52 protein-coding genes and 1 rRNA gene are annotated in these 42,706 nt (G+C 45.0%); 47 read left to right on the top strand and 6 right to left on the bottom strand.

The features are described 5' to 3' along the window. The 41 genes from tuf (JMA39_RS20905) to rplQ form a co-directional block, all read left to right on the top strand. Positions 1 to 1,041, top strand: a 1,041-nt coding sequence (gene tuf / locus JMA39_RS20905) for an elongation factor Tu (protein ID WP_202723813.1), incomplete at its 5' end; no start/stop codon positions are given. Positions 1,042 to 1,329: 288 nt separating this feature from the next. Continuing rightward, positions 1,330 to 1,701, top strand: coding sequence for a preprotein translocase subunit SecE (secE, locus tag JMA39_RS20900; protein WP_202723812.1), 372 nt, complete (start codon positions 1,330 to 1,332; stop codon positions 1,699 to 1,701). A gap of 9 nt (positions 1,702 to 1,710) precedes the next feature. Further along, complete coding sequence (gene nusG, locus JMA39_RS20895) at positions 1,711 to 2,262, top strand: transcription termination/antitermination protein NusG (protein WP_202723811.1); 552 nt, start codon at positions 1,711 to 1,713, stop codon at positions 2,260 to 2,262. Positions 2,263 to 2,387: 125 nt separating this feature from the next. Then, positions 2,388 to 2,816: a 50S ribosomal protein L11 gene (rplK, locus tag JMA39_RS20890; protein ID WP_011863956.1), complete on the top strand. Its 429-nt coding sequence runs from the start codon at positions 2,388 to 2,390 to the stop codon at positions 2,814 to 2,816. 4 nt (positions 2,817 to 2,820) lie between these two features. Then, entirely contained in the window at positions 2,821 to 3,522 is a 702-nt protein-coding gene (rplA, locus tag JMA39_RS20885; protein WP_202723810.1) for a 50S ribosomal protein L1, read from the top strand. A 269-nt stretch (positions 3,523 to 3,791) separates the two neighbouring features. Beyond that, positions 3,792 to 4,289: a 50S ribosomal protein L10 gene (rplJ, locus tag JMA39_RS20880; RefSeq protein WP_202723809.1), complete on the top strand. Its 498-nt coding sequence runs from the start codon at positions 3,792 to 3,794 to the stop codon at positions 4,287 to 4,289. A gap of 53 nt (positions 4,290 to 4,342) precedes the next feature. Continuing rightward, on the top strand, positions 4,343 to 4,708 hold the full coding sequence (gene rplL, locus JMA39_RS20875; RefSeq protein ID WP_028767981.1) for a 50S ribosomal protein L7/L12: 366 nt from the start codon (positions 4,343 to 4,345) through the stop codon (positions 4,706 to 4,708). Between the two features lie 239 nt (positions 4,709 to 4,947). Then, a complete protein-coding gene (gene rpoB / locus JMA39_RS20870; protein ID WP_202723808.1) occupies positions 4,948 to 8,979 on the top strand; it encodes a DNA-directed RNA polymerase subunit beta in 4,032 nt (1,343 codons plus the stop codon). An 83-nt stretch (positions 8,980 to 9,062) separates the two neighbouring features. Beyond that, entirely contained in the window at positions 9,063 to 13,277 is a 4,215-nt protein-coding gene (gene rpoC / locus JMA39_RS20865; RefSeq protein WP_202723807.1) for a DNA-directed RNA polymerase subunit beta', read from the top strand. A gap of 189 nt (positions 13,278 to 13,466) precedes the next feature. Beyond that, entirely contained in the window at positions 13,467 to 13,841 is a 375-nt protein-coding gene (gene rpsL, locus JMA39_RS20860; RefSeq protein WP_012153454.1) for a 30S ribosomal protein S12, read from the top strand. Positions 13,842 to 13,921: 80 nt separating this feature from the next. After that, positions 13,922 to 14,392 (top strand): 30S ribosomal protein S7, encoded by a 471-nt coding sequence (rpsG, locus tag JMA39_RS20855; RefSeq protein ID WP_202723806.1) that lies wholly within the window; start codon positions 13,922 to 13,924, stop codon positions 14,390 to 14,392. A gap of 75 nt (positions 14,393 to 14,467) precedes the next feature. Further along, positions 14,468 to 16,564, top strand: a complete 2,097-nt coding sequence (gene fusA / locus JMA39_RS20850) for an elongation factor G (RefSeq protein WP_202723805.1) — start codon at positions 14,468 to 14,470, stop codon at positions 16,562 to 16,564. A gap of 83 nt (positions 16,565 to 16,647) precedes the next feature. Next, positions 16,648 to 17,832 carry an elongation factor Tu gene (gene tuf / locus JMA39_RS20845; RefSeq protein WP_202723804.1) on the top strand — a complete coding sequence of 395 codons (1,185 nt, stop codon included), beginning with the start codon at positions 16,648 to 16,650 and terminating at the stop codon, positions 17,830 to 17,832. Positions 17,833 to 18,192: 360 nt separating this feature from the next. Beyond that, positions 18,193 to 18,504 (top strand): 30S ribosomal protein S10, encoded by a 312-nt coding sequence (gene rpsJ / locus JMA39_RS20840; protein ID WP_005503530.1) that lies wholly within the window; start codon positions 18,193 to 18,195, stop codon positions 18,502 to 18,504. A 27-nt stretch (positions 18,505 to 18,531) separates the two neighbouring features. Continuing rightward, positions 18,532 to 19,170 carry a 50S ribosomal protein L3 gene (gene rplC, locus JMA39_RS20835; RefSeq protein ID WP_202723803.1) on the top strand — a complete coding sequence of 213 codons (639 nt, stop codon included), beginning with the start codon at positions 18,532 to 18,534 and terminating at the stop codon, positions 19,168 to 19,170. 17 nt (positions 19,171 to 19,187) lie between these two features. Next, positions 19,188 to 19,793, top strand: coding sequence for a 50S ribosomal protein L4 (gene rplD, locus JMA39_RS20830; RefSeq protein WP_028767974.1), 606 nt, complete (start codon positions 19,188 to 19,190; stop codon positions 19,791 to 19,793). Further along, positions 19,790 to 20,092, top strand: a complete 303-nt coding sequence (gene rplW, locus JMA39_RS20825; RefSeq protein WP_202723802.1) for a 50S ribosomal protein L23 — start codon at positions 19,790 to 19,792, stop codon at positions 20,090 to 20,092. The genes rplD and rplW overlap by 4 nt, the downstream gene beginning before the upstream one ends. A 17-nt stretch (positions 20,093 to 20,109) precedes the next feature. Then, the gene (gene rplB / locus JMA39_RS20820; RefSeq protein WP_202723801.1) at positions 20,110 to 20,937 is read left to right on the top strand and encodes a 50S ribosomal protein L2; all 828 of its coding nucleotides are present in this window, start codon (positions 20,110 to 20,112) and stop codon (positions 20,935 to 20,937) included. Positions 20,938 to 20,948: 11 nt separating this feature from the next. Further along, positions 20,949 to 21,227 (top strand): 30S ribosomal protein S19, encoded by a 279-nt coding sequence (gene rpsS, locus JMA39_RS20815; protein ID WP_011863970.1) that lies wholly within the window; start codon positions 20,949 to 20,951, stop codon positions 21,225 to 21,227. Positions 21,228 to 21,242: 15 nt separating this feature from the next. Next, positions 21,243 to 21,575, top strand: a complete 333-nt coding sequence (gene rplV, locus JMA39_RS20810) for a 50S ribosomal protein L22 (protein ID WP_012144645.1) — start codon at positions 21,243 to 21,245, stop codon at positions 21,573 to 21,575. Positions 21,576 to 21,584: 9 nt separating this feature from the next. Further along, positions 21,585 to 22,274 (top strand): 30S ribosomal protein S3, encoded by a 690-nt coding sequence (rpsC, locus tag JMA39_RS20805; protein WP_202723800.1) that lies wholly within the window; start codon positions 21,585 to 21,587, stop codon positions 22,272 to 22,274. A gap of 11 nt (positions 22,275 to 22,285) precedes the next feature. Next, on the top strand, positions 22,286 to 22,696 hold the full coding sequence (gene rplP, locus JMA39_RS20800; RefSeq protein WP_012279176.1) for a 50S ribosomal protein L16: 411 nt from the start codon (positions 22,286 to 22,288) through the stop codon (positions 22,694 to 22,696). Next, a complete protein-coding gene (rpmC, locus tag JMA39_RS20795; RefSeq protein ID WP_012144642.1) occupies positions 22,696 to 22,887 on the top strand; it encodes a 50S ribosomal protein L29 in 192 nt (63 codons plus the stop codon). The genes rplP and rpmC overlap by 1 nt, the downstream gene beginning before the upstream one ends. Next, positions 22,887 to 23,135 (top strand): 30S ribosomal protein S17, encoded by a 249-nt coding sequence (gene rpsQ, locus JMA39_RS20790; protein ID WP_202723799.1) that lies wholly within the window; start codon positions 22,887 to 22,889, stop codon positions 23,133 to 23,135. The genes rpmC and rpsQ overlap by 1 nt, the downstream gene beginning before the upstream one ends. Positions 23,136 to 23,314: 179 nt before the next feature. After that, a complete protein-coding gene (gene rplN / locus JMA39_RS20785; protein WP_011863976.1) occupies positions 23,315 to 23,683 on the top strand; it encodes a 50S ribosomal protein L14 in 369 nt (122 codons plus the stop codon). An 11-nt stretch (positions 23,684 to 23,694) separates the two neighbouring features. Further along, on the top strand, positions 23,695 to 24,009 hold the full coding sequence (rplX, locus tag JMA39_RS20780) for a 50S ribosomal protein L24 (RefSeq protein ID WP_012153465.1): 315 nt from the start codon (positions 23,695 to 23,697) through the stop codon (positions 24,007 to 24,009). A gap of 13 nt (positions 24,010 to 24,022) precedes the next feature. Continuing rightward, complete coding sequence (gene rplE / locus JMA39_RS20775; RefSeq protein ID WP_202723798.1) at positions 24,023 to 24,562, top strand: 50S ribosomal protein L5; 540 nt, start codon at positions 24,023 to 24,025, stop codon at positions 24,560 to 24,562. Positions 24,563 to 24,572: 10 nt separating this feature from the next. Next, a complete protein-coding gene (rpsN, locus tag JMA39_RS20770) occupies positions 24,573 to 24,878 on the top strand; it encodes a 30S ribosomal protein S14 (protein WP_202723797.1) in 306 nt (101 codons plus the stop codon). A 24-nt stretch (positions 24,879 to 24,902) separates the two neighbouring features. Then, positions 24,903 to 25,295 (top strand): 30S ribosomal protein S8, encoded by a 393-nt coding sequence (gene rpsH / locus JMA39_RS20765; RefSeq protein ID WP_202723796.1) that lies wholly within the window; start codon positions 24,903 to 24,905, stop codon positions 25,293 to 25,295. Positions 25,296 to 25,305: 10 nt separating this feature from the next. Next, a complete protein-coding gene (gene rplF, locus JMA39_RS20760) occupies positions 25,306 to 25,839 on the top strand; it encodes a 50S ribosomal protein L6 (RefSeq protein WP_202723795.1) in 534 nt (177 codons plus the stop codon). 11 nt (positions 25,840 to 25,850) lie between these two features. Next, complete coding sequence (gene rplR / locus JMA39_RS20755; RefSeq protein WP_202287025.1) at positions 25,851 to 26,201, top strand: 50S ribosomal protein L18; 351 nt, start codon at positions 25,851 to 25,853, stop codon at positions 26,199 to 26,201. Between the two features lie 13 nt (positions 26,202 to 26,214). After that, positions 26,215 to 26,721: a 30S ribosomal protein S5 gene (gene rpsE / locus JMA39_RS20750; RefSeq protein WP_202723794.1), complete on the top strand. Its 507-nt coding sequence runs from the start codon at positions 26,215 to 26,217 to the stop codon at positions 26,719 to 26,721. Positions 26,722 to 26,727: 6 nt separating this feature from the next. Beyond that, positions 26,728 to 26,913, top strand: a complete 186-nt coding sequence (rpmD, locus tag JMA39_RS20745; RefSeq protein ID WP_020912153.1) for a 50S ribosomal protein L30 — start codon at positions 26,728 to 26,730, stop codon at positions 26,911 to 26,913. 1 nt (position 26,914) lies between these two features. Further along, entirely contained in the window at positions 26,915 to 27,349 is a 435-nt protein-coding gene (rplO, locus tag JMA39_RS20740) for a 50S ribosomal protein L15 (protein WP_202723793.1), read from the top strand. 7 nt (positions 27,350 to 27,356) lie between these two features. Next, the gene (gene secY / locus JMA39_RS20735; protein ID WP_012279168.1) at positions 27,357 to 28,697 is read left to right on the top strand and encodes a preprotein translocase subunit SecY; all 1,341 of its coding nucleotides are present in this window, start codon (positions 27,357 to 27,359) and stop codon (positions 28,695 to 28,697) included. Between the two features lie 23 nt (positions 28,698 to 28,720). Continuing rightward, positions 28,721 to 28,834 carry a 50S ribosomal protein L36 gene (gene rpmJ, locus JMA39_RS20730; RefSeq protein WP_006083579.1) on the top strand — a complete coding sequence of 38 codons (114 nt, stop codon included), beginning with the start codon at positions 28,721 to 28,723 and terminating at the stop codon, positions 28,832 to 28,834. Between the two features lie 112 nt (positions 28,835 to 28,946). Then, entirely contained in the window at positions 28,947 to 29,303 is a 357-nt protein-coding gene (rpsM, locus tag JMA39_RS20725; RefSeq protein WP_028767960.1) for a 30S ribosomal protein S13, read from the top strand. A gap of 14 nt (positions 29,304 to 29,317) precedes the next feature. After that, positions 29,318 to 29,710: a 30S ribosomal protein S11 gene (gene rpsK / locus JMA39_RS20720; RefSeq protein ID WP_012144629.1), complete on the top strand. Its 393-nt coding sequence runs from the start codon at positions 29,318 to 29,320 to the stop codon at positions 29,708 to 29,710. 35 nt (positions 29,711 to 29,745) lie between these two features. Further along, positions 29,746 to 30,366, top strand: a complete 621-nt coding sequence (gene rpsD / locus JMA39_RS20715; protein WP_202723792.1) for a 30S ribosomal protein S4 — start codon at positions 29,746 to 29,748, stop codon at positions 30,364 to 30,366. A 24-nt stretch (positions 30,367 to 30,390) separates the two neighbouring features. Continuing rightward, a complete protein-coding gene (locus tag JMA39_RS20710) occupies positions 30,391 to 31,380 on the top strand; it encodes a DNA-directed RNA polymerase subunit alpha (RefSeq protein WP_028767958.1) in 990 nt (329 codons plus the stop codon). A 39-nt stretch (positions 31,381 to 31,419) separates the two neighbouring features. Beyond that, positions 31,420 to 31,812: a 50S ribosomal protein L17 gene (rplQ, locus tag JMA39_RS20705; protein ID WP_028767957.1), complete on the top strand. Its 393-nt coding sequence runs from the start codon at positions 31,420 to 31,422 to the stop codon at positions 31,810 to 31,812. 1,252 nt (positions 31,813 to 33,064) lie between these two features. On the opposite strand, the gene ccmE is transcribed toward rplQ, so the two are convergent. From ccmE to ccmA, 5 genes are read right to left on the bottom strand one after another with little or no spacing between them, the layout of a single operon-like run. Then, positions 33,065 to 33,553 (bottom strand): cytochrome c maturation protein CcmE, encoded by a 489-nt coding sequence (gene ccmE / locus JMA39_RS20700; RefSeq protein WP_202723791.1) that lies wholly within the window; start codon positions 33,551 to 33,553, stop codon positions 33,065 to 33,067. Positions 33,554 to 33,556: 3 nt separating this feature from the next. Beyond that, positions 33,557 to 33,751, bottom strand: coding sequence for a heme exporter protein CcmD (gene ccmD, locus JMA39_RS20695; RefSeq protein ID WP_202723790.1), 195 nt, complete (start codon positions 33,749 to 33,751; stop codon positions 33,557 to 33,559). Then, positions 33,751 to 34,497, bottom strand: coding sequence for a heme ABC transporter permease CcmC (ccmC, locus tag JMA39_RS20690; protein ID WP_202723789.1), 747 nt, complete (start codon positions 34,495 to 34,497; stop codon positions 33,751 to 33,753). Before ccmC ends, ccmD begins: the two co-directional genes overlap by 1 nt. 1 nt (position 34,498) lies before the next feature. Beyond that, a complete protein-coding gene (ccmB, locus tag JMA39_RS20685; RefSeq protein ID WP_202723788.1) occupies positions 34,499 to 35,185 on the bottom strand; it encodes a heme exporter protein CcmB in 687 nt (228 codons plus the stop codon). A 9-nt stretch (positions 35,186 to 35,194) separates the two neighbouring features. After that, positions 35,195 to 35,845: a cytochrome c biogenesis heme-transporting ATPase CcmA gene (ccmA, locus tag JMA39_RS20680; RefSeq protein WP_202723787.1), complete on the bottom strand. Its 651-nt coding sequence runs from the start codon at positions 35,843 to 35,845 to the stop codon at positions 35,195 to 35,197. Between the two features lie 320 nt (positions 35,846 to 36,165). Here ccmA and JMA39_RS20675 point away from each other — a divergent pair, with 320 nt between their 5' ends. Further along, a complete protein-coding gene (locus tag JMA39_RS20675; RefSeq protein WP_202723786.1) occupies positions 36,166 to 36,459 on the top strand; it encodes a c-type cytochrome in 294 nt (97 codons plus the stop codon). Between the two features lie 257 nt (positions 36,460 to 36,716). Here the strand turns inward: JMA39_RS20675 and ccmI are convergent, their stop codons facing one another. After that, positions 36,717 to 37,970: a c-type cytochrome biogenesis protein CcmI gene (gene ccmI, locus JMA39_RS20670; protein ID WP_202723785.1), complete on the bottom strand. Its 1,254-nt coding sequence runs from the start codon at positions 37,968 to 37,970 to the stop codon at positions 36,717 to 36,719. Between the two features lie 431 nt (positions 37,971 to 38,401). On the opposite strand from ccmI, the gene JMA39_RS20665 reads away from it, so the two are divergent. The 5 genes from JMA39_RS20665 to JMA39_RS20645 all read left to right on the top strand — a co-directional run. Further along, on the top strand, positions 38,402 to 40,381 hold the full coding sequence (locus JMA39_RS20665; RefSeq protein WP_202723784.1) for a heme lyase CcmF/NrfE family subunit: 1,980 nt from the start codon (positions 38,402 to 38,404) through the stop codon (positions 40,379 to 40,381). A gap of 16 nt (positions 40,382 to 40,397) precedes the next feature. Beyond that, positions 40,398 to 40,952 (top strand): DsbE family thiol:disulfide interchange protein, encoded by a 555-nt coding sequence (locus JMA39_RS20660; protein WP_202723783.1) that lies wholly within the window; start codon positions 40,398 to 40,400, stop codon positions 40,950 to 40,952. An 11-nt stretch (positions 40,953 to 40,963) separates the two neighbouring features. Next, positions 40,964 to 41,431, top strand: a complete 468-nt coding sequence (gene nrfF / locus JMA39_RS20655) for a heme lyase NrfEFG subunit NrfF (RefSeq protein WP_202723814.1) — start codon at positions 40,964 to 40,966, stop codon at positions 41,429 to 41,431. Then, complete coding sequence (locus tag JMA39_RS20650) at positions 41,428 to 42,024, top strand: TlpA disulfide reductase family protein (RefSeq protein ID WP_202723782.1); 597 nt, start codon at positions 41,428 to 41,430, stop codon at positions 42,022 to 42,024. Before nrfF ends, JMA39_RS20650 begins: the two co-directional genes overlap by 4 nt. A gap of 566 nt (positions 42,025 to 42,590) precedes the next feature. Then, positions 42,591 to 42,706: ribosomal RNA gene (locus JMA39_RS20645) — 16S ribosomal RNA — on the top strand; the annotation flags it as partial.

Here is a 42,706-nt window from a genome sequence, read left to right as displayed (position 1 = left end):
CAGATCGATAACGCTCCAGAAGAGCGTGAGCGCGGTATTACAATTAATACTTCTCACATCGAATATGACACTCCATCACGTCACTACGCACACGTAGACTGTCCAGGTCACGCGGATTATGTTAAAAACATGATCACTGGTGCTGCACAGATGGACGGCGCGATCCTAGTAGTTGCTTCTACAGATGGTCCAATGCCACAAACTCGTGAGCACATCCTGCTTTCACGTCAGGTTGGCGTACCATTCATCATCGTATTCATGAACAAGTGTGACATGGTTGATGACGAAGAACTTCTAGAACTAGTAGAAATGGAAGTTCGTGAACTTCTATCTGAATACGACTTCCCAGGTGATGACTTACCAGTTATCCAGGGTTCTGCACTTAAAGCTCTTGAAGGCGAGCCAGAGTGGGAAGCTAAGATCCTAGAACTAGCTGAAGCTCTAGACACTTACATTCCAGAGCCAGAGCGTGCAATCGATGGTGCATTCATTCTACCAATCGAAGACGTATTCTCTATCGCTGGTCGTGGTACTGTTGTTACTGGTCGTGTAGAGCGCGGTATCATCAAAGTAGGTGAAGAAGTGGAAATCGTTGGTATCAAAGAGACTACTAAGTCTACTTGTACTGGTGTTGAAATGTTCCGTAAGCTTCTTGACGAAGGTCGTGCTGGCGAGAACTGTGGTGTTCTTCTACGTGGTATCAAGCGTGAAGAAGTTGAACGTGGTCAAGTACTAGCTGCTCCAGGTTCAATCACTCCACACACTACTTTCAAGTCAGAAATCTACGTTCTGTCTAAAGAAGAAGGTGGACGTCACACTCCATTCTTCAAAGGCTACCGTCCACAGTTCTACTTCCGTACAACTGACGTAACCGGTACTATCGAATTGCCAGAAGGCGTTGAAATGGTAATGCCTGGTGACAACGTAGCTATGACTGTTACTCTAATCTGCCCAATCGCGATGGACGAAGGTTTACGCTTCGCTATCCGTGAAGGTGGTCGTACAGTTGGTGCTGGTGTTGTAGCTGAGATCGTTGCTTAATTAGCAACGGGTCTTAACTCGATACTGAAAAGGGCAGCTTAGGCTGCCTTTTTTGTTTTATTGCATTTAGGTTTAATTTGTTAGTGAAGCTGGGCTTTGTATTCTTGCCAAATAAGTGGAATAAGAATACAATCTATGACCGATTTTTGACTCGTCGCTTATACTTTGATAAGAGTATGTTCGGCAGTCGCCAGTTCGGATAGCGAGTCTGACTGAAATTTTCACTGAGCAAAATGCTATTTTATAGTGTTCCTTGCCTCAGAACGTAGTGAGTAACGGAATTAACCGATGACAACAAATACTGAAAGCCAGGGTAACTCTCTGGATATCGTAAAGTGGGGCCTAGTCGTAATCTTGTTGGCTGCTGCAATTATTGGCAATCAATATTTTAATGAAGCAAGTGTCGTTGTACGCGCTCTAAGTGTAGTGGTGACTTTTGCTATCGCTGGTTTCATTGCGTTGCAAACAGAAAAAGGCAAGCAAGCTTTAACTTTTGCTCGTGAATCACAGATTGAAGTTCGTAAAGTGGTTTGGCCTACGCGTCAAGAAGCACTCAATACAACTTTCATTGTATTAGCTGCAACAGCCGTTTTAGGTTTAGTCCTTTGGGGCTTAGATGCAGTATTGCTTAGAATTGTTAATTTTATTACAGGCGTATAGGCATTAAGTATGACTGAAGCTACTGAAGCTAAAAAAAGATGGTATGTAATTCAAGCGTTCTCCGGCTATGAAGGCCGTGTTTGCAAGACTCTGCTTGAACATATCAAAATGCACGGCATGGAAGATTACTTTGGTGAGGTTTTGGTACCTACTGAAGAAGTCGTTGAAATGCGTGCAGGCCAACGTCGTAAGAGTGAGCGTAAGTTTTTCCCTGGCTACGTGTTAGTCCAGATGGAAATGAACGATGAAAGCTGGCACTTAGTGAAGAGCATTCCACGTGTAATGGGCTTCATTGGTGGTACATCTGATCGTCCTGCACCCATTTCTGATAAAGAGGCTGATGCAATCCTTCAGCGTCTTCAAGAAACTACTGAGTCTCCAACGCATCGCGTTATGTTTGAGCCAGGTGAAGTTGTTCGTGTTACTGACGGACCTTTTGCTGACTTCAACGGTACAGTTGAAGAAGTGGATTATGAGAAGAACCGCGTTAAGGTTTCTGTGATGATCTTCGGCCGCTCAACGCCAGTAGAACTTGATTTTAGTCAGATTGAAAAAAGCTGATTAAATAAAGCGCAAATACTATTTGAAATGGGTGCGAAATTATATATAATTCGCACCCATATTTTTCGGGGAGCTTTTCAGCATAGTGCTGATGGCGTTTGAACCCAAACTTGAGGAAATGTCTCATGGCAAAGAAAGTTGATGGTTACATCAAACTGCAAGTCGCAGCCGGTGCTGCAAACCCGTCGCCACCAGTAGGCCCAGCATTGGGTCAGAAAGGTGTTAACATCATGGAATTCTGTAAAGCATTCAACGCTCGTACTGAAAAGTTCGAGAAAGGTATGCCAATTCCTGTAGTTATCACTGTTTACACTGATCGCTCTTTCACTTTCGAAACTAAGACTCCACCTGCGTCTTTCCTACTGCTTAAAGCAGCTGGTCTGAAGTCAGGTTCTGGCCGTCCTAACACTGAAAAAGTGGGAACTATCAAGCGTAGCGCTGTCCAGGAAATCGCTGAGACTAAAGCCGCTGATATGACTGGTGCTGATATTGAAGCGATGACTCGCTCAATTGAAGGTACTGCGCGTTCAATGGGTTTGGTAGTAGAGGACTAATATAATGGCAAAGCTAACTAAACGCGCTCGTCTAATCCGCGAGAAAGTTGAAGCTACTAAGAGCTACGACATCAATGAAGCTGTTGCACTTCTAAAAGAACTAGCTACTGCTAAGTTCGTAGAAAGTGTTGACGTTGCCGTTAACCTTGGTGTTGACCCACGTAAATCTGACCAAAACGTTCGTGGCGCTACTGTGCTACCACACGGTACTGGTCGTGAAGTACGTGTTGCTGTGTTCACTCAAGGTGCTAACGCTGAAGCTGCTACTGCAGCTGGTGCTGAACTTGTTGGTATGGATGACCTTGCCGCGCAAATTAAAGCTGGCGAAATGAACTTCGACGTAGTTATCGCATCTCCAGATGCAATGCGCGTTGTTGGTATGTTAGGTCAAATCTTAGGCCCACGTGGTCTAATGCCTAACCCTAAGACTGGTACTGTAACACCAAACGTTGCAGAAGCAGTTAAGAACGCTAAAGCAGGTCAAATCCGTTACCGTAACGATAAGAACGGTATCATCCACACTACTATCGGTAAAGTGGACTTTGAAACTGCTCAACTTAAAGAAAACTTAGAAGCTCTACTTGGCGCACTTAAGAAAGCCAAGCCAGCAGCTGCTAAAGGCGTTTTCGTTAAGAAAGTAAGCATCTCTACCACTATGGGTGCAGGTGTTGCTGTTGACCAGAGTACTCTGGAAGACGTTAAGTAATTTACAAGTTTCGCGCATTAGTCTATAATGCGCGCACTTTGTAGGGTTGGGGCTCTGATTTAATCATTATGGTTAATGAATAGCCTCCGTCCAAGACCGTAGGTGTTGGCTCAAGTAGTTAACTTAATTTCCTGCGTAGACGGTGTCGGACCCCAGATAGATTTTATTCTGCTGGATATATTCGCGCCGTAAGTCGCTAGGTATCAATAGATGCTTAGCATGGTAATTGCTAGGGAGTTTTCCCTAGATCGAATCCAGGAGTAAAGCCAATGGCATTAAGACTCGAAGACAAAAAAGCGATTGTTGCTGAAGTCAACGAAGCTGCCAAAGGTGCTTTATCTGCAGTTGTTGCCGATTCACGCGGTGTAACTGTAGCTAATATGACCGGTCTTCGTAAAGCAGCTCGTGAAGCTGGTGTGTACGTTAAAGTTGTACGTAACACTCTAGTTAAACGCGCTGTTGCTGGTACTGATTTTGAGTGCCTAAGCGATACGTTCACTGGTCCTACTTTGATTGCATTCTCTAATGAGCACCCAGGTGCAGCAGCGCGTCTTCTTAAAGACTTCGCTAAATCACAAGAGAAGTTTGAAATCAAAGCAGCAGCCTTTGAAGGGGAATTAATCCCTGCAGATAACATTGATCGTTTAGCAAAACTACCAACTTACGAAGAAGCACTAGCTCAGTTCATGATGACTCTAAAAGAAGCATCTGCTGGCAAGTTCGTTCGTACATTGGCCGCTCTACGCGATCAGAAAGAAGCTGCTTAATTTTACAAGCCGCTTAATTAAATTGAATTCAGTACAATTAGGAATTTTTTGTTATGTCTATCACTAAAGACCAAATCTTAGAAGCCCTTGCAGCAATGTCTGTAATGGAAGTTGTTGAACTAATCGAAGCAATGGAAGAGAAGTTCGGCGTATCTGCAGCTGCTGCTGTTGTTTCAGGTGGTGGCGAAGCTGCTGCTGCTGAAGAGAAAACAGAATTCGACGTAATTCTTACTTCTCACGGCGACAACAAAGTTGCAGTAATTAAAGCTCTTCGTGGCGCTACAGGTCTAGGCCTGAAAGAAGCTAAAGGCATGGCTGAATCTGCTCCAGTAGCAGTTAAAGAAGCTATCTCTAAAGAAGAAGCTGAAGCTCTTAAGACTGAACTTGAAGCAGCTGGTGCTGCAGTAGAGATCAAGTAAGTTATACTATAACTTACAACCTCCCGAGTAATCGGGCGGAGGCTGGCGGTTTTTTAACCGTCGGCCTTTTTTGCGCTGTAAGCGCAGGCGATTTTTTTTTCACCGTTTATCGCCAGATTTCGCAGTTCCTAGCAGAGATTACTGGTTGGGTTCTTGCTTTCAACGGTGATGGGCAAACGCGCTGTTTCAACATTTAGGTTGATTCAGTCTTGGTCACATCTCGCAATCAGAGGAAACCCATGGTTTACTCCTATTCTGAAAAGAAGCGTATTCGCAAAGACTTTGGTAAACGTCAACGTGTTTTAGACATTCCTTACCTTTTGTCAATCCAGTTGGACTCTTTTAAGAAGTTCACCGATCAAGATCCTACAGGTGAGCGTGGTTTTGAAGCTGCTTTCCGTAGCGTTTTTCCCATCAAGAGCTTTTCTGGTAATTCTGAGCTGCAATATGTCAGCTACAAACTAGGCGAGCCAGTTTTTGATGTGAAAGAGTGTCAAATCCGCGGTGTTACATATTCTGCACCTCTACGCGTTAAACTGCGTATGGTTCTGTATGACCGTGAAGCGGCACCTGGCACAGTAAAAGACATTAAAGAACAAGAAGTCTATATGGGGGATATCCCTCTTATGACTGACAACGGTACCTTTGTTATCAATGGTACTGAGCGTGTAATCGTGTCTCAGCTACACCGTAGCCCAGGCGTATTCTTTGATCATGACCGTGGTAAAACCCACTCTTCAGGTAAGGTGTTATATAACGCACGTATTATTCCTTACCGTGGTTCTTGGTTAGACTTTGAATTCGATCCTAAAGACGCACTATTTGTACGTATTGACCGTCGTCGTAAACTTGCGGCTTCGATCATTCTGCGTGCTTTAGATTACTCGACTCAAGATATTCTTGACCTGTTCTTCGATCGCGTAAACTTTAAGATCAAGAAAGATTCACTAGTAATGGATCTTGTTGCTGACCGTCTACGTGGCGAAACTGCAAGCTATGACATTAAAGACGCTGAAGGCACTGTTCTTGTTGAGAAAGGACGTCGCATCACTGCACGTCATATTCGTCAGCTTGAAAAGTCAAATACTACTGAGCTTGAAGTACCAGTTGAATACATCGCTGGTAAGATCTCTGGTCAAGACTATATTGATCCAGATACAGGCGAAGTATTGGTTTCTGCTAACGCAGAGATCAGCCTAGAAGATCTAGCTAAGCTATCTATGGCTGGCATCAAAGAGATCAGCACTCTGTATATCAACGAGCTTGATAACGGTGCTTATATCTCTGACACCATTCGTATCGATTCAACAACTAACCGCCTAGAAGCGTTGGTTGAAATCTACCGTATGATGCGTCCTGGTGAGCCACCAACCAAAGATGCTGCTGAAGCACTATTCCAGAACTTGTTCTTCAGTGAAGAGCGTTATGATCTATCTAAAGTAGGTCGTATGAAGTTCAACCGTCGTCTTGGTATCGATGACGACGAAGGTACGGGTATCTTAACTAAAGAAGATATCGTTGCCGTGATGAAAAATATCATCGCCATCCGTAATGGTTTGGACGAAGTTGATGATATCGATCACCTAGGTAACCGTCGTATCCGTAGTGTAGGTGAAATGGCTGAAAACCAGTTCCGTGTTGGTCTAGTTCGTGTAGAACGTGCCGTACGTGAGCGTCTAAGCCTTGGCGATCTAAATGAGCTAATGCCTCAAGACCTGATCAATGCTAAGCCTATTTCTGCAGCTGTTAAAGAATTCTTTGGCTCTTCACAGCTTTCACAGTTCATGGACCAAAACAACCCATTGTCAGAAGTAACGCATAAGCGTCGTATTTCTGCTCTAGGTCCAGGCGGTCTAACACGTGAACGTGCAGGTTTCGAAGTTCGAGACGTACACCCGACTCACTACGGTCGTCTATGTCCAATCGAAACGCCTGAAGGTCCAAACATTGGTTTGATCAACTCGTTGTCAACCTTTGCTCGTACTAACAACTATGGCTTCCTAGAAACACCTTACCGTAAGGTAATTGATGGTGTGGTTACTGAAGAAGTTGATTACTTGTCAGCAATCGAAGAAGGCCGTTACGTTATTGCTCAGGCAAACGTAGAATTAGATGAAAACAACCGCATGATGGACGAGCTAATTGCTTGTCGTCACAAAGGTGATTCAACATTTATGGGTGCATCTGACATCCAGTATATGGACGTATCACCACAGCAGATTATTTCTGTTGCGGCATCACTAATTCCGTTCCTAGAACACGATGACGCGAACCGTGCATTGATGGGTGCCAACATGCAACGTCAGGCTGTTCCAACACTGAAGGCTGATAAGCCATTAGTTGGTACAGGTATTGAACGTACACTTGCTGTTGACTCAGGCGTGGTTGTTGCTGCTAAGCGTGGTGGTTATGTTGACTACGTTGATGCTAGCCGTATCGTTGTTAAGGTTAACGAATCAGAATTGACTCCAGGTGAAGCTGGTATCGATATTTACAACTTGACTAAGTACACGCGTTCTAACCAGAACACTTGTATTAACCAACGTCCTTGTTGTTCTGTCGGTGACCCAGTTGTTCGCGGCGACGTACTAGCCGATGGCCCATCTACCGACTTAGGTGATTTGGCTCTTGGTCAGAACATGCGTATCGCGTTCATGCCTTGGAACGGTTACAACTTCGAAGACTCGATCTTGATCTCTGAGCGTGTAGCTCAAGAAGACCGTTTTACAACTATCCACATTCAGGAGCTTTCATGTATCGCTCGTGATACTAAGTTGGGTAGTGAAGAGATCACAGCTGATATTCCAAACGTTGGTGAGTCTGCGCTTTCTAAGCTTGACGAATCAGGTATCGTTTATATCGGTGCAGAAGTTAAGGGTGGCGACATCCTAGTTGGTAAAGTAACACCTAAGGGTGAAACTCAGCTGACTCCAGAAGAGAAACTTCTACGTGCAATCTTCGGCGAAAAAGCGTCTGACGTTAAAGACAGCTCTCTACGCGTACCTAACTCTGTTAAAGGTACTATCATCGACGTACAAGTATTTACTCGTGACGGCGTTGAGAAAGACAAGCGTGCTGTTGAAATCGAAGAGATGCATATCGCACAGGCTCGTAAGGATTTGACTGAAGAGTTCCAAATTCTTGAAGATGGTGTTCTTGGTCGTGCTCGCAACCTATTACTAGGTGCTGGTTTCGATGAGGCCCAACTTGATGCAATTCCTCGTTCACAACTGTTGGTTCAAACCATCGATGATGAAACGAAGCAAACTGAGCTAGAACAGCTAGCTGAGCAAGCGGAAGAGCTAAAAGCCGATTTCGATAAGAAGTTCGAAATCAAGCGCCGTAAGATCACTCAAGGTGATGACTTAGCACCTGGTGTACTTAAGATCGTTAAGGTTTACCTAGCGGTTAAGCGTACTATCCAGCCTGGTGATAAGATGGCGGGTCGTCATGGTAACAAGGGTGTAATCTCTAAGATTTGTCCTATTGAAGATATGCCATACGACGAAAAAGGCGACCCAGTGGATATCGTATTGAACCCACTAGGTGTACCTTCACGTATGAACATCGGTCAGGTACTTGAAGTTCATATGGGTGCTGCAGCGAAAGGCATCGGTAATCGTATTACTGAGATGCTAGAAGAGCAGCGCGAATTGGCAGAACTTCGCGGATACATCAAGCAAGTTTATGACTTAGGTGACGAAGTGCAGCAGCGCGTTGACATCGATACATTTACTGATGATGAAATCTTGCGTCTTGCTAAAAACCTTAAAGGCGGTGTACCGATTGCTACACCTGCGTTTGATGGTGCCAAAGAGAAAGAGATCAAGCAGATGCTTGAGCTTGCAGGTTTACCACAATCAGGTCAGTTGACTCTGTGTGATGGTCGTACTGGTAATGAGTTTGAGCGTAAAGTAACCGTTGGTTACATGTATATGCTAAAACTTAACCACTTGGTTGACGATAAGATGCACGCCCGTTCTACCGGTTCGTACAGTCTTGTTACTCAACAACCATTGGGTGGTAAAGCACAGTTCGGTGGTCAGCGTTTCGGTGAGATGGAAGTATGGGCACTTGAAGCTTATGGTGCTGCGTATACCCTTCAGGAAATGCTAACCGTTAAGTCGGACGATGTGAACGGTCGTACTCAGATGTATAAGAACATCGTCGACGGTAACCATCAGATGCAACCAGGTATGCCTGAATCTTTCAACGTATTGTTGAAAGAGATCCGTTCGCTCGGTATTAACATCGAGTTGGATCAAAAGTAACACTTGGTTACTGCCTCTATGGCAAAAGAAATTGGTGCTCTGCATTGGCAGGGCACCCGGTTTAACTCCTTCAGGAGAGAAACGTGAAAGACTTATTAAAGTTTCTGAAACAGCAAAGCAAGACTGAAGAATTTGAAGGTATTAAGATCGGCCTAGCGTCGCCTGATCTAATCCGCTCTTGGTCTTTTGGTGAAGTTAAGAAGCCAGAAACCATTAACTACCGTACATTCAAGCCTGAGCGTGAAGGTTTGTTCTGTGCGCGTATTTTTGGTCCAGTAAAAGATTATGAATGTTTATGCGGTAAGTATAAGCGTCTAAAACACCGTGGTGTGATCTGTGAAAAGTGTGGCGTTGAAGTTACACAGACTAAAGTACGTCGTGAGCGTATGGGTCACATCGATCTTGCTAGCCCAGTTGCACACATTTGGTTCTTGAAGTCACTTCCGTCTCGTATCGGTTTGATGCTAGACATGACTCTTCGTGATATCGAACGTGTACTTTACTTCGAATCTTTCGTAGTAATCGAGCCTGGCATGACCAGTCTTGAACGCGGCCAAATGCTGACAGAAGAAAACTATCTGGATGCATTAGAAGAGTACGGTGATGAATTCGATGCCAAGATGGGTGCAGAAGCAGTTCTAGAATTGCTACGTGCTATCGATCTAGAGAAAGAAATTGAAATGATGCGCGAAGAATTGCCATCAATCAATTCTGAGACTCGTCGTAAGAAGATCACTAAGCGTCTTAAGCTAATTGAGGCATTCTTCACTTCAGGTAACAAGCCTGAGTGGATGATCCTTAAAGTACTACCGGTTCTGCCGCCAGATCTACGTCCTCTAGTTCCACTAGATGGCGGACGTTTTGCTACCTCTGATTTGAACGACCTTTACCGTCGTGTAATCAACCGTAACAACCGTCTAAAGCGTCTGTTAGACCTAGCTGCTCCAGATATCATCGTACGTAACGAAAAGCGTATGTTGCAAGAATCTGTTGATGCGCTATTAGATAACGGCCGTCGTGGTCGTGCTATTACAGGTTCTAACAAGCGTCCGCTTAAATCTTTGGCCGATATGATCAAAGGTAAGCAAGGTCGTTTCCGTCAGAACTTGCTAGGTAAGCGTGTTGACTATTCTGGTCGTTCGGTAATTACCGTAGGTCCTACTTTACGTCTACACCAGTGTGGTCTTCCTAAGAAGATGGCACTAGAGCTATTTAAGCCATTCATCTATGGCAAGCTAGAAGGTCGTGGCTTAGCTACAACCATTAAAGCTGCTAAGAAGATGGTAGAGCGCGAAGTTCCAGAAGTATGGGACGTGCTAGATGACGTGATCCGCGAACATCCAGTGATGCTTAACCGTGCACCAACACTGCACAGACTAGGTATCCAGGCATTTGAGCCAGTACTAATCGAAGGTAAAGCGATTCAGCTTCACCCATTGGTTTGTGCGGCATACAACGCCGACTTCGACGGTGACCAAATGGCTGTTCACGTGCCACTAACGCTAGAAGCGCAGTTAGAAGCACGTTCACTAATGATGTCTACCAACAACATCCTTTCACCTGCAAACGGTGAGCCGGTGATCACACCATCACAGGACGTTGTATTGGGTCTTTACTACACTAGCCGTGAGCGTATCAACGGCAAGGGTGAAGGCATGGCATTCTCTGATGTGGCTGAAGCTGAAAAAGCTTACCGCACAGGTGTTGCTGAGCTACACGCTCGCGTTAAGGTTCGTATTACCGAAACGACAGAGAACGAAGCTGGCGAAAAAGTGAAGACACGTCGTATCGTTGATACTACGGTTGGTCGTGCATTGCTTTCACAGATTCTGCCAAAAGGTCTTTCTTATGATTTGGTTAACCAAAACATGGGTAAGAAGCAGATCTCTAAGCTATTGAACACTTGTTACCGTCAACTAGGTCTTAAAGATACTGTTATCTTTGCTGACCAATTGATGTATACCGGTTTCCACTTTGCGACTATATCTGGTGCCTCTGTAGGTATCGACGATATGGTTATTCCAGATCTTAAGTACACGCTAGTAGCGGATGCTGAAGCGGAAGTTCTTGAAATTCAAGAGCAGTTCCAATCTGGTCTAGTAACAGCTGGTGAGCGTTACAACAAAGTAATCGATATCTGGGCAAGCGCGAACGAAAAAGTTTCTAAAGCGATGATGGAAAACCTGTCTAAAGAGACAGTGATTAACCGTGATGGCGAAGAAGAACAGCAAGAATCGTTCAACAGCATCTACATGATGGCCGACTCAGGCGCTCGTGGTAGTGCTGCACAGATTCGTCAGTTGGCCGGTATGCGTGGTCTGATGGCTAAGCCAGATGGCTCAATCATCGAAACCCCAATTGTGGCTAACTTCCGTGAAGGTCTAAACGTATCTCAGTACTTTATTTCTACTCACGGTGCGCGTAAGGGTCTTGCGGATACGGCATTGAAGACAGCTAACTCTGGTTACCTGACTCGTCGTCTAGTTGACGTAGCACAAGATCTCGTTGTTATCGAAGATGACTGCGGAACGTACGAAGGTCTAACTATGAAGCCACTGATTGAAGGTGGTGATGTAGTTGAGCCGTTACGTGAGCGCGTACTTGGTCGTGTTGTTGCTCAAGATGTACTTAAGCCGGGTACTGAAGAAGTACTTGTGCCACGCAACACGCTTCTTGACGAAGCATGGTGTGACATCGTTGAAGATAACTCTATCGATGAAATGATTGTTCGCTCAGTAATTAGCTGTGATACAGACTTCGGTGTGTGTAAGGCTTGTTACGGTCGTGATTTGGCTCGTGGCCATATCATCAACCAAGGTGAAGCTATTGGTGTTGTTGCTGCTCAGTCAATTGGTGAGCCAGGAACACAGCTTACGATGCGTACTTTCCACATCGGTGGTGCGGCATCTCGAGCTTCAGCTGAGAACAACGTTCAAGTTAAGAACTCTGGTACGCTTAAGTTACACAACGCTAAGTATGTAACTAACAGTAACGGTAAGCTGGTAATTGTTTCTCGTTCTTCTGAACTAGCCATTATCGATGAGCTAGGTCGTGAGAAAGAGCGTTATAAGGTTCCTTACGGTACTGTACTTGAGAAGTTGGAAGACGACGGCGTTGCTGCTGGCGAAATTATCGCTAAGTGGGATCCGCATACTCACCCAATTATCACTGAAGTGGCGGGTAGTATTAAGTTCGTAGATATGATTGAAGGTGTCACTATGACACGTCAAACAGACGAACTAACGGGTCTATCTTCAATCGTTGTGTTAGAAGTTGGTCAACGTCCAACAGCGGGTAAAGAGATGCGTCCTATGATCCGTCTTGTTGCTGCTGATGGTAGCGACTTGATGATCCCAGGTACTGAAGTACCTGCGCAATACTTCTTACCAGGTCACGCGATTGTTAACCTTGACGATAACGCACCAATTAACGTTGGTGATGCATTAGCACGTATTCCTCAAGAATCTTCTAAGACTCGCGATATTACCGGTGGTCTACCACGCGTTGCTGACTTGTTCGAAGCGCGTAAGCCAAAAGAGCCTGCAATTCTTGCTGAAGTATCGGGAACTATCTCGTTCGGTAAAGAAACCAAAGGTAAGCGTCGTCTAGTGATCACCCCAGCTGATGGCGGTGAGCAGTATGAAGAGATGATTCCTAAGTGGCGTAACCTAAACGTGTTCGAAGGTGAAAAAGTCGAACGTGGTGAAGTTATTGCCGATGGTCCAGAAGCAGCACACGACATTCTACGTCTACGTGGTATCCACAATGTGGCTAACTACATCGTGAATGAAGTACAGGACGTTTACCGTCTACAGGGCGTTAAGATTAACGATAAGCACATTGAGGTGATCATTCGCCAGATGCTGCGTAAGTGTGAGATCGTTGACGCTGGTGACAGTGAATTCCTACCGGGTGAACAAGCTGAAGTGTCTCGTGTTAAGATCGCTAACCGCGAACTAGAAGCACAAGGTAAGCAGCCTGCGACATTCGAACGTGAACTTCTTGGTATTACTAAGGCGTCACTTGCGACTGAATCGTTCATCTCTGCAGCATCGTTCCAGGAGACCACTCGTGTTCTTACTGAAGCAGCTGTTGGTGGTAAGAGCGATAAGTTACGTGGTCTGAAAGAAAACGTAATTGTTGGTCGCCTAATCCCTGCTGGTACGGGTTACTCTTACCATCAGAAGCGTGCAACTGCAGCGCCGAGTGCGGCAGCTGAAGAAGCACCAGCGATTAGCGCAAGCGAAGCTGAGCAGAACCTAGCGGATCTACTAAATCTAGCTGGTAGCAACGATTAATCGATGCCCAAAAGTAAATAGATTGTAAAAAAGGCGCTTTTAGCGCCTTTTTTTTACTTTAAATCGGTTAAAAGTTGTCTATTTCTTGACAGATAGTCCATACACTTCTAAAATTTCGCGTCCCACACCTGTGGGATATAGATTTTTCACACCTTACTGTTGATTTAGTCAACTGATTCGGAGCTATACATGGCAACTGTAAACCAGTTGGTACGTAAGCCTCGCGCACCGAAAGTCGATAAGACTAACGTTCCTGCGCTAGCTGCGTGTCCACAAAAACGTGGTGTTTGTACTCGCGTATATACTACTACACCAAAAAAACCTAACTCTGCACTACGTAAAGTAGCTCGTGTGCGTCTAACTAACGGTTTCGAAGTAACTTCGTACATCGGCGGTGAAGGCCACAACCTGCAGGAACACAGCGTAATTCTAATCCGTGGCGGTCGTGTAAAAGACTTACCGGGTGTGCGTTACCACACTGTACGCGGCGCATTAGACTGTGCTGGCGTTAGCGAACGTCGTCAAGGTCGTTCAAAGTACGGTGCTAAGCGTCCTAAGTCTTAACGTTTTCCGTTAAGTAAGGCCAAGCTAGATATAATTGAGATTCCAGTTTTGGGGTCCCTGAAGCATACGGAGAAATTGTTATGCCAAGACGTCGCGTTGTAGGACAACGTAAAATCCTACCAGATCCAAAGTTCAACAGTGAGTTGCTGGCTAAGTTCATCAACGTCATTATGCAGGACGGCAAAAAGTCGACTGCAGAAAAAATTATTTACAAGGCACTAGATACTGCAGCTGAAAAGAAAGGCGAAGATCAACTAGTAATCCTTGAAGCAGCCCTGGACAACGTACGTCCATCAGTCGAGGTTAAATCTCGTCGTGTTGGTGGTTCTACTTACCAGGTACCATGTGAAGTTCGTCCAGTGCGTCGTAACGCACTAGCGATGCGCTGGTTGGTTGAAGCTGCACGTAAGCGTGGTGAAAAATCTATGGCTCTACGTCTAGCAGGTGAAATGTTAGACGCATCTGAAAACAAAGGTACTGCTGTTAAGAAGCGCGAAGACGTGCATCGTATGGCAGAAGCAAACAAAGCGTTTGCTCATTACCGCTGGTAATATCTTGGCGTGGGCTTTGTCCCACGCCTTACTTGCATTGCTAACACTCAGGTTTTAGCTAAGAGGGTACAAATCGTGGCTCGTACAACTCCAATTGAGCGCTACCGTAATATCGGTATCTGTGCTCATGTTGACGCTGGTAAAACCACTACCACTGAACGTGTTCTATTCTACACTGGCTTATCACATAAGATCGGTGAAGTTCATGATGGCGCTGCCACCATGGATTGGATGGAGCAAGAGCAGGAACGTGGTATTACCATCACCTCAGCCGCAACGACTACTTTCTGGCGCGGAATGGATGCGCAGTTCACTGAACACCGCATTAATATCATCGATACTCCAGGTCACGTTGACTTCACTATTGAAGTAGAACGTTCTTTGCGAGTGCTGGATGGTGCAGTTGTTGTTTTCTGTGGCTCATCAGGGGTTGAACCCCAATCTGAGACTGTTTGGCGACAAGCTGATAAGTATCATGTGCCGCGCTTAGTGTTCGTCAATAAGATGGACCGCGCAGGTGCAAACTTTGATCGTGTCGTTGAGCAGATCCGCAACCGCCTTGGCGCGACTTGTGTACCAATTCAATTGAATATTGGTTCAGAAGAAGACTTCAACGGTGTTGTCGATTTGATCAAGATGAAAGCAATTAACTGGTCTGAAGATGATCAGGGCATGACTTTCACTTATGAAGCCATTCCAGAGCACTTAGCCGACAAAGCTGCAGAAATGCGCGAGTACTTGGTTGAAAGTGCTGCTGAAGCTTCAGAAGAGCTGATGGAAAAGTACCTAGATGATGGGGAACTTTCGGAAGACGAGATCAAGAAAGCACTACGTCAACGCACCTTAAATAACGAAATCGTATTGGCAACCTGTGGTTCTGCATTTAAGAACAAGGGTGTACAAGCGGTTCTCGATGCAGTGGTAGATTTTCTACCATCGCCAGTCGAAGTTCCTGCTATCAAGGGCATCGATGACAACGAAGAAGAGACTGAACGTCAAGCTGACGACAACGCTCCATTCGCTGCATTGGCATTTAAGATTGCTACAGATCCTTTCGTAGGTACTCTGACCTTTATACGTGTTTATTCAGGTGTATTGGAAACAGGTGCCGGCGTATATAACTCTGTTAAGCAAAAGCGTGAACGTATTGGTCGTATGGTGCAGATGCACGCTAATGACCGTCAAGAGATTAAAGAAGTACGCGCTGGCGACATCGCTGCTCTTATTGGTCTTAAAGACGTAACTACAGGCGATACTCTGTGTGATTCAGACCATAAAGTAATTCTAGAGCGTATGGAATTTCCTGAGCCAGTAATTACTATTGCCGTTGAGCCAAGAACAAAGGCTGACCAAGATAAGATGGGGATGGCGTTGCAAAAGCTTGCAGCGGAAGATCCATCATTCCGTGTTGAAACTGATGAAGAGTCGGGGCAAACACTGATTTCTGGTATGGGTGAGCTACACTTAGACATCATCGTAGACCGTATGCGTCGCGAATTTGGTGTTGAGTGTAATGTAGGTAAACCACAAGTTGCATATCGTGAGACTATCCGCAAAACCGTGGAAGTCGAAGGTAAGTTTGTACGCCAATCTGGTGGTCGAGGTCAATTCGGTCACGTTTGGTTAAAGCTAGAGCCTCAAGAAGAAGGTTTTGGTTACGAATTCGTCAACGAAATTGTTGGTGGTGTGGTTCCAAAGGAATACATCCCAGCAGTGGACAAGGGTATTCAAGAGCAGATGAAGAACGGCGTATTAGCTGGCTTCCCAGTTCTTGACGTAAAAGTCACTTTGTACGATGGTTCATATCATGATGTGGACTCGAACGAAATGGCATTTAAAGTGGCTGGTTCTATCGGCTTTAAGAAGGGCGCACTAGAAGCGGATCCTTCTTTGCTTGAACCATGTATGAAAGTCGAAGTAACAACTCCTGAAGATTATATGGGAGATGTTGTGGGTGACTTGAACCGTCGTCGTGGCCTTATTGAAGGCATGGATGATGGTATCGCAGGCATTAAGCTTGTGCATGCAACAGTACCTTTGTCTGAAATGTTCGGTTATGCAACCGATTTGCGTAGTGCAACTCAGGGCCGTGCTTCATACTCTATGGAGTTTTTGAAGTACTCTGATGCACCGCAAAATGTTACTAAAGCAATAATAGAGGCCAGAGGCTAAACTGTCTCACTCTATTGTTGATATACTTAATTGCTATTGCTCGGTTTTAAGCCGAGCATTTTCTGAAAAGAAAGGAATATATCGTGGCTAAAGAAAAATTTGAACGCGTAAAACCGCATGTTAACGTTGGTACTATCGGACACGTTGACCATGGTAAAACTACTCTAACTGCTGCTATCTCTGCTGTTTTAACTAAGAGCTTTGGTGGTACTGCACGTGATTTCGCACAGATCGATAACGCTCCAGAAGAGCGTGAGCGCGGTATTACAATTAATACTTCTCACATCGAATATGACACTCCATCACGTCACTACGCACACGTAGACTGTCCAGGTCACGCGGATTATGTTAAAAACATGATCACTGGTGCTGCACAGATGGACGGCGCGATCCTAGTAGTTGCTTCTACAGATGGTCCAATGCCACAAACTCGTGAGCACATCCTGCTTTCACGTCAGGTTGGCGTACCATTCATCATCGTATTCATGAACAAGTGTGACATGGTTGATGACGAAGAACTTCTAGAACTAGTAGAAATGGAAGTTCGTGAACTTCTATCTGAATACGACTTCCCAGGTGATGACTTACCAGTTATCCAGGGTTCTGCACTTAAAGCTCTTGAAGGCGAGCCAGAGTGGGAAGCTAAGATCCTAGAACTAGCTGAAGCTCTAGACACTTACATTCCAGAGCCAGAGCGTGCAATCGATGGTGCATTCATTCTACCAATCGAAGACGTATTCTCTATCGCTGGTCGTGGTACTGTTGTTACTGGTCGTGTAGAGCGCGGTATCATCAAAGTAGGTGAAGAAGTGGAAATCGTTGGTATCAAAGAGACTACTAAGTCTACTTGTACTGGTGTTGAAATGTTCCGTAAGCTTCTTGACGAAGGTCGTGCTGGCGAGAACTGTGGTGTTCTTCTACGTGGTATCAAGCGTGAAGAAGTTGAACGTGGTCAAGTACTAGCTGCTCCAGGTTCAATCACTCCACACACTACTTTCAAGTCAGAAATCTACGTTCTGTCTAAAGAAGAAGGTGGACGTCACACTCCATTCTTCAAAGGCTACCGTCCACAGTTCTACTTCCGTACAACTGACGTAACCGGTACTATCGAATTGCCAGAAGGCGTTGAAATGGTAATGCCTGGTGACAACGTAGCTATGACTGTTACTCTAATCTGCCCAATCGCGATGGACGAAGGTTTACGCTTCGCTATCCGTGAAGGTGGCCGTACAGTTGGTGCTGGTGTTGTAGCTGAGATCGTTGCTTAATTAGCAACGGGTCTTAACTCGATACTGAAAAGGGCAGCTTAGGCTGCCTTTTTTATTGCCTTAAGAAAAGTGAGGCAAGGGCTAGTAATCCGGATCCGACTGTGTATAATGGCGCCACTTTGTTGAAACCTGTCTATTTGGCGGTATTTCACACAACGGGGTTGATCTCAGCGTTGAAATCAGTATAATAGCCCCTCGCCTTAACCATTAGGCGATTTAATTGGTCTACCTTCGGGTTTGACGTAAAAAAACAGCGACTCCGATTGTGAGTCGAACGGCTAAATCATTTCACTCTGCTATTTTCTATAGGAAGACAGCTAGAGGGTGATTTTTTTGTGTACATTTTAGGAGCTCTGGTCAATGCAGAACCAAAGAATCCGTATCCGCTTGAAAGGATTTGATCATCGTTTGATTGATCAGTCTACTGCGGAAATCGTTGAAACTGCTAAGCGTACCGGCGCGCAGGTTCGTGGTCCAATCCCACTACCAACGCGTAAAGAACGTTATACCATTTTGACTTCTCCACACGTTAATAAAGATGCACGTGACCAGTACGAACTACGTACCCACAAGCGTCTTGTTGACATCGTAGAGCCGACTGAGAAGACTGTAGACGCACTTATGCGTTTAGATCTTGCGGCTGGTGTTGACGTTCAGATTAGCTTGGGTTAATTGAGATCCTTAGAAGAGGTTTGAGAGATGGCTATCGGTCTTATCGGTCGTAAAGTAGGTATGACTCGCATCTTCAATGAAGATGGCGCGTCGGTACCTGTAACAGTAATTGAAATTGCTGCTAACCGCGTAACCCAAGTGAGAACTTTGGATACAGATGGTTACCGTGCACTTCAAGTTACTACTGGTACCAAAAAAGCTAATCGCATCACTAAACCAGAAGCAGGTCACTTTGCTAAGGCAGGCGTTGAAGCCGGTCGTGGTTTATGGGAAATGCGTTTGGCTGATGGTGAAGGCGAGGGCATCGAAGTTGGTGCTGAGCTTAATGTAGATATCTTCGCTGACGTAGCGAAAGTTGATGTTACTGGTCAATCAAAGGGTAAGGGCTTCCAAGGCGGTATTAAGCGCTGGAACTTCCGTACTCAAGATGCAACACATGGTAACTCACTGGCACATAGAGCTAACGGTTCTATCGGTCAAAACCAAACACCTGGTCGCGTTTTCAAAGGTAAGAAAATGTCTGGCCACATGGGTGCAGAGCGTGTTACGACACAGAATCTAGAAGTAATTCGTGTAGATGCTGAACGTAACCTGCTATTGGTTAAGGGTGCAGTTCCAGGCGCTACTAATGGCGACCTGATCATCAAACCAGCTGTTAAAGCTTAAGGTCTGAGGAGATAGTAATGGAATTGGTATTGAAAGACGCACAGAGTGCTCTTGAAGTTTCCGAAGCTACCTTTGGCCGTGACTTTAATGAAGCACTGGTTCATCAGGTAGTTGTAGCTTACGCTGCAAACGCGCGTCAGGGCACTCGTGCTCAAAAGACTCGCGCAGAAGTAACTGGCTCTGGCAAAAAGCCATGGCGTCAAAAAGGTACTGGCCGTGCACGTGCTGGTACTGTTAAAGGCCCAATCTGGCGTGGCGGTGGCGTAACTTTCGCTGCTAAAACACAAGATCACAGCCAAAAAGTTAACAAGAAGATGTACCGCGGAGCGCTGAAAAGCATTTTCTCTGAATTGGTACGTCAAGACCGTCTTGTTGTTGTTGAGTCATTTGGTGTTGAAGCTCCTAAAACTAAAGAGCTGAAAGCTAAACTTAACGAAATGCAACTAGAAGACGTGTTGATTGTTACTCCAGAAGTTGACGAGAACTTGTTCTTAGCTGCTCGCAACCTGTACAAAGTTGACGTACGTGACGTTGCTGGTATCGACCCAGTAAGTCTAATCGCTTTCAACAAAGTACTTGTTACTGCTGAAGCTATTAAGCAAATCGAGGAGATGCTGGGATGATAAGCCAAGAACGTTTGCTAAAAGTTATTCTTGCACCACACATCTCTGAAAAGAGCACTGTTAATGCAGAGAATAACAACACGGTAGTTTTCCGTGTAGCTATCGATGCAACTAAAGCTGAAGTTAAAGCTGCAGTAGCACAGCTATTTGAAGTTGAAGTTGATACAGTTCGTACTTTGGTTAACAAAGGCAAAACTAAGCGTCACGGTGCCCGTACTGGCCGTCGTAGCGATTGGAAAAAAGCTTACGTTACCTTAGCTGCTGGTGCTGACATCGATTTCGTCGGCGGCGCTGAGTAAGCATTAGGAGAATTATCATGGCAGTTATTAAGTGTAAGCCAACCTCTCCAGGTCGTCGCCACTTAGTTAAAGTGGTGAACAGCGATCTGCATAAAGGTAAACCTTTTGCAGGCCTGTTGGCGAAAAAATCGAAAAGTGGTGGCCGTAACAATACGGGTCGCATCACTGTCCGCCACGTTGGTGGTGGTCATAAGCAACATTATCGTCTGATCGACTTTAAGCGTAACAAAGACGGTATCCCTGCGAAGGTTGAGCGTTTGGAATATGATCCAAACCGTACAGCTAACATCGCATTGGTACTATACGCTGACGGTGAGCGTCGTTATATCCTTGCTGCTAAAGGCATGCAAGCTGGTGATAAGATCCAGTCTGGTATCGATGCAGAGATCAAGAGCGGTAACGCATTGCCTCTACGCAACATCCCTGTGGGTAGCGTAGTGCACGCAGTCGAAATGAAGCCTGGTAAAGGTGCTCAGATCGCGCGTTCAGCTGGTGCTTATGTACAAGTTATTGCTCGTGACGGCGAATACGCCACTCTACGTCTTCGCTCTGGCGAAATGCGTAAAGTGCCGGTTGATTGCCGCGCGACATTGGGTGAAGTTGGTAATGCCGAGCATATGCTACGCCAGTTAGGTAAAGCAGGTGCTAAGCGCTGGAGAGGCGTACGCCCAACAGTTCGTGGTGTTGCAATGAACCCAGTAGATCACCCACATGGTGGTGGTGAAGGCCGTACTTCTGGTGGCCGTCATCCTGTATCACCTTGGGGTATGCCAACTAAGGGTTATAAGACTCGTAGTAACAAACGCACCGACAAGTACATTGTACGTCGTCGCAATAAAAAGTAAGAGGATTCGCCATGCCACGTTCTCTCAAGAAAGGTCCATTCATTGACCTACACTTGCTGAAGAAGGTAGAGAAAGCGATGGAAGCTGGAGACAAGAAGCCTATTAAGACTTGGTCTCGCCGCTCTATGATCATTCCTAACATGATTGGAATGACCATCGCTGTCCATAATGGTCGTCAGCACGTACCTGTGTTCGTAACTGACGAAATGATCGGCCACAAGCTTGGTGAATTTTCACCAACTCGCACTTATCGCGGCCATGCTGCAGATAAGAAAGCGAAGAAGCGTTAATACGGGAGACATAAGATGGAAGTTTTAGCTAAACATCGTTTTGCCCGTACGTCGCCTCAAAAGTGTCGTTTGGTTGCAGATCAAATCCGTGGACTGCCTGTTGCTAAGGCTCTCGAAATTCTAACTTTCAGCCCTAAGAAAGCTGCAGTACTTGTTAAAAAAGTACTGGACTCTGCAATCGCTAATGCTGAGCACAATGAAGGTGCTGACATTGACGAACTAAGAGTTGGAGCGATTATGATCGATGAAGGTCCAACTATGAAGCGTATCATGCCACGTGCTAAAGGCCGTGCTGATCGCATAATCAAGCGTACCAGCCACATTACTGTGGTTGTATCAGATCGCTAGGAGTTAGCAATGGGACAGAAAGTACATCCTAATGGTATCCGTCTGGGTATCACTAAGCCTTGGATCTCGACCTGGTACGCTGACAAGTCAGACTATGCCAATAACTTGAGCAGTGACTGGGAAGTGCGTAAGTTTCTAGAACAGAAACTTAAGCAAGCATCAGTCTCTAAGATTGTTATCGAGCGTCCAGCTAAGAGTGTTCGCGTTACTATTCACACTGCCCGTCCAGGTGTTGTGATTGGTAAGAAAGGTGAAGACGTTGAAAAGCTACGCAACGCTGTTGCAAAGCTGACTGGTATTCCAGCTCAAATCAACATCGCTGAGATCCGTAAGCCTGAGCTAGATGCTAAGCTTGTTGCCGATGGCATCGCTTCGCAACTAGAGCGTCGTGTTATGTTCCGTCGTGCTATGAAGCGCGCAGTTCAAAACGCAATGCGTCTTGGTGCTAAGGGTATCAAAGTTGAAGTGAGTGGCCGTCTAGGCGGCGCTGAGATTGCGCGTTCAGAGTGGTATCGTGAAGGTCGTGTACCTTTGCATACACTGCGTGCTGATATCGACTATTCTACTTCTGAGAGTCACACTCAATACGGTGTGATTGGCGTTAAAGTTTGGGTCTTCAAAGGCGAAGTTCTAGACGGCGTTCTACCTCAGCACGAAGAGCCGAAACAGCAGCCGAAGCGTAAGCCTCGCGGTAAATAGGAGAGCTGGCAATGCTGCAACCAAAAAGAATGAAGTTTCGCAAAATGTTCAAGGGCCGCAACCGCGGTCTAGCGAACGGCACTGAAGTTAGCTTCGGTGAATTCGGTTTGAAAGCTGTTGGACGTGGTCGTCTTACTGCTCGTCAAATTGAAGCTGCGCGTCGTGCTATGACACGTCACATTAAACGTCAAGGTCAGATCTGGATCCGCGTATTCCCTGACAAGCCAATTACCTCTAAGCCTCTTGAAGTGCGTATGGGTAAAGGTAAGGGTAACGTTGAATACTGGGTTTGCCAGATTCAACCAGGTAAGGTTCTTTATGAGATGAATGGTGTATCTGAGGAGTTAGCTCGTGAAGCTTTCACTCTAGCTGCAGCTAAACTACCTCTAAAGACTACCTTCGTAACTAAGACGGTGATGTAATGAAAGCGAGCGAACTAACAGAAAAGAGCGTTGAAGAATTGAACGCTGAACTGCTTGGTCTGCTGCGTGAGCAGTTTAATCTGCGTATGCAACACGCCACTGGTCAGTTGACTCAGACTCATCAGCTTAAAATCGTGCGTCGCAACATTGCGCGCGTTAAGACCATTATTACTTCTAAGGCGGGTGCATAATGTCTGATAATATCCGTACTTTGCAAGGTCGAGTACTTAGCGACAAGATGGACAAGTCTATCACTGTAGCTATTGAGCGTAAGGTAAAACACCCTTTATACGGTAAGTTTATCAAGCGCACTACTAAGATCCATGCTCATGACGAACAAAATCAGTGTAATGCTGGCGATATCGTGACTATTCGCGAATGCCGTCCGCTGTCTAAGACTAAGTCTTGGACTCTGGTTGAAGTAGTATCAAAAGCCTAAGCTTATTAGGTATTTAAGCAAACGGCTCCTAAAGTTGGGGCCGTTTTTATTTTTAGTACTATCTATTCCTATTTATAGGTGTTACACTTGCGCGCCAATTTTGACTAAATTAAAGTCAGGATTAGGGTGAAATGTAGCCCCTTTGTGGGATTGTAAGTAACGATAGCGGAGCACTTAAAATGATCCAAATGCAATCGACTCTAGAAGTCGCCTGTAACAGTGGCGCTCGTAGAGTTCAGTGTATTAAGGTCTTGGGTGGCTCTCATCGTCGTTATGCCGGTATCGGCGACGTCATCAAGGTTTCTGTAAAAGAAGCAATTCCTCGCGGTAAAGCGAAGAAAGGTGATGTATATAACGCGGTGGTAGTCCGTACTAAGAAAGGCGTACGTCGTCCAGACGGTTCTGTCATTCGCTTCGATCGGAACGCAGCGGTATTGCTTAACGCAAACCTTGCACCGATTGGTACTCGTATCTTTGGACCTGTGACACGTGAACTGCGTACTGAGCAGTTTATGAAGATTGTGTCATTGGCACCAGAAGTACTGTAAGGAGCTTCAAAATGGCAGCTAAAATACGTCGTCAAGACGAAGTAATTGTACTAGCAGGTAAAGACCAGGGTAAACGCGGTAAGGTTTCTCAGGTTCTTCCAACTGGTAAATTAATTGTAGAAGGTATTAACCTTGTCAAGAAACACCAAAAGCCAAACCCACAATTGGGCGTAGCTGGCGGTATTGTTGAGCAAGAAGCACCGATACAAGCATCAAACGTAGCGATTTTCAACTCTGCCACTGGCAAAGCTGATCGCGTTGGTTTCCGATTTGAAGACGGCAAAAAAGTCCGTTTCTTTAAGTCGAACAGTGAACTCGTTAAGTAATTTGGAGTAAACGATGGCGAAACTGCATGATAAATACAAAGAGACTGTTAGTCCTGAACTTGCTAAAAAGTTCGGTTTTACCAGTGTCATGCAAGTCCCTCGGATTGAAAAGATCACCCTTAATATGGGTGTTGGCGAAGCAGTAGCAGATAAGAAAGTTATGGAGCATGCGCTTCGTGACATGACTGCTATCGCTGGTCAAAAGCCAGTAGTGACTGTAGCTCGTAAGTCAGTTGCTGGTTTCAAAATCCGTGAAGGCTACCCAATCGGCTGTAAGGTTACACTGCGCGGTGAGCGTATGTGGGAATTCTTAGAGCGTTTAGTTGATATCGCGATCCCGCGTATTCGTGACTTCCGTGGTTTGAGCGCTAAGTCGTTCGACGGCCGTGGTAACTATGCGATGGGTGTACGTGAGCAGATTATCTTCCCAGAGATCCAATACGATAAAATCGATAAGATCCGCGGTATGGATATCGTAATCACTACTACTGCGAAGAATGACGAAGAAGGCCGAGCTCTGCTCGAAGGCTTTAACTTCCCATTCAAGAAATAAGGGTAGCGTAATGGCAAAAAGTTCAATGAAAGCACGTGAAGCAAAGCGTGCACAGCTCGTAGCTAAGTTCGCTGAAAAGCGCGCTGCACTTAAAGCTATCATTAGCAGTCCAGCTTCTTCTGATGAAGATCGTTGGGATGCAGTACTTAAGTTACAAGCTCTACCACGTGACTCTAGCGCAGCGCGTCAGCGCAATCGTTGTAGTCAAACTGGTCGCCCACATGGTTTCCTACGTAAGTTCGGCCTTAGCCGTATCAAGTTACGTGAAGCAACTATGCGCGGTGAAGTTCCTGGTCTTCGCAAGGCCAGCTGGTAAGCACTTGTCACGGAGTAAGCTAATATGAGCATGCAAGATCCTATTGCGGATATGTTAACACGTATTCGTAACGGCCAAGCTGCTAAACACGTATCTGTGAAGATGCCTTCTGCTAAGCTTAAAATCGCTATCGCGAAAATGCTTAAAGAAGAAGGTTATATCACTGACTACGCCGTAGCAGATGAAGCCAAGCCTGAATTGGAAATCACTTTAAAGTATTTCCAAGGTCAGCCAGTCGTTGAGACTATCCAGCGCGTTAGCCGTCCTGGTCTTCGTATTTACAAAGGTAAAAACGATCTACCAAAGGTTATGGGCGGACTGGGTGTCGCTATCGTGTCCACTTCTAAAGGTTTGATGACTGATCGTACTGCCCGCCAAAATGGCATGGGTGGGGAAGTTATCTGCTACGTAGCATAAGGAGCTAGCAATGTCTCGTGTCGCAAAAGCACCAGTCGCTATCCCTGCAGGCGTAGAAGTGACTTTAAACGAACAAACTATCACCGTAAAAGGTACTAAAGGTAGTTTGACTCGAGTTATTAACCAAGCGGTTAGTCTTGTTGTTGAAGGCGCTGAAATCAAGTTTGGTCCAGTTGAAGGCGTTACTAACGCTTGGGCTCAAGCGGGTACAGCACGCGCTCTAGTAAACAACATGGTTATCGGTGTATCAGAAGGTTTTGAAAAGAAGCTTCAGTTAATTGGTGTTGGTTACCGTGCGAAGATCGCTGGTAACGGCGTTGATTTGACTTTAGGTTTCTCACATCCTTTAGTACACGAACTACCCGCAGGCGTAACAGCAGAATGTCCTAGCCAAACTGAAATCGTACTTAAGGGTACTGATAAGCAGTTAATTGGTCAGGTTGCTGCTGAGATTCGCGGTTACCGTCCACCAGAGCCTTACAAAGGTAAAGGTGTTCGCTATGCTGACGAACAAGTACGCCGTAAAGAGGCTAAGAAGAAGTAAGGTAATACGATATGGATAAGAAAACATCTCGCTTACGCCGCGCACTACGCGCCCGTAAGAAGATCCAAGAGCTGGGCGTTAATCGTCTGGTTGTACATCGTACACCACGTCACACTTACGCTCAGGTCATTAGCCCTGAAAACGTAGTGTTGGCGGCAGCTTCTACTGCTGAAAAAGCGGTATCAGAGCAGCTAAAGTACACAGGTAACGTAGATGCAGCTAAAGTAGTGGGTAAAACCGTTGCTGAGCGCGCTATCGAAAAAGGCGTAGCTGTAGTTGCATTCGATCGTTCCGGCTTCAAGTATCACGGACGCGTTGCTGCATTAGCAGACGCTGCTCGTGAAGCTGGCCTCAAGTTCTAAGGAATGATGAAAAATGGCTAAATTTGAAGCTCAACAGCAAAAAGACGATCTGCAAGAGAAATTAGTTGCAGTAAATCGTGTTTCTAAAGTAGTTAAAGGCGGACGTATCTTTAGCTTCACTGCACTAACTGTAGTGGGTGATGGTAACGGTAAAGTTGGCTATGGCTATGGTAAAGCGCGTGAAGTACCAGCAGCAATTCAGAAAGCAATGGAAAAGGCTCGCCGTAACATTGTAAACGTTGAATTGAACAATGGTACTTTGCACCACCCTGTAAAGGGTCGTCACACTGGTTCTCGTGTTTACATGCAGCCAGCCTCTGACGGTACCGGTATTATTGCCGGTGGCGCAATGCGTGCCGTATTGGAAGTAGCAGGCGTTCATAACGTTCTGTCAAAAGCATACGGTTCTACTAACCCGATCAACATCGTACGTGCAACTGTAGATGCGTTGGTGAACATGAAGTCACCATCACAAATCGCAGCTAAGCGTGGCCTGAATGTTGATGAAATTCGAGGTTAATGCACCATGGCTACTAAAACACTTAAAGTAACTCAGACCAAAAGTTCAATCGGCCGCTTACCAAAGCACCGTGCAACTTTGACTGGTCTAGGTCTACGCCGCATTAATCACACTGTTGAACTAGAAGATACTCCTTCTGTTCGCGGTATGATTAACAAGGTTTACTACATGGTTTCGGTGGAGGAAGTATAAGATGCGTCTAAATACTCTATCACCTGCTGCAGGTGCTAAATCAGCAGCTAAGCGTGTAGGTCGCGGTATCGGTTCAGGCCTAGGTAAAACTGCAGGTCGTGGTCACAAAGGTCAGAAGTCTCGTTCTGGCGGCGGTGTTCGCGTAGGTTTCGAGGGTGGTCAGATGCCACTTAAGATCCGTCTACCTAAGTTCGGTTTTACCTCACGCACTGCGTTGGTATCAGCTGAAATTCGCGTTGGCGAATTAGCTAAAGTTAACGGTGATGTTATCGACCTAAATGCGCTGAAAGATGCGAATCTAGTTACTCGCAACATACAGTTTGCTAAAATCGTTCTTTCAGGTACCATTGAGCGCCCAGTGACCGTAAAAGGTCTTAAGGTAACCAAAGGTGCACGTGCAGCTATTGAAGCTGCCGGTGGCAAGATCGAGGAATAATACGTCGATGGCAAAACCAGGACTTGATTTAAAAAGCGCGAAGGGCGGTTTATCAGAATTGAAAACCCGCCTCCTGTTCGTGATTGGTGCAATTATCGTCTTTAGAGCCGGTTCGTTTGTACCAATTCCTGGTATTGACGCTGCTGTACTAGCAGAGCTGTTTAATCAGCAAAAGGGTACCATCTTAGGCATGTTTAACATGTTCTCTGGTGGTGCTCTTGAACGTGCCTCTATCTTTGCATTAGGTATCATGCCGTATATTTCGGCATCGATCATTATGCAGTTGTTGACTGTGGTTCATCCCGCACTTGCTGAATTGAAAAAAGAAGGCGAGTCAGGACGAAAGAAGATCAGTCAATATACTCGATACGGCACATTGGTCCTGGGTACGTTCCAGGCAATCGGTATCGCAACAGGTTTACCAAACTTAGTTCCAGGGTTAGTTGTTAACCTAGGATTTAGTTTCTACTTCGTTGCTGTAGTGAGCTTAGTGACAGGAACAATGTTCCTTATGTGGCTAGGTGAGCAAATTACCGAAAGAGGCATAGGTAACGGTATCTCGATTCTTATTTTCGCAGGTATTGTTGCTGGTCTGCCATCTGCTATCGGTCAAACGGCCGAGCAGGCGCGTCAAGGCGACTTGAATGTACTAGTATTGTTGTTGCTGGCAGTGATTGTTTTCGCTGTCACTTATTTTGTGGTATTCGTTGAGCGTGGACAACGTCGTATCGTTGTAAACTATGCAAAGCGTCAGCAAGGCCGTAAGGTGTTTGCAGCGCAGAGCACTCACTTACCACTTAAGCTAAATATGGCTGGTGTTATCCCGCCTATTTTTGCGTCCAGCATCATTTTGTTCCCAGGCACACTGGCTCAGTGGTTTGGTCAAAATGAGTCCATGTCATGGTTAAGTGATTTTTCACTTGCTGTGTCACCAGGACAACCGCTGTACTCATTGCTATATGCAACAGCTATTATTTTCTTCTGTTTCTTCTATACTGCGTTGGTGTTTAACCCTCGCGAAACAGCAGACAACCTGAAGAAGAGTGGTGCGTTCATTCCCGGGATTCGTCCTGGAGAACAGACTTCGCGTTACATTGATAAAGTTATGACTCGCCTGACATTAGCTGGTGCGTTGTATATTACCTTTATCTGCTTAATTCCGGAGTTCATGTTAATTGCGTGGAAAGTACAGTTCTATTTTGGCGGTACTTCACTACTAATTATGGTAGTCGTAATCATGGACTTCATGGCTCAGGTTCAGACCCATATGATGTCTCATCAGTATGAGTCTGTAATGAAGAAAGCTAACTTAGTAAACAAAGCGAACTTAGATCGCTTTGGTCGCTAAGATAGTAATCTCGGAGTGTTGAAATGAAAGTTCGAGCTTCCGTGAAGAAGATCTGCCGTAACTGCAAGATCGTAAAGCGTAGTGGCGTTGTACGTGTGATTTGTGTTGAACCTAAACACAAACAGCGTCAAGGCTAAAAAAATTGGCCAGCCCAGTCCGGGCTGGTCAAAAATATTATTTGCTAAATTGTCGTCTGTCGAGTATCCTACCGGGCTTTTCACAGATGACCTTTAACTTAAGGAGTGCATAGTGGCCCGTATCGCTGGCATTAACATTCCTGATCAAAAGCATACAGTCATTGCATTGACTGCTATCTACGGCATCGGTCGTACTCGCGCACAAGCTATTTGCGCGGCTACTTCAATTGCTGAAGACGCTAAGATCAAGGAATTGAGCGAAGCTCAAATCGATAGTCTACGCGAAGAAGTCGCCAACTACATTGTAGAAGGTGATTTACGTCGTGAAGTTTCCATGAACATCAAGCGTCTTATGGACCTTGGTTGTTACCGTGGCCTTCGCCATCGTCGTAGCCTTCCCCTTCGTGGGCAACGTACTAAGACCAATGCGCGTACGCGTAAAGGTCCACGTAAACCAATTAGAAAGTAACGGGGTAAACCAAAATGGCTAAAGTTCCGTCACGTTCTCCGCGTAAGCGTGTACGTAAACAGGTTGCTGATGGTATGGCGCATATCCATGCGTCTTTCAACAACACAATTATTACCATTACAGATCGTCAAGGTAACGCACTATCTTGGGCAACTTCTGGTGGTTCAGGTTTCCGTGGTTCACGTAAATCTACCCCATTTGCTGCACAGGTTGCTGCTGAGCGTGCAGGTGTTGCTGCTCAGGACTACGGTGTTAAAAACCTAGAAGTTTTTGTGAAGGGTCCAGGTCCAGGACGCGAATCAGCGATTCGTGCACTAAACTCGGTTGGTTACAAGATAACTAACATTACCGATGTGACGCCTATCCCTCATAATGGTTGTCGTCCTCCTAAGAAACGTCGCGTTTAATTCGTCGTTTTTAATAGGATAGTTGGAGAAAGAACATGGCAAGATACTTGGGTCCAAAGCTCAAGCTTACCCGCAGAGAAGGTACTGACCTTTTCCTAAAGAGCGGAGTGAGAGCAATCGATTCGAAGTGTAAGCTTGAAACTGCACCTGGACAACACGGCGCTCGTAAGACCCGTTTGTCTGAGTATGGTGTTCAGCTACGCGAGAAACAAAAAGTTCGTCGTATTTATGGTGTGCTAGAAAAGCAATTCCGTAACTACTACAAAGATGCTGCACGTACTAAAGGTAACACTGGTGAAAACCTACTTACTCTTTTAGAAACCCGTCTTGATAACGTAGTTTATCGCATGGGCTTTGGTGCAACACGCGCTGAATCACGTCAGCTAGTTAGCCATAAGTCAATTATGGTTAATGGTAGCGTCGTTAACATTCCATCATTCAAAGTGTCTGCGAATGATGTAGTGAGCGTTCGTGAAAAGTCACGCACTCAAGCTCGTATTAAAGCGGCTTTAGAAGTGTCGGCTCAACGCGAAAAGCCAACATGGGTTGAAGTTGACAACACTAAGATGGAAGGTGCTTTCAAGCGTATTCCTGAGCGTAGTGATTTGTCTGCGGAAATTAACGAACAGCTGATCGTCGAACTTTACTCTAAGTAAGGTTAAAACAAAAGAGAGGACACAATGCAGGGTTCTGTTACAGAATTTCTTAAACCGCGTCTCGTTGATATCGAGCAGGTTAATCCAACACGTGCCAAGGTTACACTGGAGCCGCTTGAGCGTGGTTTTGGTCACACTCTAGGTAACGCGTTGCGTCGTATCCTATTGTCGTCTATGCCAGGCTGCGCGGTTACCGAAGTAGAGATTGATGGTGTACTGCATGAATACAGTAGCAAGGAAGGCGTGCAAGAAGATATCCTTGAGATACTACTAAACCTTAAAGGTTTGGCTGTAGTTATCGAAGGGAAAGACGAAGCTATGCTTACGCTAAGTAAGTCAGGCGCAGGCCCTGTTACTGCAGCAGATATCACGCATGATGGTGATGTTACTATCATGAATCCTGACCATGTTATCTGTCATTTGACAGGTAATAATGACGTCAGCATGCGTATCCGCGTAGAGCGTGGTCGTGGTTATGTACCGGCTTCTGCCCGTGCACAAACCGAAGACGATGATCGCCCTATCGGTCGTTTGTTGGTTGATTCTTCGTTCTCACCTGTTGCTCGCATTGCATACAATGTTGAAGCTGCTCGTGTTGAACAGCGTACAGACTTAGACAAACTCGTTATCGATATGACCACTAATGGTACTATCGATCCTGAGGAAGCTATCCGTCGTTCAGCGACCATCCTAGCCGAACAGCTAGATGCGTTTGTTGAGTTACGTGATGTGACTGAGACTGCACCAGTAGAAGAGAAGCCGGAGTTCGATCCGATTCTGTTGCGTCCTGTCGACGATTTAGAGCTAACTGTACGTTCAGCCAACTGTTTGAAGGCTGAAGCGATTCATTACATCGGCGATCTGGTACAACGCACTGAAGTTGAGCTGCTTAAGACTCCTAACTTAGGTAAGAAATCTCTTACTGAAATTAAGGATGTGTTAGCGTCTCGCGGACTGTCGTTAGGTATGCGTCTTGAAAACTGGCCTCCAGCTAGTTTAGCAGACGACCTTTAAGTCCAGATTAGTACAGATATAGGTAATAAGGATTAGGTCATGCGCCATCGTAAGAGTGGTCGTCAACTGAACCGTAACAGCAGTCATCGCCAAGCTATGTTCCGTAACATGGCTTGCTCAATAGTTCGTCACGAAGTGATCAAAACTACTGTAGCTAAAGCGAAAGAACTGCGTCGCGTAGTTGAACCTCTAATAACACTTGCTAAGAGTGATAGCGTTGCAAATCGCCGTTTGGCATTTGCTCGTACTCGCGACGCTGAAGTCGTTGGTAAGTTATTTACTGAATTGGGTCCACGTTTCCAGGAACGTCCTGGTGGATATACCCGTATTCTTAAGTGCGGTCTACGTACTGGTGACAAAGCGCCTATGGCGTATATTGAACTAGTAGGTCGTCCAGAAGCAGCAGTAGCTGTTGAAGACACTGCAGAGTAAATAAGTCTTAGTTTTAAAAGGCCGAACATTAGTTCGGCCTTTTTTATGGCTCAAATTTAGGTCATAGTTTAACTTTAAGCTCCGTTCTTATCGGCTATATTTATTTGATCTTTCATCCCCTCATTGAGTTAGTTACTCCTACATACCCAAAGTGTGCCTTGCTTTAAAACTTGCCCCCTAGGCGATCATCGTCCTTGCCTTTTATGCTTGCAAAAAACTATCTACTTAATAAGCGATTCTAAGCTATCAGAATTTAGCCCCATTACTGAATCGACTTAGCGCGCTTCAAACAGGCAAATCTTTATACTAATCAGTATAAAGATTTGGTCGCTCAGCGAGAGTTTAGTGGCACTGAGACAAGGTCAATAATTGCTCCTTCATTAATGATATTCGCAGCATCCATGCTGCTCGAAACGAGTGAAGAGCATAGTTATTCTCCGGTTAAGCTCGTTAACGCAGTTTCAGAGCAGCTAAAACTGGCCGCTCTGAGTAAATTCAACTTTTTATATTGATTGGTATTAGTGCAGCTTTGAGCAGTGCTGGTGATCCCTAGAGTCAATGAATAAGTTTTAGCGCGGGTAAAGATCTTGGGCACATATATCTCGAGAATGGCCTAAACAGTTCTATATTCATACAGTCGTTAAGGCTTCGCTTACAGCTATTAGGCTAGGATATTGGTCCAGTAATACTAACGGTAGCTGATACGCGAGAGGGCTGATGTATAGGTATAGCTAAGAGCTTTAGAAGTGTCTCTAGTGGCCTTATATTTCTAATCGGATCAATATGAGACTTGAGGCTGTTATATCGCAAAAACTTGTCTAATGACGAGGAGGGCAATATAGGTGAGCTGGTTTTTTTGGGGGGCCGTCTGTTTAAGTGGCTCATATTGCAATGCTACTGCAGTAAAGACTGCTTGTACGTGTGTTTAAAAGCGCTGGATAAGCTTAGTTTCGCATAACTTTGAAAATTAGTATAAGTGCTACGCTTCACCACAATCGGCTCAGAGCTTCATTCTGAGCGCTTGAAGCTATTTTGAGGTGGTTTGTTTGCCTTACAGTCAATATAAACACAAAATGTCTCGTCGAGGTGCACAGCGACTTAGAGAGCAAGCTTAAGTGCAAAGGCGAGGTTGGCAGAATAGTTAGACGATTACGATATGAATGTTTGATGATACTAAGCATATTGCATAACAAAGAAGTGAAAACAAAAAAGCCTTCGTTAAGAAGGCTTTTTAGATTAGAGCTATTTTGGCTTAGTAACCGCCAGATTTCTGCTCTTGGTTATAGTCTAACTTCTCATGGGTTTGGCCCATAGCTTCAGCGACTTCTGGTGGCATGTAGTTCTCGTCGTGCTTAGCAAGAACTTCAGTGGCTTCTAGTACTCCAGGCTTAGCTAGAACCCCTTGAGCAACGATACCTTGTCCTTCACGGAAAAGATCTGGTAGTAGATCGTCATAAGTTACGATGATCTCGCCGCCAGCAGCATCATGAACAGCAAACTCCACATGTAAGCTGTTAGGATCGCGTACCATTGAACCAACAGTTACCATCCCGCCAACACGGATACGTTGGCCAATCTCTGGCATAACACCAGTATCTTTCTTACCCTGTACAATTTCAGTAGGAGTAAAGAACAGGTTTAAGTTTGAATTTAACGCATACAATAGCAAAGAAGCGATTGCTGCTACGCCACCAATCAAGGCTACAGCAAGGGTAAGGCGTTTCTTTCGTCTTGGATTCACTATTTATTTACTCCGAGTTTCTTTAAGGCGTTCTTCTCGCTGAATCTTCTTCGCGATTTCGACTAACACCTTACGTTTCTGTCTAGCGCTAAGGACAACTAAAGTTCCTAGCGAAAAAAAGGTTACACCATAAGCTAGCCATACATAAAATCCGTAGCCGCCCATGTTGATAAATTCACTTATTGAGTCGAACTGCATTATTTGACCCCCTGTTTCTTAGCAAGTTCACGAACCCATGGACGCATGCCATTTCGTGCTAAAATTTCTGATCTAAATCTCACTAATGTAATTGCACCAATCATCACACCGAAGCCTAGAATGTTAATAAGTAATGGGTATAGCATCTCAGTAGGCATTGATGACTTCTCAGTGATCTTAATTGTCGATGGCTGATGTAGCGAACTCCACCAATCAACTGAGTACTTGATAATTGGAATGTTGATGACACCAACAATCGCCAAAATACCTGCTGCGCGAGCCGCAAGCACTTTGTCTTCAAAAGAAGCATAAAGAGAAATAACGCCTAGGTATAAGAATAGAAGCACTAGTTCAGAGGTTAAACGTGCATCCCAAACCCACCAAGTTCCCCACATCGGCTTACCCCAAGTCGCACCAGTAATTAGTGCGATAAAGGTAATTACTGCACCAATCGGTGCAATAGCAGCAGCTGCCCAGTCTGCAGACTTAATCTGCCACACAAGGCCAATAAAAGATGATGTTGCCATTGCCATGTAGGCAGCCATAGACATCGATGCTGCAGGTACATGGATAAAGATGATGCGGTAGCTGTCACCCTGTTGATAGTCTGTTGGAGCGAAAACCAAGCCCCAAACAGTTCCAATACCAATAAGCGAGATGGCAAGCATGGCAAACCAAGGAAGTAGGGTGCCTGAGAGTTTGTAGGCGCGTTCAGGATCCGCGTATGGATGTAACCATTTCCACATTTTAGTTAGTACTCACTCGTAAGGATGCACCAATTGCAAAAGGTGCTAATGTTAATGAACCGACCAACATAGCGCCAATAATAGCGAGTTGACCATCATAGGGTAAATTCATACCAGCAGCATCGATGGCACTGGTAGCGAAAATCAATACTGGAATATATAAAGGCAGAATAAGTAGGCTTAACAATACTCCTCCTTTACGTAATCCCACTGTCAAAGCTACACCAATCGCGCCTAATAGGCTCAGTACCGGAGTACCTAGCGCTAGTGTTGCCATTAATGCGCCGTAACTATTACCATCTAAATGTAATAACACTGCTAATAAAGGTGCCACTAAAATTAAAGGTACGCCAGTCAAAATCCAATGTGCCAACACTTTAGCCAGAACCATTAGAGGCAATGGTTGTGGGCTTAGCAACATTTGTTCAAGGCTACCGTCGGCATAGTCGGCCTTAAACAAGCGTTCAAGAGACAACATGGATGCCAATAGTGCCGCCACCCAGATAATGCCAGGTGCGACACGGGTTAACACTTGTGGCTCGGGGCCAATACCAAGTGGAAATAGAGTCACCACCAGGACAAAAAATAACAGCGGATTAAAAATATCACCGCGATGACGTACAGCAATTTGCAGATCTCGCTTTAATAGCGTGCTAAAAGCCTTGGTATAACTGATACCTTTTTTCATTGCCAAACCTTATACGAAGCGATAATCGAGACGAATTTTACGTAAGATATCATCACCAATCACACCCATATCCTGATGTGTGGTTAATATTACGCATCCACCTCGCTTTGCATGGGCTAAAAATAGGTGCTCAAGCTCTTCTACGCCTTTTTTGTCGATCGCAGTAAAAGGCTCATCGAGAAGCCAGATTTTACAATTTGTATGCCAAAGCCGGGCAAGCGCAGTACGCCTATGCTGACCTGCAGACAAGTGTCCTGCTAGCGCTTCTTCGAAACCTGAGAGATTTACTTTCGATAGGATCTGACGGGCATCGAAGTCATCATACCCACTGATCCTTAAATTGAAGTTAAGATTTTCCTCTGCCGTTAACTCACTTTTAACACCTGCAAGGTGGCCAAGATACAATAACGCGTCATTGTATTCGTCACGACAACGATTAATGTCTTCACCCTTGAAGCTGATGTGTCCTGCATAGGGACGAGATAAACCCGCGATAATCCGCAAAAGACTTGTTTTGCCTGCGCCGTTCGGGCCTTCAATTTGGACGATTTCACCTTCGGTAATTTCGAAGCTAAGTTCGTCAAATAAAATGCGTTCTTCCCTGATGCAGGTTAAGTTATTAGCTGATACCAGTGTTGTTGCTTTTGATTGTTCTACCACTGAGCCCTCTATATCAAGCTGTATGAAAACACAAGAGATACTAACACATACGCTTTCAAGCGTTTAGTCTTGCTTATCGCAAAGTGTCAGCAATTTGATGTAGTTCGAATATTGTGTATTTTCTATGAACTTTTTAAACATTTGCTAATATATTAACCTTTTTGCGAACTATGTCTTGTGAAAACCGCATTGACGCGATTAATATCACAAAAAGATGCCATTTGTTGAACTTTGTAGTAACCTAGCCGAGCTAGAATAAGTCTGCCAATTATTTGAGGGCAGCGTGAGCTTTGTTAGAATTTGCATTAGGAACGTATAAGATGAAAAAATTATTAGCACTGACTGCAGTGGCAGCTATGACTCTGTCTACAAGCGCACTTGCTCAAGATGGTAAAGCTGTATATGACAAGGCATGTCAAGTTTGTCACAGCATGGGTGTTGCTGGTGCGCCAAAGTCACATGACGCAGCTGCATGGGAACCACGCCTAGCTAAAGGTATGCCTGCTCTAGTGTCTTCTGTTAAGTCTGGCCTAAACGCAATGCCACCAGGTGGTATGTGTACAGATTGCTCTGATGAAGATTACACCAAAGCAATTGAATATATGTCTAAGTAATATTAACTTGGCATCAAAAAACCGGCTGCTGCCGGTTTTTTTGTGTCAAATTTTCTAGCCACGGTTATTCAGCAATATTTGCAGGCTATTGAATGGATGCTGTTAGTGGTTACAGCGAGCAGGGTAGTAATAAGTTTCTAATTGCCAAGCCCTTGGTGGGGTTAAATATTGAAGGTTATCGGCAATACAGTCTTCATTGCTCGTGAATAGAGATAAAAAAACCGGCTAAAGCCGGCTTTTTCATCAATAGCTCAGTCTTACTGAACTTGAGTATCTAGCACTAGCTGGCCTGTGTCGCCAACTTTAACCATCGCAAGTTTACCTTGAATGTCACCAGCTTGCGCTCTTACGCTACCATGCTTAGATAGTACCGCGATGATTTCAACGGCTTTAGCATCGCTTAGCTTGGTATTGCCACCCATACCTGTACTGTCATCTAAGGTAATTGTCGCAGGTAAAGACTCCGCAGAGATCTTAGTTGCAGCAAGAGGTACTTTTGGACCTTCTGTTGAGCGAGCGAAGATAAATAGCATATCTGTGCTCGCCACTTTTGCTTGTAACTCTGGAGAGATAGAAACTTCAACTGTCACTGTTTTAGCCGTTGCATCAGACTTTACACTCTTATGAGCTTCATCATTAGGCATCATACCTTCAGATTGCATTCTCATTTTTGCGCTGTCGATAGCATTCATGATTGCACCGCGGTCAACGTCAGTGCGGTCGCTATCTAGAATTAACTGCCATGCATCAATTGCTTTTTTGTAATCCGCTGTGAAGAACGAATCCATACCCACTAACAATAGTGTAGAAGGATCTTCTGGATCTAAGCTTAATGCTTGGTCAACAAGTGCTTGAACCGTTGGTGTCATCTTCTGGTTAGAACGGTAGTAAAGTGCAGTTGCTTTAGGACCTAGTAACTCCGCATGCACACCAACAAGATCCATTGTCTTATCGAATGCTTTGATAGCATCGTCATAACGGTTTGCTGAGATGTACGCGTGGCCTAGGCTGAACCATAGCTGGCTGTTTTCAGGCTCGGCATTGGCTTGTGCTTCCATCATCTCGACACGCTGAGACATGATCTGCTCATTAGTCATGCCTTGGTGTGGATCGTTTGCCGTCATTGGTTGATCTAGGTTCTTGTAAGCACCCAAAGTTGAGTACATGTAGCCACAGACACCGATAACAACGACAGACATAACTGACGGCCACAAGATGCTTTTTGGCTTTAGTTTGTTAACTAAAGACTCGTCATCACCTTGCTTCATATCCTGAAGTAAGCTGATTTCAAGCTCTTTCTTTAGAGCATCGAACTCTTGCTGATCAAGAAGATCTTCTTGAAGTTCTTTTTCTAAAGTCGCGAGTCGCTCGTTGAATAATTCAAGGTTGGTGCCCTCACGTACTTTGGCGTCTTCAGTTCTCAGCATGCGCTGCTGACGGAAGTGTGGGAACCAAATCAGCACTAGGCTAACCAGCAAAAATGAGGCTATTAAAATCCAGAATGTGGTCATTATGTCTATTTCACTTTAGTTTGCGAAAAAGCGGATTCACCGCTGAACTAGGGATAAGATTATACGGAAAGATTATTCATTGAACAGTAATATAACCTGAAATACTCTAAGTTGAGTCCTTGTTCACAGATTGATTCTATTTGTAAAATTTCTCGAAACTTAGGGGAACTTTGTTTGTCAGACCTTAACATTCGACCGAATCCGCTCAGTATACGGTGGAGTGTGACATGCAACTGTTTATGTGTGTTTGTTAATAAGATAGGGGAAGAATGAGACAGGTCACCCATATTTGTACGAAATAGGCAGACATTAACAATAGCAAATACTAAACTGAGCTAAAATTTGTACCTTTTAATAGTGTTAATTGTAAACACGTATGCGATGATTCAGCGAAAGCTTAATCAAGCATGGTTTAGGACTGAGGAAAACCCATGATCCCAGAATTAGGACACTTTTCGCTGATTATCGGCTTGGCATTCGCCATGCTGTTAGCCATCGTTCCTTTAGTAGGTGTAGCACGTAAAGACCAATACCTAGTGCGCTATGCGTGGCCACTAAGTTACGGAATGTTCTTCTTTATTCTCTTCTCTGTTGTCGCTCTTGGCTATAGCTTTGCTGTCGATGACTTCTCTGTTGCTTATGTAGCACATCACTCCAACTCAGAACTGCCAATCTTCTTCAAGATTGCTGCCGTGTGGGGGGGTCATGAAGGTTCATTATTATTCTGGGTATTCTCATTAGCGGCTTGGGCTGCTGCTGTAGCACTGTTTAGTAAAGGTTTAGAAGAAGTCTTTACTGCTCGAGTACTGTCAATACTGGCGATGATCCTTATCGGCTTTACGCTGTTTATGTTGCTAACATCAAGCCCATTTGCACGTTTATTTCCAATTCCGATGGAAGGGCGCGATCTTAACCCAATGTTGCAAGACGTTGGTTTGATTTTCCACCCACCAATGCTTTACCTTGGTTATGTAGGTTTTGCGGTAAGCTTCGCTTTTGCTATTGCAGCACTAATGAGCGGTCGTCTTGACTCTGCTTGGGCTCGTTGGAGCCGTCCTTGGACACTAGCGGCTTGGGTATTCCTTACTGGTGGTATCTCACTTGGTTCTTGGTGGGCATACTACGAACTCGGTTGGGGTGGTTGGTGGTTCTGGGATCCAGTAGAGAACGCTTCTTTCATGCCTTGGTTGATTGGTACAGCTTTACTCCACTCTGTGATCGTAACGGAGAAGCGTGGCGCATTCCGTAACTGGACCGTTCTACTTTCAATCTTTGCCTTCTCATTAAGCTTACTTGGTACCTTTATTGTTCGTTCTGGCGTGTTAACTTCAGTTCACTCGTTCGCAGCGGATCCAAGTCGAGGTATGTTCATCCTATTGCTACTTGGTTTAGCCGTTGGTGGTTCACTCACACTATTTGCTTTCAGAGCAAGTGAGATGCGCAGCCCTGCACGTTTCGAATTGAAATCTAAAGAAACCATGATGCTGATATGTAACCTACTTCTAACGGTTGCATGCGGTACGGTATTACTAGGTACACTATATCCACTACTAATCGACGCATTAGGCATGGGTAAGATCTCTGTAGGACCTCCATACTTCAACGCAGTATTTGTTCCAATCGTTCTAGTTCTATTTGGCTTTATGGGCGTAGGCCCGGTTATTCGCTGGAAAAAGTCTAAAGCAGGTGAAATGAAGCGTCAGCTAATCGTTCCTGCAGTGATTGCTGCGGTAGCTGGTTTAGCTGCGCCTTTCCTAGCCGATGGTCAATTTAACATTTGGGTTGTATTCGGTATTGGTATGGCAGTATGGGTCGCTTTGATGACATTCCGTGCTGCATACAACATCGTTAAGACTAAAGATGGCTCTATTGATTTAACCCGTCTTGGACGCAGCCAGTTGGGTATGATTATCGCTCACCTTGGTATTGCCGTATCAGTTGTTGGTGCCACTATGGTATCTAACTACTCGTTAGAGAAGAGTGTTCGTATGGGCCCAGGTATCTCTCATGAGCTAGCGGGTTACACCTTTAACTATGTGGAAACCAAGAACGTTGTTGGTCCTAACTACACGGCTCAACAAGGTCAAATCGAAGTCTATGAGGGTGATGATTACGTTACTCTACTAAGACCTGATCGTCGTCAATATAATGTTCGTACTATGGACATGACAGAGGCTGGTATTGATTGGGGTCTATTCCGAGATCTTTACGTGACAATGGGTGACCCAATTAGTCGTACAGAATACGCAGTGCGTATCAACTACAAGCCTTATGTTCGCTGGATCTGGTTTGGCTCTATCTTTATGATGGTCGGTGGTTTCTTCGCCGCATCAGATAAGCGCTATCGCGTAAAAGCTAAAAGTGCTGAAAAGACTGCAGCGAAAGAAGCGGACAAGTTAGCAACGGCTTAATTGGAACAGAGTAAATATGAAAAAGTTAGTATTATTTATTCCACTCGTCGTAGTTTTAGGTATGGGAGTGTTCCTTTATAAGGGACTCTTCCTTAACCCACAGCAACTCGACTCTGCTCTAGAAGGAAAGCCGATCCCGGCTTTCCAGTTAGAGGTTTTGGAAAAGTCAGGGGAAACCGTGACGAATGAAACGCTAAAAGGCAAGGTAGGTTTACTTAACGTATGGGCCACTTGGTGCCCATCATGTAAGTATGAACATCCTTTCTTGATGACCTTAGCGCGTAAAAATATTTTACCTATCTACGGTATCAACTACCGAGATGATCGCCCTCTTGCTATTCGTGAGTTGAGCCGTGAGGGTAACCCGTATGCGATCAATATCTATGACCATGACGGTCGCCTAGGTTTAGACCTTGGTGTATACGGTGCGCCGGAAAGTTTCTTGATCGATCATAAAGGTATTATTCGTTACCGTTATGCAGGACCAATTGATTCTCGCGTATGGAAAGAAACACTTTACCCTATGGTTCAACAGCTACAAGCTGAAGCGGCGAAGGATGGTGCATCGTGATTAAATCATTAATGAAGGGCTTTTCGGCTCTAGTGCTTCTACTAAGCATGGCATCTATCGTTAATGCTACACCTGTAGACACTTATGAATTTAAGTCTGTTGACAACCAAAAGCGCGCACTAAGCCTTGCTCACTCATTACGTTGTCCTCAGTGTCAAAACCAGAACCTAATCGACTCTAACTCTCCGGTAGCTCAAGATTTACGTTTAGAAGTCTACCAGATGGTTGATGAAGGTAAGGGCGATGACGAAATCGTTGAGTTTATGACGAGTCGTTACGGTGAGTTCGTATTATATAAGCCGAGAATGGAAGCTAAAACTTACGTTCTTTGGCTAGGTCCTATTGCCCTTCTATTATTTGGTGGCGTGATCGGTTTCTTCTTTATACGCAAGCAGCGTATAGCTGATGCGAACAATCAAGAGCTATCGAGTGAAGAACAGCAAGAGTTAGATCGTCTATTAAAGCGAGACGCTAAATGAGATCGACCATAGTGGGTCTAGTTGCAGCAACTATGTTGGTTGCTGCTGGGGCGCAGGCTTATCCGGGAATGGAAAAGCAAGCTGAACAACAGGTTCAGTCAAGTGTCGATCTTATTAGTGTTTTGCCAAAGCCTTTTCCGATTGAAGCTGTACCCTTTAAAGATAGTAAAGGTGAGGCTGTCGACTTTAGCCAGTATAAAGGTAAAGTCATCATGGTTAACATGTGGGCAACTTGGTGTCCTCCATGTGTAAGAGAATTACCGGCTATTAGTCGCTTCTCTGCTAAGATCGGATCGGATGACTTTGAAGTGCTACCTGTTTCTATCGATCTAGAAGGTAATAAGCAAGTAGAGCCATTCTTAAAGTCATTAGGTATGGAAGACTTCAATACCTATTATGATAAAGAGCAGAAACTGGGTCATGTGTTTCCTTTAGATACAATCCCAGCGACCTTTATCCTTAATAGGGAAGGTGAGCTAATCGCTTTCGTTCGTACCTTTGTTGATTGGGACGATGATAAAGCGGTGACACTTATTAAGGGGTTTCTTGCTGAACCTCAGTCATTAAATCAAGTCACAAAGAGCGCTGACTAGATTTAATAGCATTAATAATGATGAAAAGGGGCTTTTAGCCCCTTTTTTGTACGTATCGTCTGATAACTACGCGCTTGATTCGTAAAAGCTAATTTTATTGCAAAAGCCCCTTGCGCTCATCTCGAAACTCCCTATAATGCGCATCCACTGACACGGCACAGCAGGCCAACTACCTAGGTAGAAAGGGACTTGCAGCGGTGTTAGAGATTCGAAAATCGAAAGAGATTTGAATCTGGTGACAAGCGGTTTAAGGGCCTTCGGTGACGACTTCTGATTAAGAAATCAACGCTTGAAAAACTTCTTAAAATAAACGCTTGACGCCAACAACGGGAAGTGTAGAATACGCAGCCCTAGCCACTTGGAACGGTTCGCTAAGAACGCCAAGCAGGCAACGCTCTTTAACAATATGACAAGCAAATCTGTGTGGACACTCACAGAGATTAAGTTATTCGAAATTGTCTCTCACGAGGCAATCAAAAATTTACTTAATGAATGAGTGTTCATAGCAATATGTAATACAGAATTCGTTGAGCCGCTGACCCTTTCGAGGTGAAGCAAAAAAACTTTAATTGAAGAGTTTGATCATGGCTCAGATTGAACGCTGGCGGCAGGCCTAACACATGCAAGTCGAGCGGTAACACAAGGGAGCTTGCTCCTGAGGTGACGAGCGGCGGACGGGTGA

This window comes from Shewanella schlegeliana, from assembly GCF_016765635.1.
GTDB classification, from domain to species: Bacteria; Pseudomonadota; Gammaproteobacteria; order Enterobacterales; family Shewanellaceae; genus Shewanella; species Shewanella schlegeliana.
Note: the sequence above shows the minus strand (reverse complement) of the source record. Positions and strands in the feature narration are given on the sequence as shown.

Excerpts from the sequence above, each read along its gene's own strand:
- secE (WP_202723812.1), top strand. The coding sequence starts at position 1,330 with ATGACAACAAATACTGAAAGCCAGGGTAACTCTCTGGATATCGTAAAG.
- nusG (WP_202723811.1), top strand. The coding sequence starts at position 1,711 with ATGACTGAAGCTACTGAAGCTAAAAAAAGATGGTATGTAATTCAAGCG.
- rplK (WP_011863956.1), top strand. The coding sequence starts at position 2,388 with ATGGCAAAGAAAGTTGATGGTTACATCAAACTGCAAGTCGCAGCCGGT.
- rplA (WP_202723810.1), top strand. The coding sequence starts at position 2,821 with ATGGCAAAGCTAACTAAACGCGCTCGTCTAATCCGCGAGAAAGTTGAA.
- rplJ (WP_202723809.1), top strand. The coding sequence starts at position 3,792 with ATGGCATTAAGACTCGAAGACAAAAAAGCGATTGTTGCTGAAGTCAAC.
- rplL (WP_028767981.1), top strand. The coding sequence starts at position 4,343 with ATGTCTATCACTAAAGACCAAATCTTAGAAGCCCTTGCAGCAATGTCT.
- rpoB (WP_202723808.1), top strand. The coding sequence starts at position 4,948 with ATGGTTTACTCCTATTCTGAAAAGAAGCGTATTCGCAAAGACTTTGGT.
- rpsL (WP_012153454.1), top strand. The coding sequence starts at position 13,467 with ATGGCAACTGTAAACCAGTTGGTACGTAAGCCTCGCGCACCGAAAGTC.
- rpsG (WP_202723806.1), top strand. The coding sequence starts at position 13,922 with ATGCCAAGACGTCGCGTTGTAGGACAACGTAAAATCCTACCAGATCCA.
- rpsJ (WP_005503530.1), top strand. The coding sequence starts at position 18,193 with ATGCAGAACCAAAGAATCCGTATCCGCTTGAAAGGATTTGATCATCGT.
- rplC (WP_202723803.1), top strand. The coding sequence starts at position 18,532 with ATGGCTATCGGTCTTATCGGTCGTAAAGTAGGTATGACTCGCATCTTC.
- rplD (WP_028767974.1), top strand. The coding sequence starts at position 19,188 with ATGGAATTGGTATTGAAAGACGCACAGAGTGCTCTTGAAGTTTCCGAA.
- rplW (WP_202723802.1), top strand. The coding sequence starts at position 19,790 with ATGATAAGCCAAGAACGTTTGCTAAAAGTTATTCTTGCACCACACATC.
- rplB (WP_202723801.1), top strand. The coding sequence starts at position 20,110 with ATGGCAGTTATTAAGTGTAAGCCAACCTCTCCAGGTCGTCGCCACTTA.
- rpsS (WP_011863970.1), top strand. The coding sequence starts at position 20,949 with ATGCCACGTTCTCTCAAGAAAGGTCCATTCATTGACCTACACTTGCTG.
- rplV (WP_012144645.1), top strand. The coding sequence starts at position 21,243 with ATGGAAGTTTTAGCTAAACATCGTTTTGCCCGTACGTCGCCTCAAAAG.
- rpsC (WP_202723800.1), top strand. The coding sequence starts at position 21,585 with ATGGGACAGAAAGTACATCCTAATGGTATCCGTCTGGGTATCACTAAG.
- rplP (WP_012279176.1), top strand. The coding sequence starts at position 22,286 with ATGCTGCAACCAAAAAGAATGAAGTTTCGCAAAATGTTCAAGGGCCGC.
- rpmC (WP_012144642.1), top strand. The coding sequence starts at position 22,696 with ATGAAAGCGAGCGAACTAACAGAAAAGAGCGTTGAAGAATTGAACGCT.
- rpsQ (WP_202723799.1), top strand. The coding sequence starts at position 22,887 with ATGTCTGATAATATCCGTACTTTGCAAGGTCGAGTACTTAGCGACAAG.
- rplN (WP_011863976.1), top strand. The coding sequence starts at position 23,315 with ATGATCCAAATGCAATCGACTCTAGAAGTCGCCTGTAACAGTGGCGCT.
- rplX (WP_012153465.1), top strand. The coding sequence starts at position 23,695 with ATGGCAGCTAAAATACGTCGTCAAGACGAAGTAATTGTACTAGCAGGT.
- rplE (WP_202723798.1), top strand. The coding sequence starts at position 24,023 with ATGGCGAAACTGCATGATAAATACAAAGAGACTGTTAGTCCTGAACTT.
- rpsN (WP_202723797.1), top strand. The coding sequence starts at position 24,573 with ATGGCAAAAAGTTCAATGAAAGCACGTGAAGCAAAGCGTGCACAGCTC.
- rpsH (WP_202723796.1), top strand. The coding sequence starts at position 24,903 with ATGAGCATGCAAGATCCTATTGCGGATATGTTAACACGTATTCGTAAC.
- rplF (WP_202723795.1), top strand. The coding sequence starts at position 25,306 with ATGTCTCGTGTCGCAAAAGCACCAGTCGCTATCCCTGCAGGCGTAGAA.
- rplR (WP_202287025.1), top strand. The coding sequence starts at position 25,851 with ATGGATAAGAAAACATCTCGCTTACGCCGCGCACTACGCGCCCGTAAG.
- rpsE (WP_202723794.1), top strand. The coding sequence starts at position 26,215 with ATGGCTAAATTTGAAGCTCAACAGCAAAAAGACGATCTGCAAGAGAAA.
- rpmD (WP_020912153.1), top strand. The coding sequence starts at position 26,728 with ATGGCTACTAAAACACTTAAAGTAACTCAGACCAAAAGTTCAATCGGC.
- rplO (WP_202723793.1), top strand. The coding sequence starts at position 26,915 with ATGCGTCTAAATACTCTATCACCTGCTGCAGGTGCTAAATCAGCAGCT.
- secY (WP_012279168.1), top strand. The coding sequence starts at position 27,357 with ATGGCAAAACCAGGACTTGATTTAAAAAGCGCGAAGGGCGGTTTATCA.
- rpmJ (WP_006083579.1), top strand. The coding sequence starts at position 28,721 with ATGAAAGTTCGAGCTTCCGTGAAGAAGATCTGCCGTAACTGCAAGATC.
- rpsK (WP_012144629.1), top strand. The coding sequence starts at position 29,318 with ATGGCTAAAGTTCCGTCACGTTCTCCGCGTAAGCGTGTACGTAAACAG.
- rpsD (WP_202723792.1), top strand. The coding sequence starts at position 29,746 with ATGGCAAGATACTTGGGTCCAAAGCTCAAGCTTACCCGCAGAGAAGGT.
- JMA39_RS20710 (WP_028767958.1), top strand. The coding sequence starts at position 30,391 with ATGCAGGGTTCTGTTACAGAATTTCTTAAACCGCGTCTCGTTGATATC.
- rplQ (WP_028767957.1), top strand. The coding sequence starts at position 31,420 with ATGCGCCATCGTAAGAGTGGTCGTCAACTGAACCGTAACAGCAGTCAT.
- ccmD (WP_202723790.1), bottom strand. The coding sequence starts at position 33,751 with ATGCAGTTCGACTCAATAAGTGAATTTATCAACATGGGCGGCTACGGA.
- ccmC (WP_202723789.1), bottom strand. The coding sequence starts at position 34,497 with ATGTGGAAATGGTTACATCCATACGCGGATCCTGAACGCGCCTACAAA.
- ccmB (WP_202723788.1), bottom strand. The coding sequence starts at position 35,185 with ATGAAAAAAGGTATCAGTTATACCAAGGCTTTTAGCACGCTATTAAAG.
- JMA39_RS20675 (WP_202723786.1), top strand. The coding sequence starts at position 36,166 with ATGAAAAAATTATTAGCACTGACTGCAGTGGCAGCTATGACTCTGTCT.
- ccmI (WP_202723785.1), bottom strand. The coding sequence starts at position 37,970 with ATGACCACATTCTGGATTTTAATAGCCTCATTTTTGCTGGTTAGCCTA.
- JMA39_RS20665 (WP_202723784.1), top strand. The coding sequence starts at position 38,402 with ATGATCCCAGAATTAGGACACTTTTCGCTGATTATCGGCTTGGCATTC.
- JMA39_RS20660 (WP_202723783.1), top strand. The coding sequence starts at position 40,398 with ATGAAAAAGTTAGTATTATTTATTCCACTCGTCGTAGTTTTAGGTATG.
- nrfF (WP_202723814.1), top strand. The coding sequence starts at position 40,964 with ATGAAGGGCTTTTCGGCTCTAGTGCTTCTACTAAGCATGGCATCTATC.
- JMA39_RS20650 (WP_202723782.1), top strand. The coding sequence starts at position 41,428 with ATGAGATCGACCATAGTGGGTCTAGTTGCAGCAACTATGTTGGTTGCT.